This is a genomic window from Streptomyces huiliensis, assembly GCF_020037025.1.
GTDB lineage: Bacteria > Actinomycetota > Actinomycetes > Streptomycetales > Streptomycetaceae > Streptomyces > Streptomyces huiliensis.
This window is the reverse complement of record NZ_JAIQLH010000002.1, coordinates 1-56,531: the sequence shown is the minus strand read 5'-3', so window position 1 is coordinate 56,531 and position 56,531 is coordinate 1. Positions and strand designations below refer to the sequence as shown.

Annotated in this window: 49 protein-coding genes and 1 pseudogene (1 of these 50 running past the window's edge); 27 read left to right on the top strand and 23 right to left on the bottom strand. The window is 72.5% G+C overall.

Going from position 1 to position 56,531, the window contains the following annotated elements; genetic code table 11:
• Both JNW98_RS00390 and JNW98_RS00385 read right to left on the bottom strand, forming a co-directional pair.
• Nucleotides 1–247, bottom strand: partial view of an aldo/keto reductase gene (locus JNW98_RS00390; RefSeq protein WP_223765998.1) — the beginning only. Its footprint begins 839 nt before the window's first position; only the first 247 of its 1,086 coding nucleotides appear in the window; it begins with the start codon at nt 245–247; its stop codon lies beyond the left edge, outside the window.
• 118 nt (nt 248–365) lie between these two features.
• On the bottom strand, nt 366–1,277 hold the full coding sequence (locus JNW98_RS00385) for an SDR family oxidoreductase (RefSeq protein ID WP_223765997.1): 912 nt from the start codon (nt 1,275–1,277) through the stop codon (nt 366–368).
• A 910-nt stretch (nt 1,278–2,187) separates the two neighbouring features.
• On the opposite strand from JNW98_RS00385, the gene JNW98_RS36455 reads away from it, so the two are divergent.
• From JNW98_RS36455 to JNW98_RS00345, 9 genes are all read left to right on the top strand, one after another.
• Nucleotides 2,188–4,755 carry a helix-turn-helix transcriptional regulator gene (locus JNW98_RS36455; protein WP_223765996.1) on the top strand — a complete coding sequence of 856 codons (2,568 nt, stop codon included), beginning with the start codon at nt 2,188–2,190 and terminating at the stop codon, nt 4,753–4,755.
• A 130-nt stretch (nt 4,756–4,885) separates the two neighbouring features.
• Nucleotides 4,886–6,985, top strand: a complete 2,100-nt coding sequence (locus JNW98_RS00375) for an anthranilate synthase family protein (RefSeq protein ID WP_223765995.1) — start codon at nt 4,886–4,888, stop codon at nt 6,983–6,985.
• The gene (locus JNW98_RS00370) at nt 6,982–8,184 is read left to right on the top strand and encodes a 3-deoxy-7-phosphoheptulonate synthase (protein WP_223765994.1); all 1,203 of its coding nucleotides are present in this window, start codon (nt 6,982–6,984) and stop codon (nt 8,182–8,184) included. The genes JNW98_RS00375 and JNW98_RS00370 overlap by 4 nt, the downstream gene beginning before the upstream one ends.
• A gap of 32 nt (nt 8,185–8,216) precedes the next feature.
• The gene (locus JNW98_RS00365) at nt 8,217–9,059 is read left to right on the top strand and encodes a 2,3-dihydro-2,3-dihydroxybenzoate dehydrogenase (protein ID WP_223765993.1); all 843 of its coding nucleotides are present in this window, start codon (nt 8,217–8,219) and stop codon (nt 9,057–9,059) included.
• Nucleotides 9,060–9,086: 27 nt separating this feature from the next.
• A complete protein-coding gene (locus JNW98_RS00360) occupies nt 9,087–9,779 on the top strand; it encodes an isochorismatase family protein (RefSeq protein ID WP_223765992.1) in 693 nt (230 codons plus the stop codon).
• Nucleotides 9,769–10,389, top strand: a complete 621-nt coding sequence (locus JNW98_RS00355; protein WP_223765991.1) for a UbiX family flavin prenyltransferase — start codon at nt 9,769–9,771, stop codon at nt 10,387–10,389. Before JNW98_RS00360 ends, JNW98_RS00355 begins: the two co-directional genes overlap by 11 nt.
• Nucleotides 10,390–10,502: 113 nt before the next feature.
• Entirely contained in the window at nt 10,503–11,933 is a 1,431-nt protein-coding gene (locus JNW98_RS00350) for a non-oxidative hydroxyarylic acid decarboxylases subunit C (RefSeq protein ID WP_223765990.1), read from the top strand.
• The gene (locus JNW98_RS36450) at nt 11,888–12,337 is read left to right on the top strand and encodes a non-oxidative hydroxyarylic acid decarboxylases subunit D (RefSeq protein WP_308015422.1); all 450 of its coding nucleotides are present in this window, start codon (nt 11,888–11,890) and stop codon (nt 12,335–12,337) included. Before JNW98_RS00350 ends, JNW98_RS36450 begins: the two co-directional genes overlap by 46 nt.
• Nucleotides 12,327–13,859, top strand: coding sequence for a hypothetical protein (locus tag JNW98_RS00345; RefSeq protein WP_223765989.1), 1,533 nt, complete (start codon nt 12,327–12,329; stop codon nt 13,857–13,859). Before JNW98_RS36450 ends, JNW98_RS00345 begins: the two co-directional genes overlap by 11 nt.
• Before the next feature lie 49 nt (nt 13,860–13,908).
• On the opposite strand, the gene JNW98_RS00340 is transcribed toward JNW98_RS00345, so the two are convergent.
• From JNW98_RS00340 to JNW98_RS00315, 7 genes and pseudogenes are all read right to left on the bottom strand, one after another.
• Nucleotides 13,909–15,438: an FAD-binding oxidoreductase gene (locus JNW98_RS00340; protein WP_223765988.1), complete on the bottom strand. Its 1,530-nt coding sequence runs from the start codon at nt 15,436–15,438 to the stop codon at nt 13,909–13,911.
• 393 nt (nt 15,439–15,831) lie between these two features.
• Nucleotides 15,832–15,933: pseudogene (locus tag JNW98_RS36795) on the bottom strand (peptidyl-tRNA hydrolase); the annotation flags it as partial.
• 88 nt (nt 15,934–16,021) lie between these two features.
• Nucleotides 16,022–16,372 (bottom strand): helix-turn-helix domain-containing protein, encoded by a 351-nt coding sequence (locus JNW98_RS00335; RefSeq protein WP_223765987.1) that lies wholly within the window; start codon nt 16,370–16,372, stop codon nt 16,022–16,024.
• 667 nt (nt 16,373–17,039) lie between these two features.
• Nucleotides 17,040–17,357 (bottom strand): SCO5918 family protein, encoded by a 318-nt coding sequence (locus JNW98_RS00330; protein WP_223765986.1) that lies wholly within the window; start codon nt 17,355–17,357, stop codon nt 17,040–17,042.
• A 48-nt stretch (nt 17,358–17,405) separates the two neighbouring features.
• Complete coding sequence (locus JNW98_RS00325; RefSeq protein ID WP_223765985.1) at nt 17,406–17,753, bottom strand: CBS domain-containing protein; 348 nt, start codon at nt 17,751–17,753, stop codon at nt 17,406–17,408.
• Nucleotides 17,754–17,804: 51 nt separating this feature from the next.
• Nucleotides 17,805–19,262: a DEAD/DEAH box helicase gene (locus JNW98_RS00320; protein WP_223765984.1), complete on the bottom strand. Its 1,458-nt coding sequence runs from the start codon at nt 19,260–19,262 to the stop codon at nt 17,805–17,807.
• 226 nt (nt 19,263–19,488) lie between these two features.
• A complete protein-coding gene (locus tag JNW98_RS00315) occupies nt 19,489–19,692 on the bottom strand; it encodes a cold-shock protein (RefSeq protein WP_223765983.1) in 204 nt (67 codons plus the stop codon).
• Between the two features lie 1,173 nt (nt 19,693–20,865).
• On the opposite strand from JNW98_RS00315, the gene JNW98_RS00310 reads away from it, so the two are divergent.
• The 5 genes from JNW98_RS00310 (at nt 20,866) to JNW98_RS00290 (ending at nt 25,678) form a co-directional block, all read left to right on the top strand.
• Nucleotides 20,866–22,320 carry an MFS transporter gene (locus tag JNW98_RS00310; protein ID WP_223765982.1) on the top strand — a complete coding sequence of 485 codons (1,455 nt, stop codon included), beginning with the start codon at nt 20,866–20,868 and terminating at the stop codon, nt 22,318–22,320.
• Nucleotides 22,321–22,472: 152 nt separating this feature from the next.
• Nucleotides 22,473–23,069, top strand: a complete 597-nt coding sequence (locus JNW98_RS00305) for a response regulator transcription factor (protein ID WP_308015425.1) — start codon at nt 22,473–22,475, stop codon at nt 23,067–23,069.
• Between the two features lie 247 nt (nt 23,070–23,316).
• Nucleotides 23,317–23,538 carry a 50S ribosomal protein L28 gene (gene rpmB / locus JNW98_RS00300; protein WP_223765981.1) on the top strand — a complete coding sequence of 74 codons (222 nt, stop codon included), beginning with the start codon at nt 23,317–23,319 and terminating at the stop codon, nt 23,536–23,538.
• Nucleotides 23,539–23,645: 107 nt separating this feature from the next.
• Entirely contained in the window at nt 23,646–23,876 is a 231-nt protein-coding gene (locus JNW98_RS00295) for a hypothetical protein (protein WP_223765980.1), read from the top strand.
• A 353-nt stretch (nt 23,877–24,229) separates the two neighbouring features.
• Nucleotides 24,230–25,678, top strand: coding sequence for an MFS transporter (locus JNW98_RS00290; RefSeq protein WP_223765979.1), 1,449 nt, complete (start codon nt 24,230–24,232; stop codon nt 25,676–25,678).
• 215 nt (nt 25,679–25,893) lie between these two features.
• Here JNW98_RS00290 and JNW98_RS00285 read toward each other — a convergent pair whose 3' ends face one another.
• The gene (locus JNW98_RS00285) at nt 25,894–26,607 is read right to left on the bottom strand and encodes an aminoacyl-tRNA hydrolase (protein WP_223765978.1); all 714 of its coding nucleotides are present in this window, start codon (nt 26,605–26,607) and stop codon (nt 25,894–25,896) included.
• An 87-nt stretch (nt 26,608–26,694) separates the two neighbouring features.
• Between JNW98_RS00285 and JNW98_RS00280 the strand changes: the two genes are divergently transcribed.
• Complete coding sequence (locus JNW98_RS00280; RefSeq protein WP_223765977.1) at nt 26,695–27,525, top strand: ABC transporter ATP-binding protein; 831 nt, start codon at nt 26,695–26,697, stop codon at nt 27,523–27,525.
• Nucleotides 27,522–28,187, top strand: a complete 666-nt coding sequence (locus JNW98_RS00275; protein ID WP_223765976.1) for an ABC transporter — start codon at nt 27,522–27,524, stop codon at nt 28,185–28,187. The genes JNW98_RS00280 and JNW98_RS00275 overlap by 4 nt, the downstream gene beginning before the upstream one ends.
• 12 nt (nt 28,188–28,199) lie before the next feature.
• On the opposite strand, the gene JNW98_RS00270 is transcribed toward JNW98_RS00275, so the two are convergent.
• Nucleotides 28,200–29,054 (bottom strand): polysaccharide deacetylase family protein, encoded by an 855-nt coding sequence (locus JNW98_RS00270; protein WP_223766042.1) that lies wholly within the window; start codon nt 29,052–29,054, stop codon nt 28,200–28,202.
• 239 nt (nt 29,055–29,293) lie between these two features.
• The gene (gene zapE / locus JNW98_RS00265) at nt 29,294–30,385 is read right to left on the bottom strand and encodes a cell division protein ZapE (RefSeq protein WP_223765975.1); all 1,092 of its coding nucleotides are present in this window, start codon (nt 30,383–30,385) and stop codon (nt 29,294–29,296) included.
• 95 nt (nt 30,386–30,480) lie between these two features.
• Here zapE and JNW98_RS00260 point away from each other — a divergent pair, with 95 nt between their 5' ends.
• The 4 genes from JNW98_RS00260 (at nt 30,481) to msrB (ending at nt 34,094) form a co-directional block, all read left to right on the top strand.
• Nucleotides 30,481–31,260: a pyrimidine reductase family protein gene (locus JNW98_RS00260; protein ID WP_223765974.1), complete on the top strand. Its 780-nt coding sequence runs from the start codon at nt 30,481–30,483 to the stop codon at nt 31,258–31,260.
• A 183-nt stretch (nt 31,261–31,443) separates the two neighbouring features.
• Nucleotides 31,444–31,935: an indole-3-glycerol phosphate synthase gene (locus JNW98_RS00255; RefSeq protein ID WP_223765973.1), complete on the top strand. Its 492-nt coding sequence runs from the start codon at nt 31,444–31,446 to the stop codon at nt 31,933–31,935.
• A gap of 286 nt (nt 31,936–32,221) precedes the next feature.
• Nucleotides 32,222–33,619: a UDP-N-acetylmuramate--L-alanine ligase gene (murC, locus tag JNW98_RS00250; protein ID WP_223765972.1), complete on the top strand. Its 1,398-nt coding sequence runs from the start codon at nt 32,222–32,224 to the stop codon at nt 33,617–33,619.
• A gap of 58 nt (nt 33,620–33,677) precedes the next feature.
• Nucleotides 33,678–34,094, top strand: coding sequence for a peptide-methionine (R)-S-oxide reductase MsrB (msrB, locus tag JNW98_RS00245; protein WP_223765971.1), 417 nt, complete (start codon nt 33,678–33,680; stop codon nt 34,092–34,094).
• A 317-nt stretch (nt 34,095–34,411) separates the two neighbouring features.
• Here the strand turns inward: msrB and treZ are convergent, their stop codons facing one another.
• Complete coding sequence (gene treZ, locus JNW98_RS00240; RefSeq protein ID WP_308015420.1) at nt 34,412–36,154, bottom strand: malto-oligosyltrehalose trehalohydrolase; 1,743 nt, start codon at nt 36,152–36,154, stop codon at nt 34,412–34,414.
• Between the two features lie 191 nt (nt 36,155–36,345).
• Nucleotides 36,346–37,758 carry a dihydrolipoyl dehydrogenase gene (gene lpdA / locus JNW98_RS00235; protein ID WP_223765969.1) on the bottom strand — a complete coding sequence of 471 codons (1,413 nt, stop codon included), beginning with the start codon at nt 37,756–37,758 and terminating at the stop codon, nt 36,346–36,348.
• A 94-nt stretch (nt 37,759–37,852) separates the two neighbouring features.
• On the opposite strand from lpdA, the gene JNW98_RS00230 reads away from it, so the two are divergent.
• Complete coding sequence (locus tag JNW98_RS00230; protein WP_308015419.1) at nt 37,853–38,773, top strand: LysR family transcriptional regulator; 921 nt, start codon at nt 37,853–37,855, stop codon at nt 38,771–38,773.
• 52 nt (nt 38,774–38,825) lie between these two features.
• On the opposite strand, the gene treY is transcribed toward JNW98_RS00230, so the two are convergent.
• Both treY and glgX read right to left on the bottom strand, forming a co-directional pair.
• A complete protein-coding gene (gene treY / locus JNW98_RS00225; RefSeq protein WP_223765968.1) occupies nt 38,826–41,198 on the bottom strand; it encodes a malto-oligosyltrehalose synthase in 2,373 nt (790 codons plus the stop codon).
• 40 nt (nt 41,199–41,238) lie between these two features.
• Nucleotides 41,239–43,365, bottom strand: a complete 2,127-nt coding sequence (gene glgX, locus JNW98_RS00220) for a glycogen debranching protein GlgX (protein ID WP_223765967.1) — start codon at nt 43,363–43,365, stop codon at nt 41,239–41,241.
• A 297-nt stretch (nt 43,366–43,662) separates the two neighbouring features.
• Here glgX and JNW98_RS00215 point away from each other — a divergent pair, with 297 nt between their 5' ends.
• From JNW98_RS00215 to JNW98_RS00205, 3 genes are all read left to right on the top strand, one after another.
• Complete coding sequence (locus JNW98_RS00215) at nt 43,663–44,883, top strand: RNA-guided endonuclease InsQ/TnpB family protein (protein WP_223765966.1); 1,221 nt, start codon at nt 43,663–43,665, stop codon at nt 44,881–44,883.
• A 217-nt stretch (nt 44,884–45,100) separates the two neighbouring features.
• The gene (locus JNW98_RS00210) at nt 45,101–46,339 is read left to right on the top strand and encodes a DUF5919 domain-containing protein (RefSeq protein WP_223765965.1); all 1,239 of its coding nucleotides are present in this window, start codon (nt 45,101–45,103) and stop codon (nt 46,337–46,339) included.
• 195 nt (nt 46,340–46,534) lie between these two features.
• Entirely contained in the window at nt 46,535–47,224 is a 690-nt protein-coding gene (locus JNW98_RS00205) for a 3'-5' exonuclease (protein ID WP_223765964.1), read from the top strand.
• A 19-nt stretch (nt 47,225–47,243) separates the two neighbouring features.
• Here JNW98_RS00205 and JNW98_RS00200 read toward each other — a convergent pair whose 3' ends face one another.
• A complete protein-coding gene (locus JNW98_RS00200) occupies nt 47,244–47,990 on the bottom strand; it encodes a GbsR/MarR family transcriptional regulator (protein WP_223765963.1) in 747 nt (248 codons plus the stop codon).
• Nucleotides 47,991–48,212: 222 nt separating this feature from the next.
• Here JNW98_RS00200 and JNW98_RS00195 point away from each other — a divergent pair, with 222 nt between their 5' ends.
• On the top strand, nt 48,213–48,881 hold the full coding sequence (locus tag JNW98_RS00195; RefSeq protein WP_223765962.1) for a DUF4097 family beta strand repeat-containing protein: 669 nt from the start codon (nt 48,213–48,215) through the stop codon (nt 48,879–48,881).
• Nucleotides 48,882–48,915: 34 nt separating this feature from the next.
• On the opposite strand, the gene JNW98_RS00190 is transcribed toward JNW98_RS00195, so the two are convergent.
• A complete protein-coding gene (locus tag JNW98_RS00190) occupies nt 48,916–49,794 on the bottom strand; it encodes a phosphotransferase enzyme family protein (protein ID WP_223765961.1) in 879 nt (292 codons plus the stop codon).
• A gap of 443 nt (nt 49,795–50,237) precedes the next feature.
• On the opposite strand from JNW98_RS00190, the gene JNW98_RS00185 reads away from it, so the two are divergent.
• Nucleotides 50,238–50,888 (top strand): LysE family translocator, encoded by a 651-nt coding sequence (locus JNW98_RS00185; protein WP_223765960.1) that lies wholly within the window; start codon nt 50,238–50,240, stop codon nt 50,886–50,888.
• A 148-nt stretch (nt 50,889–51,036) separates the two neighbouring features.
• On the opposite strand, the gene JNW98_RS00180 is transcribed toward JNW98_RS00185, so the two are convergent.
• Nucleotides 51,037–51,876, bottom strand: a complete 840-nt coding sequence (locus JNW98_RS00180; RefSeq protein WP_223765959.1) for an NAD(P)H-binding protein — start codon at nt 51,874–51,876, stop codon at nt 51,037–51,039.
• Nucleotides 51,877–51,973: 97 nt separating this feature from the next.
• On the opposite strand from JNW98_RS00180, the gene JNW98_RS00175 reads away from it, so the two are divergent.
• Nucleotides 51,974–52,465 carry a MarR family winged helix-turn-helix transcriptional regulator gene (locus JNW98_RS00175; RefSeq protein WP_223765958.1) on the top strand — a complete coding sequence of 164 codons (492 nt, stop codon included), beginning with the start codon at nt 51,974–51,976 and terminating at the stop codon, nt 52,463–52,465.
• Nucleotides 52,466–52,538: 73 nt separating this feature from the next.
• Here JNW98_RS00175 and JNW98_RS00170 read toward each other — a convergent pair whose 3' ends face one another.
• The 4 genes from JNW98_RS00170 to JNW98_RS00155 form a co-directional block, all read right to left on the bottom strand.
• A complete protein-coding gene (locus tag JNW98_RS00170; RefSeq protein ID WP_223765957.1) occupies nt 52,539–53,321 on the bottom strand; it encodes a sirohydrochlorin chelatase in 783 nt (260 codons plus the stop codon).
• On the bottom strand, nt 53,318–54,190 hold the full coding sequence (locus JNW98_RS00165) for an ABC transporter permease (protein WP_223765956.1): 873 nt from the start codon (nt 54,188–54,190) through the stop codon (nt 53,318–53,320). Before JNW98_RS00165 ends, JNW98_RS00170 begins: the two co-directional genes overlap by 4 nt.
• Nucleotides 54,177–55,055, bottom strand: coding sequence for an ABC transporter ATP-binding protein (locus tag JNW98_RS00160; protein WP_223765955.1), 879 nt, complete (start codon nt 55,053–55,055; stop codon nt 54,177–54,179). Before JNW98_RS00160 ends, JNW98_RS00165 begins: the two co-directional genes overlap by 14 nt.
• Nucleotides 55,056–55,211: 156 nt before the next feature.
• Nucleotides 55,212–56,330, bottom strand: coding sequence for an aliphatic sulfonate ABC transporter substrate-binding protein (locus JNW98_RS00155; protein ID WP_223765954.1), 1,119 nt, complete (start codon nt 56,328–56,330; stop codon nt 55,212–55,214).
• Nucleotides 56,331–56,531 lie beyond the last annotated feature (201 nt).

Here is a 56,531-nt window from a genome sequence, read left to right as displayed (position 1 = left end):
AGTGGAACTTGGTGGCCAGCACCACCTCGTCCCGCCTGTGAGCCAGAGCCTTGCCGACGATCTCCTCCGAGCCACCCCAGGAGTAGACGTCGGCCGTGTCCACGAAATTGATACCTGCATCCAGCGCCGTCTCGATGATCCGCACGGACTCTTCAACGTCGGGGTTGCCCCAGATGCCGAACATCATCGTGCCCAGACACAGCGGGCTGACCTGCATCCCGGTGCGCCCAAGCGTCCTCAATTCCACTGCATTTCCTCTCTTTGGCGCGGGTGAAGTGAGCCACGGCCACGACGCGGCGTGCCACCGGCGCGCCGGTGCGACACTGCCGCGAGGCGCGGATCGACAGTGGCGGAATGTCGGGAGGTCAGTCCGCCGGCCGGGCCCACCGACTCCACGGCTGCGCGGCTATCCATCGGCGCAGCGGGGTCAGCCGAATGCCCAGATGCTTCTCGACGGCGACCGGATCCGCGGTGAACGCGTCCTCCCCGGCCGAGGCCCACGCCCAGTGGTAGCCACCCGCGATGCCCGCACCCAGCTCGGGGCCCATGATGGCGCCGACGGCCGCCTCGAAGTCGCCGGGCGCCATGGCGTGGAAGGTCACCTCGCGGCCCAGTTCCCGGGCGAAGAGCTCCGCGAGCCGTGGACCTGTGACGGCTTCCGGGCCGCCGACGGGCAGCGCGGAACCGACCAGTTCGTCGGCCCCATCCAGGGCCGCCACCGTGGCTGCCGCCATGTCGTCCAGCGACATCCAGCTCACCGGCAGCGAGTTGGGTAGGGGGAAGGCCAGCACACCGTCGTTGACCAGCGCCGGGGCATGCCCGGGGCCGAAGAGGTTGTCCAGGTAGAGCGGCGGGCGCAGCACCGTGATCGGTAGCCCGCTCGACCGCAGCGTCTCCTCGGCGATGCGCCGGGTCTCGAATGCCGGGTAACCGGTCGGCTTCGATGGAACCGGCAGATTGGTGTTCAACACCAGCCTGCGCACTCCCGCGCGCTCCGCGGCGTGGACCAGGTTGGCCGCGTACGCGGAGGCCATTTCCATGTCGTAGACCAGCGGGAGCCCGGCAGCCACCCGGGTGACGCCCTCGAAGGCGCGGCACAACCCCTCGCGATCGGCCAGGTCCACCGTGCGCACGATCGCACCGTCGTGGGGCGTCGCGGTGTGCCGTGCGAGGCCCACCACCTCACGGCCCCGTTCGGACAGAAGTTTGAGCACGGCACCGCCCTGAGCGCCGGTGGCACCCGTCACCAGGTAGCGCTCCTGCTGTGTGTCGGACATGGTCTTCCTTCCTGTCGGAGTGCGGTGGAAGTGCCGTTCCGGGAATGCGAGCCGGCGCAGTGCGGCCACAGGCCACCGGGTGTGAGCCGGGCGGGCCGGCGAAGCGGCCCTCCCTGGCGTCCGTCACCTCATGGGGCGGGGCATTCACGCAGTCTCGGCACGCGGTGCTTCAGTGGTGTGGCCCCCGCGGTGGGGGAGAGCGCGCGGCGACAGTCGCCGTCTTGGTGAGCAGGGTGCGTCGGTGCACCGGCTGCCTCCTCCAGGGAGCCGGTGCCGAGTGCGCCGGCGGTGGACGGAGTCTGTTGGTCGACTGGATCGGTCTGGGTCAGCCTGGTATGGCAGGGCCCCTTCCCACCTCACGCGAACACGGGATATGTGTGCTCGCCGGCCTGCGCTTGGCGCGCACGCCGTCGAACGGGAGTACTGTCTTCTGTCTCGAAGTTCCTGTAAGCATTGCTCTGTGCGACGCTCGCGCATTATGGAGAAACGCATGAGCGCTTGAGTGAGAGCGGAAGTCCACGGGGGGTGGATCAGCGGACGCCGCTGCCGTGCTGTCGTCGGCCGACAGCGACATGGGAATCAGCCGATTGATCCGTCTACGACTGTGCCGACTCGGAGTGCATCAGGAGCCCCCGGTCCTGCTGCGCGGTCCACAACGGGTGACCCTCGAAGCTCCCGACGAGGAGGTACGCGGCGGACTCGGTGCTCGCAGCCCGCCCGTGCGCGGCCTCCGGGAGCCGTATGTCCCCGCGTACTGAGGTCGGCACCGTCGCCATTCCGAGGGAGATGGGACGTGTCCTTAACCGGACTGACAGCGCCGCATGAGGCGGCCCTCACGGTAGGCCGAGAGAAGGAGCGAGCCGCACTGCGCGGCGTTCTGGGAAAGTTGCAAGCCGGTACCGGCGGCTGTGTGGTGATCGAGGGCCCAAAAGGTGCCGGCAAGAGCCACCTGCTGGACGTCGCCCGGTGCGAGGCGGCCCGGCTCGGGCTGCGGGTCGAATCGGGCGAGGACGTCCTCACGCGACAGGACCCTCACGCCGGCATCGTCGAACTCGGATTGGGTGAAGAGCCGTTCGTCGTCATACTGGACGGGGTTGAACGGTTGTCCGAGGCTGCGTCCCTGCTGCTGGCCTCTTTGATTCGCCGTACCGGCGACCGGCCCGTGCTGTGGCTGCTCGCTTGCAGGACGCGGGGCGGAATGGACCCCGCCGGCATGGTTCTCGAGGAGATCGCGGCCCGGTACGCCACCCGACTGCCCCTGAAGCCGCTCGGCAGAGCGGCCTTGGAGGAGATGGGCGCCTCGGTGTTCGGTGCTGCGATGGAGCCCCGGCTGGCCGAGCTCGTCCACCGCACCGCGGGTGCCCCCTGGCTGGTGCGGTTGCTGCTGGAGGCTTTGGCGGAGGAGGGACTGGTACGCGTCCGCTCCCAGCGGGCAGGATTACGCAGCCATGAGCTGCCCCGACGTCTGGTGGACGCCGTGGCCCTGAGGATCAACGAGCTGTCCGAGGACGCCCGGCAACTGGTGACCGTGCTGGCTGTCTTCGACCGTCCCTGCGGGCTGCACGAGGCAAGCGCCCTGCTGGGCAGACCACTGGTCCAGGCCACGGCCGCCGCGCACGAGGCATTGGCCGACGGAGTGCTCGTCGAGCGGGAGCGGGGCCTCGACTTCTGCTGCCCGCTGGTCCGCGACGCGGCCTACGCGTACCTCACTGAGGCCACCCGCACCGCCCTGCACCGGGAGACCGCGCTCTTCCTGCAGCGTGACGGCGCGTCCGCGGCGGAGGTGGCCCGGCACATCGCGCTCGGCAGCAGGCCGGGCGAGGACGCGGTCGGCAGGCTGGTCGCGTTCATCGAGCGGATCGGCCACGCGCCGCAGCAGGTCACGGACTCGGTCCGGTTGCTGTCCGCCGTGGGCCACCATGAGGAGGCCCGCGCCCTGGTGACCAGAGTGCTGCAGGAGAGCGGCAGCGAGGGCGAAGGGGAGAGCGGAGACACGACGCGGTGTTCCGGGCAGGCCCTCAAGGTACAGACGTTGCTGACCGTCGCCTCCACCTGGCTCCATACCGGCGGGAACGACGGACTGTCCGGCCGGGCTGTCGGCCTGCTCGACGAGGCAGCACTCCCACCCGCCCAGCGGGCCCGGTTACTGGCCGTCCGCGGCATTGCCCACCTATGCGAACTGGAGCCGGAGGCGGCGGAGAAGACCGCGCGCCGGGCGTTGTGTGCGGGCGAGGAGAGCGGCGACCTTCTCAGTCGGCTGATCGCCGACATGACACTGAGCCGCTGCGCTCTCGCCGCCGGCGATCTCGACCAAGCGGTCGGACAGGCCTGCGAAGCCATGCACTTGGCCCACCTCGGCGGCCGGGAGACCGCCCAGCATTATCCCCACCTGCTGATGGCTCCCGCGCTGGTCGCTTATGACGAACTCGCCGAAGCAGAGACAATGTTGCGCCTCGGAGAGCAGCAAGCCGCGCGCAACGGCGACATCTGGCTGCAGCCGATGTGGCAGTACCAGCGGGCCCAACTGCTGCTTGCCTCCGGACGCCTCCGCGACGCCGAGCGGGCCGCCGAGGACGCGGCGGCCTGCTCTGAGCCGCGCAGCCCGGTCGGCTCCGCCGTCCTCGCCCTGCTGGCCCACCTCGCCCTACTGCGGGGCCATGTGTCCACCGCCCGCTACCACCTGCGCTGCGCCGCTCTGGGGCCGCTCGACTCACTGGACTCGGCCCCGGAGGACCTGCTGTGGCGGCGTGGGCTGCTTCAGGAGGCGGAGGGTCACCTTCAGGTGGCATTCCGGACGCTGCGCCCGCTCTACGGCTCGCTGACGGCGAGGCCCAGGCTGCTGACCCGTGAGCCGGAGGCCGCTGCGACTCTGGTGCGTCTCGCCCGCTGCGCCGGCGCACGGGAACAGGCCGCCACGGTGGTGGCCGTGATGCGACACCTGGCACGTCGGCACCCGCGCGTGCCGACCCTCCAGGGCGCCGCCATGCATGCCGAGGCCGTTCTGCGGGACGATCCGCGCTTGGCGGAGACGGCGCACCGGGAGGAGCGGCTGGCTGCCCGCCCGTTGGCGCTTGCCTCCGCGCTGGAGGACAGCGGCGTGCTGCTGTGGGCCGGCGGCGAGAGCGAGCAGGCTACGATCCGGCTGCGGCAGGCGCTGTGCTTGTACGAGAAGGCAGGGGCCGGCCTCTTCGCCCGCCGGGTCCGCGGACGCCTGAGCGAGCGGGCCGTACAGCCCACGGACACTCGTCAGAGCCCAGTGCCCGGTTGGGAGTCGTTGACGGAGTCGGAACGCCGTGTGGGTGAGCTCGTGGCCCAGGGCCTCACCAACCGTGAGGTCGCCAAGCGATTATTTCTTTCTCCTCACACCGTCGACAGCCACCTGCGCCAGTGCTTTGCCAAGTTCGCGGTCAACAACCGGGTCGAACTGACGCGAGCGGTATTGGAACACCACAATCCGCGTGATCCCGAGAACACGTGATGTGGCCCTGGAGCACCCAGGGCACAGTGGTTGTGCGGCGGCGCCCCCGCAGTGCGCCGCACTCGGTCCCCTGCCCACGGTTGCACCGGCCGCGGGACACCCAGGGGGCTTCCGTCCGCTGGAGGAAACGATGGTGGAACAACCGACGACATCCGCCGAGTCCGCACTGGCGACGCGGCGCTCCGCCCCGGCATCCGCGGTGGAGCACCTGCTTCACCCCGACCCGGGGCCCTTCGCCCTGCTGTGGCGGCCCGCCGCACATGGCCGGGACGTCGTGGAACTCCTCACCGGTCCCGTACGGGAACTCCGGAAACTTGGCGAGCTCCAAGAACCACAGGAGTCGGGAGAAGCTCCTGAACCGGGTGAACCTGCCCATTGCAGAGCCCGCCGCCACCCGCCCGGTGCCGTACTCGCACTGCTGCCGTTCCGGCAGATCACCGAGCGCGGCTTCGCCTGCCGCGACGGCAAGGAGCCCCTCCTGGCCATGTCCGTCGAGGACCGGGCGGATATACCGGTGGCGGACGTGCTGGCACGGACGGACGAGTTTCCGCTCGGCGGGGCTGAGGCCGCCTTCGACCTGGATGACACCGCCTACGCGGCGCACGTACGCCGGGTGATCGACGAGGAGATCGCTGCGGGTGCCGGCGCCAACTTCGTTCTGGCCCGTACTCTGAGCGCCCGATTGACGGGCAGACCGCATCTGCACGCGCTGGCCATGTTCGGCCGCCTGCTACGCCAACCCGGTGCTTACTGGACGTTCGTGGTCCACACGGGCAAACGGACCTTCGTGGGCGCCACCCCGGAGCGGCATGTGTGCCTGAGCGCCGGCCGGGCGGTGATGAACCCCATCAGCGGTACGTACCGGCACCCCTCCACGGGTGCCGAACCGGGCGGTCTCGTCTCCTTTCTCACCGACCGCAAGGAGACCGAGGAGTTGTCCATGGTCGTCGACGAGGAACTCAAGATGATGGCCGCAGTCTGTCCGGACGGTGCCCGGTTGCGCGGGCCCTACCTGAAGACGATGACGCGCCTATCGCACACCGAGTACCTGCTGGAGGGAGCCAGCGACCGCGATCCGGTGGACATCCTGCGGGCAACCATGTTCGCTCCCACCGTGACCGGCAGCCCGCTGGAGAACGCCTGCCGGGTCATCGCCCGGCACGAGCGCGGAAGCCGTGCCTATTACGGCGGCGTAGCCGCGCTTATCGACACCGACCGCCAGGGCCGCCCCGCCCTTGACTCGGCGATCCTCATCCGCACCGCCCATATCGACCCGGTCGGTACGCTGCGGCTGAGCGTGGGGGCCACCTTGGTACGGCATTCCGATCCGGTCTCAGAGGCTGCCGAGACCCGAGCGAAGGCCGCCGGGTTGCTTGACGCCGCAGGGCTGCGGCTCGCGGGGGAGCCGCAGCCCACCGGCCCCGCGACGGAGTCTTCGGCGGCTGTCGAGGGCCCTGAGGCGCTCGGCGCCCATCCCCGAGTGCGCACGGCGTTGGCACGTCGCAACGCTTCGCTGGCCCGCTTCTGGCTGGCGAACCCGTCCGGGCCGGTATTGCCGCCTGGTGGCCCGCCGTTGCGCGGAACGACCGCTGTGGTGGTGGACGCCGAGGACACCTTTACCGGCATGCTCGCCATCCAGCTACGCGCCTTGGGCGCGCACACTACCGTGCTGCCCTACTATCGGGCCGAGCATCACCTCGCCGGGGCGGGCCCCGACGGGCCGTCCGGTGATCTGATCGTCGTCGGGCCGGGCCCGGGTGATCCGCGGGACCGCACCGATCCGCGTATTCGCACGGTGCGCGCCACCGTCGCACGACTGCTCGCCTCACGCGCGGCGTTCGTCGCAGTGTGCCTGGGGCACCAGATCCTGGCGGGAGAGCTCGGGTTGGCACTGCGGGCCCGCTCCGTCCCGCATCAGGGTATCCAGCGGGAGATCGGCTTGTTCGGGCGCCGCACACACGTCGGCTTCTACAACTCCTACGCGGCTTATGCCTCCTCTTCACGCCTGCGCTGCCCGGGAGTGGTCGGCGAGGTGCTGGTCTATCGAGATACCAGGGACGGCGAGGTCCACGCGTTACGCGGGCCCGGCTTCACCTCGGCCCAGTTCCACCCGGAGTCGATCCTCAGCCGGGATGGTGTCGACCTGCTGGCGGACCTGGCCCGCACTGCCCTGACGAGCCGCCCGGTCACCGTCCCGGCGATCCGGAGCCACGGAAGGAAGGGCGCATGACCGGCACGACGGGACGGCCTACCGCCTACGAGCGCCTCACTGTCGCCCCATGGCCGGTGCCGGCCGGCCGGCATCACCAGGAGCCACCCTGGGCCGGCCATCCCGCGCTCGGTGAGGTGTCGGGGCGGCTTTCGACAGCACCCCCGCTGGTGTCCGTCGATGAGGTGGGGCGGTTGCGCGACGAACTGGCCGCGGTCGCCCGCGGCGACGCCCTCGTCCTGCAAGCCGGCGACTGCGCCGAGAACCTGGAGGAGTGCGGGCCCGAGCAGGCCGCGGCCCGCGTCACCGTGCTCGACGCCCTCGGGGACCATCTCGAACGCAGCTCGGGCAGGCGCGTCGTGCGGATCGGCAGGCTCGCCGGCCAGTTCGCCAAGCCGCGTTCGCAGCCTACCGAGCGCGTCGGAGGCCGGGAACTTCCCGTGTTTCGCGGGCACATGGTCAACTCCGCTGAGCCCACGGCCGAGGCGCGACGCCCCGACCCTTGGCGCATGCTCCGGGCCTACGAGGCCGCCGGCACCGTGCTGGATGCCGTCCGGAAACGCCGGGGCGATCGGGACACGGGCCCGTGGGCGAGCCACGAGGCGCTGGTACTGGACTACGAGCTCCCGCTCGTACGCGGCGGGCCGGAGGCCGTCGGCCCGCTGCTGACCTCGACCCATCTGCCGTGGGTGGGGGAGCGCACCCGGCAGCCCGGCTCCCGGCACGTGACGCTGCTCGCCTCGGTCGCCAACCCCGTCGCCTGCAAGATCGGACCCACCGCCACCCCGGACGAGGTACTACTGCTGAGTCGGCTCCTGGACCCGGGCCGGACACCGGGCCGGCTCACGCTGATCGTGCGCATGGGGCGTGCCGTCGTCGCGGAAGCGCTGCCGCCCCTGGTCGCCGCGGTCCGCAGGGCGGGACACCCGGTGGTGTGGCTGTGTGACCCGATGCATGGCAACACCGTGCGCGCGGTCGGCGGGCGCAAGACGCGGTACCTGCCCGATCTCATCGCGGAGGCCGCGGCGTTCCGGGCCGTGCTGGAGCAGCAGGGGCAGCATGCGGGCGGTGTCCATCTGGAAACGGCGGCAGACGACGTCAGCGAGTGCGTGGGGGGCCCGGTCGGTTCCCCGGATGCCCTCGCTCGACGCTACACCACCCTGTGCGACCCGCGGCTCAACCCGGAACAGGCCCGGCGCTTTCTGAATACCTGGGCGTGAAGCAGTGGCCACGCCCACTGGAGGGCAATTCGATGAGCAGCACCGATATGACCGGCACAGCCGGCACCACCCCTCATCCCGTGCACGAACCCGCCGCCGGCCCGCCGCCCGGTACGGTCGCGCTCGTCACCGGAGCCGCCGGCGGAATCGGCGCCGCGGTCGTGCGGAGGCTCGCCGCGCAAGGGTTGCCTGTCGCGGCCGCGGACGTGGCAGTCGAGCCGCTCTCCGCGGTGGTCAAGGGGGTGGTGGAGGCGGGCGGCACCGCCCGGGCCTACCCGCTCGACGTCTCCGAGAGCACCGCCGTGAACGCCACTGTGGCCCGTGTCGAGAACGAACTGGGACCCATCGGCGTGCTGGCCAGTGTGGCCGGGATCCTGCGCGAGGCCCCGGCCCTCGCGCTGACCGACGAGGACTGGACGGCGACCTTCGCCGTGAACGCTCAGGGTGTCTTCCACGTCCTACGGGCCGTGGGGCGGCAGATGGCGCGGCGGCGAGAGGGCGCCATCGTCACCGTCTCCTCCAACGCCGCCGGCGTGCCCCGTTCCCACATGGCCGCATACGGCGCCTCGAAGGCGGCGGCGACCGCATTCACCAAGACGCTGGGCCTGGAACTCGCCCGGGACGGGGTGCGCTGCAACGTCGTCGCGCCCGGGTCGACGCACACCGCCATGCTGCACGGACTGTGGCACGACGAGCAGGGCGAACGGGCCACCCTGCACGGCGATCCGGCCGCCTACCGGGTGGGCATCCCGCTGGGCCGGATCGCCGAGCCTGAGGACGTCGCCGAGGCCGTGGCCTTCCTGCTGTCCCCGGCGGCGTCGCACATCACCATGCACGACCTGTACGTGGACGGCGGCGCTGCCCTCGGCCGCTGACGATCACCGACCCAAGGAGAGTGCACGGTGCGGATACCCGCAGACGTCACCTACCCGATGCCTCGCGGCGTACGTGGGCCCGCCGGACCCGCCTTGTGGCGGTTCTCCCCCGACCGCGCCGCGTTGCTGGTCCACGACATGCAGCGCTACTTCCTCGGCTGCTTCGCCGCCGACGCCTCACCTCGCCGTGAGCTGACACGGCACACGGCGCTCCTCCTCGCGGCGGCTCGCGAGGCGGGGGTCCCCGTGCTCTACACCGCTCAGCCGGGCGCCATGACCCGTGAACAGCGGGGCTTGCTGCACCGGATCTGGGGAACCGGCATGTCCGCCGACCCCGGGCACCAGGAGATCGATCCCACGGTCGCGCCGCGGGAGGACGAGCCAGTGCTGACCAAGTGGCGCTACAGTTCCTTCGTCCGCACCGACCTGCTGGAAAGACTCACGCGCATGCGGCGTGACCAGTTGGTGGTCTGCGGGGTCTATGCGCACATCGGTTGTCTCGTCACCGCCGTGGACGCCTTCTCGCACGACATCCAGCCGTTCCTGGTGGCCGACGCGATGGCCGACTTCACCGCCGAGTACCACGCACTGGCCCTCGACTACGCCCGGGAGCGGTGCGCCGAGGTCACCACGACTGCCGCCCTGCTGTCCGGGTTCCGGGCCCACCGCCCCGGTGGCCCGGCGGTCGAGCTCCCGGCCGGAGCCCGGCATGCGGACTGAGCCGGGAGGGGGAGCGCCCGCGCGTAAGCGCATAGTAGTGGGGCTCACCGGAGCCACCGGCGCCATCTACGGAATCCGGCTGCTGCAGGCGCTCGCGGCGGTGCCGGAGGCGGAGACACACCTGGTGCTCAGCAGGTGGGCACGCACCACCATCGGCCTCGAGACCGAGTGGTCGGCTGGCGAGGTCGCCGCGCTGGCGGATGTCTGTCACGCCTCGGACGACCTGGGCGCGACGGTGGCCAGCGGCTCGTTCCCCACCGACGGCATGGTGATCGCGCCATGCAGCATGAAGACCCTCGCGGCCGTCCGCACCGGCTACTCCGAGGGCCTGGTGGCTCGTGTCGCCGACGTCACCCTCAAGGAACGACGCCGTCTGGTGCTGGTGCCCCGCGAGACGCCGCTCAGTGAGGTGCACTTGGAGAACATGCTCTCCCTGTGCCGCATGGGCGCCGTCATCATGCCGCCGGCGCCCGCCTTCTACAACCGGCCCCGCACTCTTGACGAGATCGTCGACCACTTGGTCTCGCGGGTGCTGGACCAGTTCGGTCTCGAGACATCCGCGCACCGCTGGGAGGGCATGCGCGCCGCCCGCCTGAGGGCCACCTCCTGAAGCCGGCCACCCTGAGGGCACCGGCCTCGGCGCCGGGCCTCGTACCGCCCCACACATCCTCTTCCCACCGTCGCGCCCTGGCGGGCGGTGTCACTTCGGGAAGGCGGCGAACCGTGCCGTACGACGACCTTCGGGCGTTCCTCGACGCCCTCGACGAACAGGGCCAATTGGTCCACATCACGGAGCCGGTGGATCCGGAAGCCGACCTGGCCGTCGCCGCGAACGCCGCAGCGCGCATGGGCCCCGACGCACCCGCTCTGTGCTTCGAGCGGGTGACCGGATACCCCACCGGCCGTGTCGCGGTCAATGTGCACGGTTCTTGGGCCAACCACGCGCTGGCCCTCGAACTGCCCCCCACCACACCGGTCCGTCGGCAGGTGGAGGAGTTCAGCCGCCGTTGGGAGTCCTTTCCCGTGCCACCGGAGTACCGCGAGGCACCGCCGTTCCTCGCCCACACCCTGCACGGCGACGACGTCGACCTCTACTCGGTGCTGCCTCTGTTCCGGCTCAATGCCCACGACGGCGGCTTCTACGTGGACAAGGCCGCCGTGATCACCCGCGATCCGGCGGACCCCGGCCACTTCGGCAAGCAGAACGTGGGGATCTACCGCCTCCAGTGCAAGGGAAGGCGCCGGTTCGGCATCCAGCCGGGATCCATCCATGACATCGCACGGCATTTACGCAGCGCCGAGGAGCGCGGCGAGGACCTGCCGGTCGCCGTCGCGCTCGGCAACGATCCGGTCATCTCCCTAGTCGCCGCCACACCGATGGCCTACGACGAGTCCGAGTACGAGCTGGCCGGTGCGCTGCGCGGAGCTCCGGCGCCGATCGCCCGGGCACCGCTGACCGATCTGGACGTGCCGTGGGGCTGCGAGGTGCTGATGGAAGGGGTGATCAAGTCCCGGGTCCGCGAGATCGAGGGACCCTTCGGGGAGTTCACCGGCCACTACTCGGGCGGGCGTCGGATGCCGGTCATCAGGATCGACCGGATCTCCTACCGGACCGACCCGCTCTTCGAACACCTCTACCTCGGTCTTCCGTGGACCGAGATCGACCATCTCATGGGCCCCGCCACCTGTGTACCACTGCTTCAGCAGCTCCGCGCGGAGTTCCCCGAAGTCGTCGCCGTCAACGCGATGTACACCCATGGCCTGGTCGCCATCGTTTCCACCCGTTCCCGAGTCGGCGGATTCGCCCGCGCGGTGGGACTCCGGGTCGCTACCACCCCACACGGGCTGGGGTATTGCAAGGTCGTCATCGTCGTGGACGAGACAGTGGACCCCTTCGACCTACCGCAGGTGATGTGGGCGCTGTCAACCAAGTTCAACCCGGCTGACGACCTGATCCAGTTGCCGGTCATGCCTATTCTGCCGCTGGACCCGTCCTCCGATCCCGCAGGCATCAGCGGAAAGGTCGTGCTCGACGCCACCACCCCCACCGCCCCCGACCGGCGCGGCCGGCACACCGCCCCCGTGCAGGACCTGCCTGGCACCGGAGTATGGCTGGAGAAGCTGCGCGGCATGACGGACCGGGCACGCCGATGAGGGGGCAACCCGGGAACAGGCCACCCTCATCGTGGCGGACCGCGGCCGGAACCTCGGAGGAGCCGGACGGAAGGGACACACGAAGATCGCGCAACAGACCCCGGGAACCAGGGAATAAATCAAACGCACAGGGAGGAACCGCCATGATCTGCCCCCGCTGCCGGTCGAAGAGTGTGGAGACCGTGAAAGTCGCGCCGGGCGGCGCATGGCAGGTGCACCAGTGCACCTGCTGCTGGTACGGCTGGCGCAACACGGAACCGGCGGCAAGGACTGTACCGGAACGGTTCCCCGAGGAATTCCGGCTGACCCGCCAGGCGATCACCGACGCCCCCGAACTTCCCGCAGTGCCTCCGCTTGCTCGTCCCGTCCACGCCGACGCCCAAGGAGCGGGCGATGAACGATGAGCACTGGCCCGGCCGGCGGCGGGCGCTCGGCTCTTTGGCCGCCTCCGCCGGCGCCGCCGCGCTGTTGGCATCCGGGGCGGGCGTGTCCGTCGCCCGGGCCGCGGCAGCCGGGCGGTCCGCGCCGCGCGACGAGCTGCCCGCCGAGCCGCACTTCACCGTCACCGGTACCTACCGCCCTGTCGACCTGCTGCCATCGAGGTTTATCGACTACGACACCGGGCCGCTCGCTCACACCCCCGGGCGGTTGACGTCGGCCACCGGGCCGGCCGCGCCGTTCGCCTCCGTCCTCGTCGACGTGGCCGCCCTGCCGACTGGCGCCGAGGTCGCAGCGGGGCTGGAGACGGCGGACGGTGACCGGGCGGTACGGGCCCGCTGCACCGCACAGGGCACCGTCTCCCTGGAGGTCGTCACCCCGGACGGCACCACGACGGTCGCCACCGCCGGGCACCGGTTGCGCCCACCCTTCCGGCTCGCCTTCGCGGTGACCGGCCACACCGTCGCCGCCTTCGCCGCCACCGATGGACCCGGACTGCCCTGGCGACCCCTGCTTACCGACGGGGGTGCGGTGGCCGTCCTCCTCGATCTGCGTCGGCCTGCCCTGCTGCGGCGCCTGCGGTACGCGTGCCGCAGCGACTCTGCCGTACTGCGGCGGGTGCGTGGCGGGCTCTTCGGCCAGCTCGGGCTCCGCGACCTGCACCTGGTCCAAGAGGCCGAAGGCCGCCCCTACGTGCGGAACGGGAGGGTCTTCTTCACCGCGGGATGTGCGGGTGCCGGCTTCTCGCAGGAGGCCCACACCGGCGTATGGGCCATGGACCCCGCTCGTCCAGGGCGGTTGGAGCAGGTCGCCAAGCTCTTCTTCGCCCGCGGGGGGCTGCTCTTCGGCGACCACGGCGGGCAGGTCATATACGACGCGGCCCGCAACCGATTCATCGTCGTCACTGTCGGCGGCAACCTGCCCTCCCCCGGAGTGCGGTTGTACCACACCACGACTTCCGCCGACTTGATACGCGGGGTCCACGTGCTCGACGGCCGTCCGCTGGAGTTCCCCTTCACCCGCAGCGCCTGGGACCCGGCCTTGCTGCGCAGCAACGGCCGTTGGCTGTGGGCGTATGTCGATGTGACCGCCTACCAGCCCGAATTGCACTTCCACCCGGTCCTGGCCGCCGCGGCGAGGGGCGGCGACTACGCCGACGGCCTGGCCCGGCTGCCGGTACCCGACGGCCCGCAGCAGACGGAGGGCTGCCGCTGGCAGTGGTTCGGCGGACAGCCGCGGCTGTTGGTGAGTGACCGGGCACACCGGGCGTACCGACGGCTGGACCTGGCGATGCGCTCATGCGGGACCCTCGACGCTCCGTACCCGTACGGCACGCCCTTCCCACAAGTCTTCCGCGACCCGCGGCGCGGGCAGCACGGCTGGCTGTTGGTCACCTTCGACGAGACGGGCTATGAGCAGGATGTGCTCCCCTACGGCACTCATGGTCGGGTCGTGACGATGTATGCGCCGGGCGGTCGTTTCCCGTGACAGCGTGAGCGGGCCCCACAGCCGTCGGAGTGGGGCCCGCTCACGTGGTTCAGCGGCCGATGGCCTGGGGGAAGTCGAAGAACCGCTCCGGGTCGTAACGGTGCTTGATGCGGGCCAGTTGCCCGTAGTTGCGCCCGTAGTAGGCCCGCTGCCAGTCCCGCAGGTCGGGGTCGGTGTAGTTCTGGTAGGACTCGCCTGAGGCCCAGGGCAGCATCGAGGAGTGCAGTCGCTGTGCCCACCGGGTCACGTCCTGCTTGTGTTCCTCGGGCGCGTCTACGGGCACCTGAGCCAGATACTGGAGCAGGAACCGTTGACGGCGGTGCACGAAAGCGGTCGTGTTCGGCTGCGGCCTGTTGTACGCGCCGCCGAAGGCGTGGAACTCCAGCCCGCGAAGCTGGGCGCCCGACCCCGGTGCGGTGAACGCTCGCGTGAGCGTCTCCACCGCCTTGGGAGTCATCACGTCATCGAAGAAGCTGGATTTGGTGAGCGCGTACTCGAAGCGGGGCAACTTCCCGTCCGGCGTCTGGCCCTCGCCATGGCACTGGGATCCGGTGAACTCCGAACAGCCCGCCCAGTGCATGACCGCCGCCCAGTACGACATGGTCCGGCGGACGACCTTCACCGGCTCATGGCCGACCAGGGCGGTGAAGCGGTCGAGTTGCCGGTCCAGTTCGGCCGGGATTCCGGCCCACTGCCCGAAGGCGTAGAGCTGCGGCTCGATCGCCGGGCCCGGAGTTCGTACGAACATGCCCGAGCTTAGGTCATCGGGGGCATCGGGTGCCCAGTGCTGCCAGGCGGGCAGCACCTCGGCCGCCCGGGACCAGGGCCAATGGAGCTCGAAGACGGTGGGATCGTCGGCTCGGAACGGCTCGAAGGTGAAGTCGCTGACGAAGCCGAAACTGCCGCAGCCACCGCCGCGCAAGGCCCAAAACAGGTCGGGGTGCCGGTTCCGGTCGCAGGTGACGATCCGTCCGTCGGCCAGCACCACTCGGACCGAGGTCAGCCGGTCGGAGGTGAGGCCGTGCCGCCGTCCCGCCATGCCGAAGCCGCCGCCCAGGGTGAGCCCGGATATGCCGACCGTGGGACACATGCCGCCGCTGATGGTGACACCGTGTGCGAGCAACGTCTGCTGCAGGTCGACCAGTTTGGTGCCTGCCTGGGTATGGACGAGCCCGTCCGCCAGCGTCGTCCGGTTCATGGGGGAGAGGTCCACGACGATGCCGGGGCCCGTGGAGTAGCCGCCGAAGCTGTGCCCGCCGGATCGTGCGACGGCCCGCACCCCGTACTGCTGCGCGAACCGCACCGTCTCCGAGATGTCTTCGGTACGGGAAGCCTGCACCACGGCAGCGGGCCGGATGGCGTCGTACCGCTTGATGTAGGTGCCGTGCGCCAACTCGTAGCCTTCGTCGTCCGGAAGCAACACCGTGCCCTCCACACTGCGGCGCAGTGCGTTCCAGTCCGGCTCGCTGTGGGGGGAGCCGTGGGGCTTGGCGGCCGCCACCGGCATCAGTGGGGCGGCACCGAGGGCGCCCGCGGCGGTGAGCCCGCCCAGCGCCACGAAGCTCCTGCGGTCCATCATGTGGCCTCCTCCTTGGAGTCCCGTCTTCCAGCACTTGTGGCGGCGGCACCACCCCGGGCGCGCCGGCGCTCTTCGCGATGGGTGCGCTGCTCGCTGTGAACGTAGTCGGACGGGCCGACCGCACGAATCACGAGAACACGTGATGTCCTCAGCCGAGGGGGAGGGGCAGGGGAGTGTTCCTGGACTTCCGGGCGATCAGGGGGCCACGAGGAGGGGCCACGAGGAGGGGCGCCGCTTTCGTCAGGGCGTGGCAGCCCCGGTGTGGCCGGACCACCGGGACCGCGTGCCGGGCCGCACGAGTCGGTCAGGCGGTCGAAAACAACCGTCACCGAACCCCGCGTGCGGCGGAACACCCGGTAGGCATGCTGGAGCCGAACATCGGGTCTGACCGCCCGGGTCCTGCCTTAGCAGCGCCGGGTGGTCGGCGACCACCGTCGCGGAGCCGGGGGCGATCTCGGTGAGGGCGGCGGGAGCACGGACGCCACCGGCCGGGAGCTCGGATACCACAGGCCGGGGGCGCGGCCGACGGCGGGCGGCAGCCGCCAGGGGGCTCCGGCCTGCGAGCGTCCCCGCGCCCCCGCGGTCAGTCCGAACCGGGGCCGGAACCTCCGGATGCCTCCTTCGAGGCGCGGCGGTACTCGGCGTTTATGCGCTGGGCTTCCTCAAGCTGGTCCTCGAGGATGACGATGCGGCAGGCTGCCTCGATCGGGGTACCCCGGTCGACGAGTTCGCGGGCGCGGGCGGCGATCCGCAGTTGGTAGCGGGAGTACCGGCGGTGTCCGCCCTCCGAGCGCAGCGGAGTGATCAGACGAGCCTCACCGATGGCCCGGAGGAATGCGGGGGTCGTGCCGAGCATCTCGGCGGCCCGGCCCATGGTGTACGCGGGATAGTCATCGTCGTCCAGGCGGTCGCTGAGCGGTGTGTCTGCTGTCATGTCACCTCGTAGTGCAACGCGTCGAGGGGCCCTGGTGCCGTACGGCACCAGGGCCCCGAAGGAAATTCAACACCATCTGTCGGCCCTAATGCTCTGCCGACCTTCTGTTTCCGCTACCCGGCCCGTGGAGGGAGAGGTGCGGGGATCGCGGCTGCTTGACCGGGGACCACCATCCAATCGGGGGTCTTGCGGTACCCGGACCGAGAACTTCCCGGGCCGGGCGATCCTGATGGCGTCTGCTCCTCCGTCCTTGCTGTGAACCGAACACTGGGTGAAACGGGTACTGCGCTACTGCTTCGGTGATGCCGGTGGCGGCCCCTCGTCCTGCGGGCCGCCCGGTGCGGTTCCCAGCCCCGTCGCCGTTCTGCTGATGGCTTGGCTTCGGAGCTCCGGATCCGCACCGACCTGCGAACTTCGCGTACTGCTACCCGCCAGTTCGTGTCTGCCGGGTCTCTCTTGACCGTGTCGACGAGAAAAAGAGTAACCACGCCGGGAGGCAATGTCTACTCTGACAAACACAGATTTTGGCGTGCGCGGGTGACAGGCAATCGGTGGCCCGCGGCGACGGTGCCGGGTCCGGTCGTCGGGGCCGCGAAAAGCGGTGAGGGCCCGCCGACGCGTGTCGGCAGGCCCTCACAAGGCTCTGATGGCGGTCGCCCGCCCGTCTTCACACCGCCGGGGAGGCGCCGCCTCCGAGCAGCGCCGACGCGGTCCGCAGCGCGGTGGGGACACTCGGCGGCGCGGCGGACACGGGGCGGTCGTGGCAGGTGAAGCCGAGGCAGGCCATGGCCCGTACCACTTCGCCGCTGGTGAAGTCGCGGCGGTCCTGCCGGGTGACGACCTGGCCCACTTGCTTGACCGGGTAGCGGCGGCGGCCGATGGTCACGGACTCGTCCGTGACGAGCTCGGGCGCGACGCCCTCCATCGAGGCCATCACCCCGCTCCTGGTCAGTTCGAACGGGTATTGGGCGATGACACAGCGCATGATGCCTCACAGGGAAGAGGGGGGCGGGCGGATTCGCGAGGTGAGGGATCAGCGCGCGAGGGCGAGGACGTCCGGGGCGCGGCCGTGCTCACCGACGGCTCCGGTCCGGGCGCCGGGCGGGACGAACGGTCCGGCGAGGACGTCCCGCAGCCGGAGCCGGTCCGTGTAGGTGAGGCTGCCGCGGAGCACGGCGAGCCGGGCCAGGGTGATCAGGCCGGTGCTCTGGTCGTCCCCGTCGCAGAGGACGAGGTGATCGACGCGGGCGCCGGCCATGAGGGCCAGAGCCACCTCGACCGTCATGTCGTCACGGACCCGCGGTCCGGACGCGTCCCCGTCGTCGGCCGCGGCCTTGGGGGAGGGGTCCACTCCGTGCCGCTGCGTTCGCGACGGTGTCATACGCGTCTCCTGGTGGGAAGCGGAAAGGGGCGGGCTCGTGATCACAGCGTGCTACGCGGCCGAGCCGAAGCCGGTCCGCCGCCGTGACCCGCGGGACCCCGCTTCACCGACGGGCCGGCCCTGGCCGGCGTGGCCCCGGCGCCCCCGGCGGGCCCGGGACGAGGAGGACGGCCCGCGGCGGTGTTCCACGTCCGGCGCGGTGATGACGACCGGGACACCGGAAGGGGCCTGGGCGCCGGTGATGCGGCTCAGCTCCGCCTCGCCCGAACGCACCTGGGCGACCCGCGGGGTGATGCCCGCCGAGACCATCAGCCGGCTCATCTCGCGGCGCTGGCCGGGCGTCACCAGGGTGACGACGCTGCCGGACTCGCCGGCGCGGGCCGTGCGGCCGCCGCGGTGCAGGTAGTCCTTGTGGTCGCCGGGCGGATCCACATTGACGACCAGATCGAGGTCGTCGACGTGGATCCCGCGCGCCGCGACGTTGGTCGCCACCAGTACCGTCACATGCCCGCTCTTGAACTGGGCCAGGGTCCGCGTGCGCTGCGGCTGGGACTTGCCGCCGTGCAGGGCCGCGGCGCGGACACCGCTGCTCAGCAAGTGCTGGGTCAGCCGGTCCACCGCGTGCTTGGTGTCGAGGAACATGATCACCCGGCCGTCCCGCGCCGCGATCTCGGTGGTCGTCCGGTGCTTGTCCGCGTCGTGCACGTGGAGGATGTGGTGCTCCATCGTGGTGACCGCGCCCGCCGACGGGTCGACGGAGTGCACCACCGGGTCCGTCAGGTAGCGGCGGACCAGCAGGTCGACGTTGCGGTCCAGAGTGGCCGAGAAGAGCATCCGCTGCCCGTCGGGACGCACCTGGTCGAGCAGGGCGGTGACCTGCGGCATGAAGCCCATGTCGGTCATCTGGTCGGCTTCGTCGAGGACCGTGACGCCGACGTCGTCCAGCCGGCAGTCGCCCCGGTCGATGAGGTCCTTGAGCCGCCCGGGCGTCGCGACGACCACCTCGACCCCGGTGCGCAGCGCACCGGCCTGCCGTCCGACGGACATCCCGCCCACGACGGTGGTCAGCCGCAGGCCCACGGAGCGGGCGTACGGGGCGAGCGCGTCGGCGACCTGCTGGGCGAGTTCCCGGGTGGGGACGAGGACGAGGGCGAGCGGCCGCCGCGGCTCGGCACGCCGGCCCGCCGTACGGGCCAGTACGGCGAGGCCGAAGGCGAGAGTCTTGCCCGAGCCGGTGCGGCCCCGGCCGAGCACGTCACGGCCGGCCAGGGAGTTCGGCAGGGTCGCCGCCTGGATCGGGAACGGTACGGTCACGCCTTCGTGGCCGAGCGTGGCCAGCAGCCCTGTGGGCATGGCGAGGTCGGCGAACGCCCCGACGGCGGGCAGCGCGGGTGTGACCGTCTTCGGCGGCGCGAACTCGCCTCGCACGGCCGGTCGATTTCCGGGGGCCTTGGAACGGCGCGGACCGCCGGGTCGGTCGAATGTATGGGTGGGGCGGGAACGCTTCATGCGGAACCTTCCTTGACGGGCACGTGGCAAGGAATTCCCGCAGCAGTCGATCCGCGCAGAGAATCTCGAGAGACGAGCCGGATGTGAAATGCCGGGTCGGACCGGTGGAACGTGTCACCGGTCGGATATGCGGCGGATCGTTCCGCCGCGCGCCCTGAAAAACGGCGAGCCGGGGCCCGCACCCCAATGGTGCGGGCCCCGGCTGCGGAGTACGTCGGCGCCGGTGTCAGGCGAGAACGATGTTCTCGGCCGTCGGGCCCTTCTGGCCCTGCGCGATGTCGAACGTCACCTTCTGGCCCTCCAGCAGCTCGCGGAAGCCCTGGGCGCTGATGTTCGAGTAGTGGGCGAAGACGTCGGCGCCGCCGCCGTCCTGCTCGATGAAGCCGAAGCCCTTTTCGGCGTTGAACCACTTCACGGTGCCACTGGCCATGTCATTCTCCTCGGGAGACGGTGTCGGGAATTCACACTGCGTGAATTCCGTGTCGCCGTGATGATTACCCCGTAGGAAATGAACCTTCTGGCAACCACACCTGCAACTGCTTCGAAGGTAGCACGGTGCGACCGGCCTTGCACGGTCGATAATTATGCTCCGGTCGGGGGTCGACGAATATTCGACATGCCTCGCGCCAATTTTCTCTTGTCGCGGGAACAGATATCGGCCCCCGTGGGCGGGGCCTTTTCTGCCCCGAGGCGTCCGCGCCCCCTGTGATTGCTGCCGACGGGAGGTGTGCACCGCTGCCCCTGTCGCCGGGGGACGGCGCGGTGGGCGGACACGTCGAGACCGCTCGTCGTGACGCGGGTCACATCGTTCCCGGGTCGGGTACCGCTCCGGGCAGGGCCGGATGGTCGGCGACCACCGTCGCCGAGCCGGGGGCGATCTCGACGTCGCCGGCGTAGACGACGGCGTGCTTATCCGGCGCCGGGAACTCGAAGCGGGCGAAGAAGTCGTCCAGAGCCTCGGGATTGACGGCTTGGGTACCGAGGGATCGCCAGGTAGCGGGAGATTGTGCGCCTGTTCTGATCGGGTGGGATGCGAGCGAGGGAGCTCTGGCGGGGCCCCGACCCGCACAGTGGCCCGGCATGTTGTCAAGCGATGAGGAGTGCTCGTGCTGTCTGCACGACGTGGGCGTGCAGACAGCACGGCTGCGTCCGGGCGGCGTCCCCGTAGCCGTAGCGTGGTTCGGGACTGTACGAGGCCCCCGAAATCCGCTGCGGAGGTGAGGAATTCCCTGGTGGGGGTCCCGTGGCGAGGGCCTCCCATGGAGTGCAGGGGGGCCATGATCCGGCCCCGGGCGGGAGCCTCCGGGGCGGAATCCGATTGCTGACCTCGCGATCAGGAACGTAGCCTGGGGCCGCTCGTGGAGCTGTCCGCTCCGTTCGTATATGTCACGAGGTGATGACCTATCTCCCAGGCCTGAGAACCGCTTGCCGTGAGGCTTGACCCCCTGTTCTGTGCAGCAGCGCGCGGTCGCCTCTCAGCAGAGGTCTGCCCTTCGGCCTGGGCGTTGCCGTACCCGATTTTCCTGTCGCCGCGCAGTAAGCGGGACGGGCATGCCTGGCCTGCCCCTTTCCCCTTTCTGTCCGCCAGAACAGGAACTGTGTCGTGTCCGCTGACACCCAATCCCTCCTCTCCCGCTCCGCCCCCGCCGGCGGCCGGCCAGGCGGTGGTCGCACCGTCATGCTGGTTGTCGTCCTGGTCGCGGAGCTGATGAACGCTCTCGACGGCTCCGTCGTCTATACGGCCCTCCCCGCCATTCAGCACGACACCGGTGCCTCGGGCACCGCGGTGCAGTGGGTTCACGCCGCCTACGCACTGACCTTCGCCATTGGGCTGATCACTGGCGGCCGGCTCGGCGATCTCCACGGCCGCAAGCGGCTCTTCCTCCTGGGGACCGGCGTCTTCACCGCGGCGTCGCTGCTCTGCGGCCTGGCCGGCACACCCGCCGTGCTGATCGCCGCCCGCTTCGTCCAGGGCGGTGCCGCGGCGGTCATGATTCCCCAGGCCCTGGCCACGCTGCACGTGACCTTCGACGAAGGCTCCCGTGCCAAGGCGTTCAGCCTCTACGGCACCGTCATGTCGCTGGGCAGCGTCGCCGGACCGGTCCTGGGCGGCGTACTCACCAGCGCCGACGTCTTCGGCCTCGGATGGCGCCCGATCTTCCTGATCAATGTGCCCATCGGCCTGGCGGCCGTGCTCCTCGGCCTGCGGCACCTGCCCGAATCCCGTGACCTCGCCACCCGGCGCCCGGACCTCGCGGGCATGCTCCTGGCCGGCTTGGGCCTGCTGCTGATCGCCTACCCGCTCACTGCCGGCGGGGCACACCAGTGGCCCGTCTGGACCTTCCTCATGATGGCCGGGGGATTCCTGACCCTGATGGTCTTCGTGGTCCAGCAGCGGGCCAGAACCGCACGGGGCCGCGACCCGCTCGTCGTCCTGGCGTTGTTCAAGCGCAGGGCGTTCGCCGCAGGGCTGTCCGCGCAGCTCGTCTTCGGTCTGCTGTCCGGAGTGTTCTTCCTGGCGTGGACCCTGTTCATGCAGGACGGGCTCGGGCTCTCCCCCCGGCAGGCGGCGGCGGGTTTCGCGGCGGCGTCGCTGGGTGAGATGGCCGGGGCGTGGCTGGCGATGAGTCTGGCCGGCCGGCACGGCAGGCGCGCCCCTCAGGCCGGCGCACTGTTGGCCGCTGCCGCCCTGGGCGGTTACGCGTGGCTGATCACAGAACAGAACACCGGCCTGTCCCTGGTGTCGACGGTTGCGCCGATGCTGCTGGTCGGCCTCGGTCTCGGCATGATCGGAGCGGCACTGGCCGACATGACGCTACGTCAGGTGGGCCTCGACCACGCCGGCTCCGCGTCCGGGCTGTTCAACACCTCGACCCAGCTCGGCATCGCTTTGGGCACGGCATTGACCTCCGTGGTGTTCTTCGCCCACTCCCCGGCCGGCAGTCATGGCACCACCGTCACCGCCGCGTTCACCGGAACCCTCTGGTACGTGATCGCAGCCCTGCTGGCGATGTGGGCCCTCATGCTCTTGCTGCCCAAGCGCCACGCCACGGATTAGAACCGGCCCTCCGGGGCCCGGACGCAACGACCGGGCCCCGGGTGCCTCAGGACGGCCGCCCGGACGTCGGGGTCCGCGACAACCGGTCCGGACCGCTGCTCTCACCTGCCGGCACATTTGTCAACGAGGAACAACCGATCCCCATGATTCGAGTGTTGATCGCCGATGGCCTGCGCCTCACGCGCGAAGCGCTGTCCGTCGTGGTCGCGTCCGAACCCGGCATGCAGGTGGTCGCGCAGGTGCCACGAGGCGACGAGATCGCGCCGCAGGCCCTGCGCACCCGCCCGACCGTGGCGCTGCTCGACGCCCAACTCCCCGGCCTGGACGGGATCCCGGCCGCGGAACGACTCAAAGCCGCTCTGCCCCCATGCCGCGTCGTCATCCTGACGGCCCTGGAACGCCCCGGCACCTTGCGAACCGCCCTGGAGCTGGGAGTCGAAGGATTCCTGAGCAAAGCCGTATCGGTCAAAGAACTGACCGACTCCGTCCGCAAGGTCGCCCGGGGTGAATGTGTCCTGGACCCACGGCTCGTCACCGACGCCCTGCACACACCCGACAACCCGCTCAGCGAACGCGACAGGGAACTTCTCCGCCTGGCGGCACATGGCCACACACCCCCGGAGATTGCCGAGATCCTGCATCTCTCACCCGGGACGGTCCGCAACAACCTGGCCGCCGTCAACCGCAAGGTCGGGGCGCGCAACCGTATCGAGGCGATACGCACCGCCACCGCCCGCGGCTGGATCTGACCGGACCGGCCTTCTCCACCGCGTCCCCGAGTGCAATCCGCACGAGAAACCGTGCGTTTCACCTTCGCGAGACCCCTGCGACATCCCGCTAAGGACCTGTATAACCGCTGGTCAGCGCGGTGGTGGTGGGAAATTCCGGCTTCGGGAAACCGGTCCGGGCGGCATCGTGGCCTTGAAAGAATCCGAACCCGGCCCGGCTCTTCGAACGAGCCGTCGCCCTCCACGATCCGAACGAAAAGGAGACATCATGTCCAGCCGGTGTGATGTATGCAGCAAGCAGCCCAGTTTCGGGAAACGCGTGGCCCGCTCCGGGTCCCGCGCCCAGAGCCGGCACGTCCGGGGACGGTCGAGCCGCCGCTTCAACCCGAACATTCAGTCGGTCAAGGCCGTCAAGGACGGAACGCCCCTCCGCATGAAGGTGTGCACCTCTTGCATCAAGGCGGGCAAGGTGGACCGTCGCCTCTCGTAAGCGTGCGGGAGAAACCGGGGCCCAGGCTCTTCAGTCGTTTCCGCGCTGCGGTGCCTGGCGCCCGGCGCCGGCCGACAAGGAACGAGTTCCCTTGTGACGATTGCGGAATGCCGACCGCGCCCCTTGACGGCCCCGACGAGTGGTACACGGTACTCGACCATGTATGGCAATGCGCTGACGCCGCCGAGGACGACATCCTGTGCGTCGGTTGCCTCGAAGTCCGCCTGGACCGCCGCCTTGTGTCCACCGATTTCATCCCGGCAGCTCTCAATGACCCGCACTACGGCCACCACAGTCAGCGCCTGCTCAGTCGCCTGCGGCCCGCGAGCGAGGGCTGAGGTCCACCGGCCGCCTCCGGCTCGAGCGGAAATATTCCCTTGCATGGGCGCCCGAGGCCCTTTTAGCCTGTTATGGATGTAGTTCCGTCGGTGCCCGTTCCGGGGCCCGACGCCGTGTTTCGAGGTGATGACGTATCTCCCAGGCCAAGTAAGCAGCCGCTCGTTCAGAGGCGCTTTTCCGGTTGTCCGCCATGGCGGACGGCTGATGCCTGCCTCGACGGCGGTGCTTCCCGATGGCCTGGGTTCGTTTCGTCGCCCCCTGCTTCCCCCCTGTCGCGCTGAACGGCGAGCGGGGGCATGCCCGGGCCTGCCCCCGTCCCCCCTTCCTTCTGTACGCGAACAGGAATTCCCTCGTGTCGACCGACACCCGTACCACCGGCAGCCCCCGTCCCACCGGGGCCGGCCGTGCCGCCACGATCACCCTGGTCGTGGTGCTGATCGCCGAGCTGATGAACGCGCTCGACGGTTCCATCGTCCACACCGCATTGCCCGCCATCCAGGCGGACACCGGTGCCTCCAGCGCCGCGGTGCAGTGGATCCCCGCCGCCTACACCCTCACCTTCGCCCTCGCCCTGATCACGGGCGGGCGCCTGGGTGACCTCTTCGGCCGCAAGCGGGTCTTCATCGCCGGTACCGCCCTGTTCACCGTGGCGTCCCTGCTGTGCGGGATCGCGACCGGTCCGGACGTCCTGGTCGCCGCCCGGGCCTTGCAGGGTGCCGGAGCGGCGGTCATGGTGCCGCAGGTCATGGCCACCATCGCGGTCACCTTCGAGGGCGAGTCCCAGGCCAAGGCGTTCGGCATGTACGGCATGATCATGTCGCTCGGCGGCGTGCTCGGCCCCGTCCTGGGCGCGGTCCTGACCGCTGCCGACATCGCCGGCCTGGGCTGGCGGGCGATCTTCCTGATCAACCTGCCGATCGGTGTGGCCACCGTGCTCTTCGCCCTCCGGTTCATCCCGGAGTCCCGCGAGCAGCGGGCGCGGCGCCTGGACCCGCTGGGCATGCTGCTCTCCGCCGCGGGGATGCTGCTGATCGCCTACCCGCTCACCGTGGGCGGGGAGCGGCACTGGCCCACCTGGAGCTTCCTCATGCTCGCCGCGGGCGTGGTCGTGCTGGCCGGGTTCGTGGCCCAGCAGCGCGCCAAGACCGCCAAGGACGGCTCGGCGCTCGTGGCGCTGTCGCTCTTCAAGAGCAAGGCGTTCGCCGGCGGGCTCGCCGCCCAGCTGGTCTTCGGGCTGGTCTCCGGTGCCTTCCTGCTGACGTGGGTGCTGTTCATGCAGTCCGGCCTCGGTCTCACGCCGGGACAGTTCGCTCCGGCGTCCGTCGCCATCTCCGTCGGCGGCATGGCCGGCGCCATGCCGGCCTCCAAGTGGGCGGGACGCCACATGCGGCGTGTGCCGCAGGCCGGGGCCGTGTTGATCGCTCTCACGCTGGCGGGCTACCAGCTGCTGGTCTCCGCCCAGCAGACCGAGACGCCGTTCGTGGCCGCTGTCGCCCCGATGATCCTCGTCGGCGCCGGGTTCGGCATGGTCGGCGCGGGTCTCGCCGGTCTCACCCTCAGCCAGGTCGGCCACGAGGACGCCGGGTCCGCGGCGGGACTGTTCAACACCGCCATGCAGCTCGGCACCGCACTCGGTATCGCGACGGCGTCGGTGGTGTTCTTCAACCACGCCCCGGCGGGCAGCCACGGCGCCGCCGTGACGCATGCCTTCGCGGGCAGCGTCTGGTACGTCATCGCCGCCCTCGTGGTGATGTGGGCGCTGATGTTCCGGCTCCCCAAGCCGGTCAAGGCCACCGCCTGACCCCCACCGCCGGGGCCCGCCCTCACCGGGGCGGCCCCGGCCCCTTCTCCAGTGCGAAGCTGTGGGCCCCACGTTCGCGCCGCGTGAGGGCTCCACGTCGGTCAGACCTACGTGCCAAGAACGGGCGCCGACGCCTCGGTCGTCGCCGCGCGCCCGCGCTCCCGCGTTCGAACGCACGGGCAGGCCCTCTACTGACGTCGGAGGCGCGGGAGTGGTCAGCGGCGTCCGCGCAGCGCCGGATGGTCGGCGACCACCGTCGCCGAGCCGGGGGCGATCTCCGTGAAACCGGCGTCGCGGACGAGGGGCAGGCCGCTCGACGTCAGTTCCGCCCAGCAGGCGGGGTCGGCGGTGCGGACGGAGAGCGCGAAGCCGTCCTCGCGCCACGCCTTGCGGGCCGTGTCGTCCAGGTCCCACCACGCCAGCTGGGCGCCGTGCCCGGCCTGGGCCATCGTCTTGCCCGCGGACATCTCAAGACCCGGATTGAGCCACAGCACCGGCCGCTCCGGGGCGGCGGGGCCGGGTGCGGTGGGGTCGTCCAGTTCCGTGCCGGACACCTGGAGCTTCACCAGCTCCGGGGGCCAGCCGTCGAGCGGGACCGGCGGGAAGACCCGTACCTCGGCCGTCTCACCCGTCACCGTGATCCCGGGCAGTGCCGAGGCCCGGCGCCACTCCGCGCCCCGGGCGCGGCGGACGACCTTGCGGATGCGGGCGTCCTGCCAGTCCCGTACGGCTTGGGCCCACTCGCCGTCTCCCGTGGAGCGCTCGTCCGACAGCAGGACGAGCACCGCGCGGGCGGCCGTCTCCAGGGCGTCGGTACGGGCCGGCGGGGCGGCCTTCTCGATCCGCGCCACCAGGGGCAGGACGAACTGCGGCGCGGTGTCGCGAGGGTCGGTGGAGCCGGCCGGGATTCCGGTTTCTGAGCTGGTCACGGAGCCAGTCTGCCAGCCGTCCGCCGGGCGCCCGGGGCCGCTATGGTGATCCGGGAATCGGGGGCATAGGGGAGGGGTGGGGATCCTGTGGAACTCCGGGACGTCGGCCGCCGGTACGGCGTGCGCGGCCGGTGGGTGCTCAGGGACGTCGGACTGCGGGTGCCGGGCGGCACGCTGCTGAGGATCGAGGGCGGCAACGGCAGCGGCAAGTCCACGCTGCTGCGGCTGCTGGCCGGCGTCGACGCGCCGAGCGCCGGACGGATCACCGGCCGGCCCCGCACCGCGTACGTCCCCGAGCGCTTCCCCGCGGCCCTGCCGCTCACCGCCCTCGGCTACCTCACCCGCCTCGGCCGCATCCACGGCCTCGGCCGGCGCGCGGCCGACCGGGCGGCCCGCGACTGGCTCGAACGCTTCGGCGCCGGGCGGTACGCGCGCACGCCGCTGCGCGAGCTCTCCAAGGGCACGACCCAGAAGGTCGCCGTGGCGCAGGGCCTGGTCGGCGCCCCCGGCCTGCTCGTTCTCGACGAGGCGTGGACCGGCCTGGACGGCGAGTCCCGCCGCGTCCTCGACCGGGCCGTCCTCGACCGGGTCGCCGACGGGGGCGCCGTCGTGTTCGTCGACCACGATCCGCGGCGGCTGGCGGGAGTGTGCCAGGCGGTCCACCGGGTGGAGGGGGGACGGCTCGTCCCGGCGCCCGCGGCGCCCGGCCCGCGCGTCCGCGTGGAGGCGGAAGGCGCCGGCCCGCTGCCGGACGCGCTGCCCGGCGACCCTGACCGCGAACCGCTCCCCGGCGCCGTCCGGCTCACCGTGGCCGCCGCCGACTCCGACGCGCTGCTGCGCGCCCTGCTCACCGCCGCACCGCCCTGGCACATCCGCTCGGTCACCGCCGCGCCCGCCCCGGAGGAACCGCACCGATGACCGCCCTGCTGCGCTACCAGGCCGCGCTGCTGCTCCGCTCCCACCGCTGGCTCCCGCCGCTGATGCTGTACGCCGTCCTCCTGACGATCGGGGTCCGGCCCGGGGAACCCGTCCTCGACTCCTTCGGCCTCGCCGCCGGCCTCCTGCTGCCGGTCGCCGCCTGGCTGGTGCGCGTCTGCGTCACCAACGAGCCGGACGCCGCCTGGGACTGCGCCGCCGCGGCGGCGGGGCCGTGGCGCGTCCACCTCGCCGGGATACTCACCGCCCTGGCGGCCTCGCTCGCCCTGGCGGCGGCGGGGACCGCGGTCGTGGCGCTGATATCCGACCCGCACGGCGCGGGTGGACGGGTGGCCGTGCCGCTGGGCCCCGCCGCCGGCGCGGGGTTCGTCGCCGCCGCGAGCTGCGCCCTGCTCGGCACGGCCGTCGGCGCCCTCTGCAACCGGCCGCTGCTGCGCAGCACGGCCCGGTCCGTGCCGGCCACCGTGCTGGCCGTGTTCCTGGTGCTGCTCCCCGGCGGCTCGCCCGCCAACGCCGCCGTCACCGAGCTGGTCAGCGCCTCCCGCAGCGGGGAGGTCAGCTGGCCGCTGCTGCCGCTCGCCGTGGCGGCGGTGTTCGCGGCGGGGGCGGCGGCGGTGGCGTGTGCGCTGAGCTCGCGGCGATAGGCGAGAGCGGGCTCAGCCCTTGGCGATCAGGTCCGAGACGCGGACGAGCTCGTAGCCGCGCTCCCGGAGCCGGGGGACGATCGTCCGGACCGCCGCCTCCGTGGCCGGCGCCGCGCTGCGGGTGCAGTGCATCACGACGACCGAACCGGGACGCGCCTTCGCCAGCACCTCGTCCGCCACCGGGCCGGGCCGTTTCGCGAACGCGTCGCCGCTTATCACGTCCCACTGCACGGCCGTCACCTTCGCCGGGCCCAACTCCCTGAGCACCTCGGGGTTGTGGCACCCGCCCGGGAAGCGGAAGTACGGCACCGTCCGCTCGACTCCGGCGCGCCGGAACGCGGCGAACGCCCGCTCCACGTCCGCCCGCGCTCCGCCCGGCTTCACCGCCGGGAGGCCGTAGCAGGGGGAGGCGAACGCGTGGTGGCTGTAGGAGTGGTTGGCGACCTCGAAGAGGGGGTCGGAGCCGATCGACCGGGCCTGGTCCGGGTACTGCTCGGCCCACCTGCCGGTCATGAAGATCGTGGCGGGGGCTTTGAGGCGGCGGAGGGTGGCGATGAGGGGCGGGTTGTCGAAGTGCTCGCCTTTCGCGGCGCGGGGGCCCTGGTCGGACGTCATGTCGGCGTCGAAGGTGAGGGCTATGCGTTTGCCGCTGTCGCGGCGGCCGTGGGAGAAGAGGGGGGCTGCGCCGGCTGGGCCCGGGGGGAGGGTGGGGGCGACTGTCGGTGAGGGTTTCGCCGGGGGTGTCGCGACGGGTGTCGGCTTGTTGGTGGGGCCGACGGCCTCCGTCGCGCTTTCACCGCTGCCGCAGGCTGTCGTGCAGCAGAGGAGGGCGAGGGTGGGGGCGAGGGCGCGGAGGGGGCGGGATATGCGGAGCACGTTGGGACGTTACCCCGGTGGGGTGTGCCCCGGTCCCGCCCCTTCGCCGTTTCCTGGGGCTGCGCCCCAGACCCCGCTTGTCGCGGCTCCGCCGCTCGTCCTCAAACGCCGGACGGGCTGAAACAGCCCGTCCGGCGTTTGAGGACAACCGCGCGGAGCGCGGTTTCAGGGGGTCTGGGGGCCAGCCCCCAGGAATCGGCGAAGGGGCGGGACCGGGGCACACCCACCCCTCAGCCGTCCGCCAAGGGCTTCGCGTCCCGCGCCAGCGCCGTAAGCCGCGAAATAGCCCGGAAGTACTTCTTCCGGTACCCACCCGCGAGCATCTCCTCGCTGAACAGCTGATCGAACGGCCGCCCGGAAGCCAGCACCGGCACCTCCCGGTCGTAAAGCCGGTCCGCGAGGACGACGAGCCGCAGGGCGGTCGACTGGTCCGGGACCGGCTCGACGCCGGTGAGGCAGACCGCGCGGACGCCGTCGCAGAGGGCGCCGTAGCGGCTGGGGTGGACCTGGGAGAGGTGCGCGAGGAGGGCGGGGAAATCGTCGAGCGAGGCGCCCTCCACCGCGTGGGCCACCCGCTTGACGGTCTCGTCGTCGTAGGGCGACGGCGCCTCGGGGAGGCCGCGGTGGCGGTAGTCCTCGCCGTCGATGCGCAGGGCGCGGAAGTGGGCCGAGAGGCCCTGGATCTCGCGGAGGAAGTCGGCGGCGGCGAACCGGCCCTCGCCGAGCTTGCCGGGCAGCGTGTTGGAGGTCGCGGCGAGCGCGACACCCTGCTCGACCAGCTTGCCGAGCAGCGTGGAGACGAGGACGGTGTCGCCCGGGTCGTCGAGCTCGAACTCGTCGATGCAGAGCAGCTCGTGCCCGCCGAGCGTGCGCACGGTCTGCTGGAAGCCGAGGGCGCCGACGAGGTTCGTCAGCTCGACGAAGGTGCCGAACGCCTTCCGCTCCGGGGCGGCCGGCGCCGCGTGCCAGAGCGAGGCCAGCAGGTGCGTCTTGCCGACGCCGTAGCCGCCGTCGAGGTAGACGCCGCGCGGACCGGCCGGCGCCGGCTTGGCCTCCCGCCGGAACCAGCGCTTCCGGCCGCTGCCCGCGGCCGGCGAGCCGAGCCCGGCCGCGAAGCCGGAGAGCACTCGGACGGCCTCGGTCTGGCTGGGCTGGTTCGGGTCCGGTATGTAGGTGTCGAACCGCACCGCGTCGAAGCGCGGCGGCGGCACCATCTCGGCGACCAGGCGCTCGGCCGGGACGTGCGGGGTGCGCGAGGTGAGCGCGACGGGCTGCTCGCCCGTCGGGCGGGCGTCTGGGGATGCTGCGGTGGAGGACGACACAACTCTCCAGCGTAGCCGCTGACGGGCGCGGGACGGCCGGGAGCGGAGCGAGGCATGTCACACCCGGGACCGCGGGCCGTGTCACACTCCCACCTATGCGACGCCTGTTCCCTGTGCCCACCGTGCCCGCCGACCTCGAGGACCGCGAGTGGGGGCTCGACGAACTGGCCGGCCTCTACGCCTACCCCGAGTTCGTCGCCGAGGGGCGCCCCTGGCTGCGCGCCAACATGGTCTCGTCGCTCGACGGCGCCGCCCACCACGAGGGCCGCTCGCAGCCGCTGTCGTCGGCCGCGGACATGCGGATCTTCGGTACGCTGCGCGCGCTCGCCGACGCCGTCGTGGTCGGTGCCGAGACCGTCCGGCAGGAGGGCTACCGCCCGGCGCGCGCCCGCGAGGCGTTCGCCGCCCGGCGGGCCGGGCTCGGCCAGTCGCCGGCGCCGGTGATCGCGGTGGTGAGCGCCGGGCTCGACCTGGACTTCTCGCTGCCGCTGTTCGCCGAGCCGCTGGTGCCGACCCTGGTGCTGACGGGCGAGGCGGCCCCCGCCGAGCGGCGCGACGCGGCCGCCGCGGCGGGCGTGGAGGTCGTCGTGGCCGGCGAGGGGAGGACGGTGGACGTGGCGCGGATACCGGAGCTGCTGGCCGCGCGCGGGCTGCCGCGGCTGCTGACCGAGGGCGGGCCGCGGCTGCTCGGGCAGTTCGCGGCGGCGGGGGTGCTGGACGAGCTGTGCCTGTCGCTCGCGCCCATGGTCGCCGCCGGGATCGCGCCCCGGATCGCCGGCGGGCCCCCGCTGGAGGTGCCGCGGTCGTTCGCGCTGGCGTCGGTGCTGGAGCAGGACGGTTTCCTGTTCACGCGCTACCGGACGGGTGCGGCCTGACGGTCGGTTCCACGACCGGCATCTGACAATCGGCGGAATCCTCTGTTCCGCTTATCGTCCGGCGGGCAGAATTGTGTCGGACGCTCCCCCGGGGGCACGGGTTCGAAACAGCGGGCTCCGAGGGAGCACGCGCAGGATGGTTTCTGTGTGGGCCCGGGCCCACGGAGGAGAAGGGCGCCGACCGTGTTCACGAGCGTATTGATGATCGAACAGCCGCTGTCCGCGACGGACGTCGACTTCGTCACCGGCCTGCATGACGACGACATGTCCTTCGTGGTCCTGATGCAGCCCAGAGGCGCCGAGGACCGGCTGCTGCGCGCCATCGACGACGTCGCCCTCGGCGAGCTGGAACAGGCCGTCCACGAGGCGGACGAGCCCGAGGGCGAGGCGGCGCTGCGGCCCGCCGCCCTCGCCCTGGAGCACTCCCTGCGCCTCCTGCGCGGGGCCGGCAGCGAGGCGGTCGGCCAGATCATCGACGACCACCCGCTGGACCTGCTCCGTTCCGTCGTCGAGCAGACCCACGCCGACGAGGTGATCGTGCTGACCGCACCCCACCTCGTCGAGGAGTTCTTCCACCGCGACTGGGCCTCCCGCGCCCGCCACAAGGTCGGCGTGCCCGTCCTCAAGCTGTACGCGCACGCGGACGAGGACGGGGAGGACGCGAACGAGGAGTAGCCCGGACGTCAAAGGGGACCGCCCGCCCGAGGCCATCCGGACAGGTGAGTTTGCCGCCGGACGGGCTGACAAACCAGCCCGTCCGGCGTTTGGGGACAACCACGCGAAGCGCGGTTTCGGGGGTCTGGGGGCGCAGCCCCCGGGAATCGGCGAAGGGCGGGGCTGGGGCATCCCCACCCGGCCGGAGGCCACCCCGCCGGCACCGGGTGCGAGAATCGGCGCAGTCACAGTCCCCGGACCCCCGGGGACGACCGCAGCAGCCGAGAACAACCAGGGAGCACCGCACATGGCACCGGCCGTCCCCAAGACGATGGACCGCCCGCACTTCATCGGCATCGGCGGCGCCGGCATGTCGGGCATCGCGAAGATCCTCGCCCAGCGCGGCGCCCAGGTGGCGGGCAGTGACGCGAAGGAGTCCGCGACCGCGGCGGCGCTGCGCGCCCTCGGCGTCACGGTCCACATCGGGCACGCCGCCGAGCACCTCGCCGAGGACGCCACCTGCGTCGTCGTCTCCAGCGCCATCCGGCAGGACAACCCCGAGCTGTCCGCCGCCGCCGAGCGCGGCATCCCGGTCGTCCACCGCTCGGACGCGCTCGCCCGCCTGATGGACGGCCTGCGCCCGATCGCCGTCGCGGGCACGCACGGCAAGACGACCACCACGTCGATGCTGGCGGTGGCGCTGGACGCGCTCGCGCTCGACCCGTCGTACGCCATCGGCGGCGACCTGCACGGGCCCGGCACCAACGCCCGGCACGGCGCGGGCGAGATCTTCGTGGCGGAGGCGGACGAGAGCGACCGCAGCTTCCACAAGTACGCGCCCGAGGTCGCGATCATCCTCAACGCGGAGCTGGACCACCACGCGAACTACGCCTCGATGGAGGAGATCCACGAGTCGTTCGAGATCTTCGTGGGCCGGATCCGCCCGGGCGGCACGCTCGTCGTCGCGGCCGACCAGGAGGGCGCCCAGGAGCTGACCCGCCGCCTCGCCGGGCGCACCGACGGCATCCGGGTCGTCACCTACGGCGAGTCGGAGGGCGCCGACGTCCGTGTCCTCGACGTCACCCCGCGCGGCCTGACCAGCGAGGTCACCGTGCTGCTCGACGGCCGTGAGCTCACCTTCGGCGTCTCCGTCCCCGGCCGGCACTACGCCCACAACGCCGTCGCCGCCCTCGCCGCCGGTGTCGCGTTGGGCATCCCGGCCGCCGACCTGGCCGCCGCCCTCGGCAAGTACACCGGCGTGGGCCGCCGCCTCCAGCTCAAGGGCGAGGCCGCCGGCGCGCAGGTCATCGACTCGTACGCGCACCACCCCACCGAGATGACCGCCGACCTGGAGGCCATGCGTGGCGCCGCGGCCGGCTCCCGCGTCCTGGTGGTCTTCCAGCCCCACCTGTTCAGCCGCACCCAGGAGCTCGGCACCGAGATGGGACAGGCGCTGGCCCTCGCCGACGCCTCCGTCGTCCTCGACATCTACCCGGCGCGCGAGGACCCGATCCCCGGCGTCACCAGCGACATGATCATCGACGCGGCCCGGGCGGCCGGCGCCGACGTGCGCGCCGAGCACGACATGGCCGCCGTCCCCGACGTCCTGGCGGGAATGGTCCGCCCCGGCGACCTCGTTCTCACCATGGGCGCGGGGGACGTCACGGACCTCGGTCCGCGGATCCTGGCCCGCCTGGAGAGCTGACCCCCGAGAGCCCCGAGAGCCCCGAGAGCTCCGAGAGTCCCGAGAGGACGTACGGCCCATGCCCTACGAGGTCGAGAAGACGGACGAGCAGTGGCGCGCGGAACTGACGCCGGCGGAGTACCAGGTACTCCGCCGCGCCGGTACGGAACCGGCGTTCCGCGGCGAGTACACGGACACGACGACGGCCGGCGTCTACTCCTGCCGCGCCTGCGGAGCCGAACTCTTCCGCTCCACCGAGAAGTTCGCGAGCCACTGCGGCTGGCCGAGCTTCTACGACCCCAAGGACTCCGACGCCGTCGAGCTCCTCGAGGACCGCTCGCACGGCATGGTCCGCGTCGAGGTCCGCTGCGCCCGCTGCGGATCCCACCTCGGCCACGTCTTCGAGGGCGAGGGCTACCCGACCCCGACGGACCAGCGCTACTGCATCAACAGCATCGCGCTGCGCCTGGAGCCGGCGGGCGAGCAGGGCGAGTGAACCCGCCGTCCGCCTGAACCCGCCATCCGCCTGAACCGGCCGTCCGCCGCCGGGGAGGCCGTGCCCGGCCGCCTGGCGACGGGGGGCGCCGACGGCCGGACGGCCGGTGAACGAACGGAGGGGGCCGCGGCCGGGACCGTCCGGCCGGGCGGGTGAGGGATGGCCGGCCGGCCCCTGCCACGACCGAGGACGATCCCCCGGTCGGTCACCCCCAACCCTGCCCTGCCCGGCGCCCGGCGCAGGAGGGCCGAACGGCTCCCTTCGGGGCCGTTCGGCCCTGGGGCGGCGATCAGCTGTTGGCTATCAGCGGGCGCCGGTCATCCGCCCGTCCGCAGGATCGCCGCCGACTCCGGGGGGAGGTGGAGCAGGCCGCGTTCGTCCGGGGGCGGGAGGGGGCGCCAGGCGGCCAGGACGCGGGTGGTCGGGGGGACGGGGAGTTCGGCGGGGGTGCGGGCGAGGTTGGCGGCTATGAGGAGGGGGCCGCGGTGGAAGGTGACGCATCGGTCGGGGGTCGCGGTGGGGGCCGTGTCCGTCCAGTCCGGGGTGGTGAGGGCCGGTTCCGTGTGGCGGAGGGCGATCAACTGGCGGTACCAGGCGAGGAGTTCGGCGTGCGGGGTGCGGTGTGACTCGTCCCAGTCGAGGCAGGAGCGGAGCCGGGTGGCCGGGGACTGGGGGTCGGGGACGTCCTCCGCGGGCCAGCCGTGGGCGGCGAACTCGCGGCGCCTGCCGCGGCGTACGGCCTCGGCCAGCTCCGGGTCGGTGTGGTCGGTGAAGTACTGCCACGGCGTCCGGGCTCCCCACTCCTCGCCCATGAAGAGCATCGGCGTGAACGGCGCGCACAGCACCAGTGCGGCGGCGCAGGCGAGGAGGCCGGGGGAGAGGCGGGCGGCCAGGCGGTCGCCCAGGGCGCGGTTGCCGATCTGGTCGTGGGTCTGGGCGTAGCCGAGCAGGCGGTGGGCGGGGGTGGTGGCCGGGTCCAGGGGGTGGCCGTGCGGGCGGCCGCGGAACGACGAGTGGGTGCCGTCGTGGAAGAAGCCGCCGCGCAGCGTCTTGGTGAGGGCCTGCCCGGGGTCCGCCGCGAAGTCGGCGTAGTAGCCCTGGGACTCGCCGGTCAGCGCGGTGTGCAGGGCGTGGTGGAAGTCGTCGTTCCACTGGGCGTGCAGGCCGAGGCCGCCGGCCGGGCGCGGGGTGATGGTGGCCGGGTCGTTGCGGTCCGATTCGGCGATGAGGAAGAGGGGGCGGCCGAGGCGTTCGGCGAGGTCGTCCACGGCCTCGGACAGGTCGGCGAGGAAGTGGCGCGGGCCGTCGTCCGCGAGTGCGTGGACGGCGTCCAGGCGGAGGCCGTCCAGGCGGTAGTCCCGCAGCCAGGCGAGGGCGCTGTCGATGAAGTACGTCCGGACTTCGGCCGATCCCGGGCCGTCGAGGTTCACCGCCGCGCCCCACGGGGTCTGATGGCGGTCGGTGAAGTACGGGCCGAAGGCGGGGAGGTGGTTGCCGGACGGGCCCAGGTGGTTGTGGACCACGTCCAGGACGACGCCGAGGCCGTGCCCGTGCGCCGCGTCGACGAAGCGGCGCAGTCCGTCCGGGCCGCCGTACGGTTCGTGGACGGCCCACGGCGCCACCCCGTCGTAGCCCCAGCCATGCCGGCCGGGGAACGGACAGACGGGCATCAGCTCGATGTGGGTGATGCCCAGTGCGGCGAGGTGGGGGAGGCGGTGGGTCGCGGCTTCGAAGGTGCCTTCTTGGGTGAACGTGCCGGTGTGGAGCTCGTAGAGGATCGCGCCGGGGAGGGCACGGCCCGGCCATGGGTGCTGCCACTTCCAGTGCGCCGGGTCGATGGGGGCCGCCCGGCCGTCGGGACCGTCGGGGAGGCGGCGGGCTCGGGGGTCGGGGAGGGGCGGGGTGTCGTCGAGGGCGAAGCCGTAGCGGGTGTCCGGGGTTCCGGGGGCTTCGCGGTGCCACCAGCCGGGGCGGGTGGGGGTGGGTTGCATGGGGTGCGTGCCGTCGTCCGTGTGCAGCGTGACGCGTTTGGCGTGCGGGGCCCATACCTCGTACAGCACCGGCGGCTCCTCGGGTCGGAGTGGGGTTGCCCCTGCCCCGCCCCTTCCCGTTTCTCGCGGGGGCAAGCCCCCGCGCCCCCGAAGCGCCCTGCGGGCGCTGTCCTCGAACTCCCCCAGAGGGGGCACCCCCAACGGGCTGATCCAACCCGTTGGGGGTGCCCCCTCTGGGGGAGTTCGAGGACGCGCGCCGCTCAGACCTGGTGCAGGCCCCGCCCCGCGAGCGAGAGCATCACCTCGCCCACCGCCTCCGACAGCGTCGGATGCGGGTGGATGTGCTGGGCGACGTCGGAAGCCTCCGCGTCCCAGCCGACCATCAGCTGGCCCTCGGCGATCATTTCGGAGACGTGGGGGCCGACGAGGTGGACGCCGAGGATGCGGCCGGTTTGGTCCGCGACGGCCTTCACCATGCCGCCCTGGCCGTGGACCATGCCCTTGGCGGTGCCGGTGAGGGGCATGGAGTTGACCTTGACGTCGTGGCCGGCGGCGACGGCCTGTTCCTCGGAGAGGCCGACGGAGGCGGTCTGCGGGCTGGAGTAGGTGACGCGGGGGACGGCCGCGTAGTCCACCGGGCGCGGGTCGTGGCCCGCGAGGGTCTCGGCGACGACCAGGCCCTCGGCGAACGAGGCGTGGGCCAGGCCGAGGGAGGGCGGCGGCAGGAGGTCGCCGACCACGTGGATGCCGGGGACGGACGTCTCCAGGCGCGCCCAGTCGGCGGGGGCGAGGAAGCCGCGGGCGTCGGTGGAGAGTCCCGCCGCCGCCAGGCCCAGGCCGTCGGTCACCGGCACCCGGCCGACGGCCACCAGCAGGCGGTGCACGGTCAGTTCGCGGACCTCGCCGCGCGCCGTGCGGATCGTCGCCCGGACGCCGCCTTCGAAGGGGTGGGCCTCCTCCAGGCGCGCGCCCGTCTGCACGTCGATGCCGCGCTTCTTCAGGCCCCGGGTGAGGTGCCGGCTCACGTCCGCGTCCTCCAGTGGAAGCAGCCGGTCGGCCGCCTCCACCAGCGTCACGCGGGCGCCCATGGACCGGTGCAGCGAGGCGTACTCGACGCCGATCGCGCCGCCGCCCAGCACCAGGACGGACGCCGGCAGCCCGGGTGCGAAGAGGGCGTCGTCGCTGGTCACCACGTGCCGGCCGTCCGGCTCCAGGCCGGGCAGGGTGCGCGGGCGCGACCCCGTGGCCAGGACGATGCCGCGCCGGGCGCGCCACTCCGTACCCGCCTCGTCACCGCTGTCCACCCGGACCGTCCGGTCGGACGTGAGGGAGGCCGAGCCGCGGACGACGCGGACGCCCGCCTGGGACAGGTGGCTCTCGACGCCCTTGTGGTTGCGGCCGACGATGTCGTCCCGGGTGGCGGTCAGCGCGTCCCAGTCGACGGACTCCAGCGTGGCGCGCACGCCCCAGCGTTCGCGCCCCTCCGTGATCCCGTCCACCAGCTCCGCCGCGTGCAGCATCGCCTTGCTCGGAATGCAGCCCCGGTGCAGGCAGGTGCCGCCGACCAGGTCGCGTTCGGCGAGCACCACGTCCAGACCGAGGTGCGCGGCGCGCAGCGCGGTGCTGTAGCCGCCGGTGCCGCCGCCGATGACGATGACGTCTGTCTCATGCATGCCCCAACCCTCCGCCCAGCAGCGAATATGAGTCCAACGCAATGTTTCGATCGGAGCGATGAGAGACGTTCATGGGCATGGGGGAGTGGGAGTCGTGAGCCTGCGGCAGATGGAGTACCTGGTGGCGGTGGTCGAGGAGCGGTCCTTCACGCGCGCCGCCGAGACCCTCAACGTCACCCAGTCCGCTTTGTCCCACCAGATCAAGGCGCTCGAACGGGAGGTGGGCGGGCGGTTGCTGGAGCGGCTGCCGCGCGGGGTCGGGCTGACCCCCATGGGTCGCGCCTACCTGCCGCACGCCGAACTCGCCGTGCGGAGCGCCGGGCTGGCCCGCCGGGCGGCCAAGGCCGCCGCCGGGGCCGAGGGCGGCGAACTGCACGTCGCGACGTTGCACGCGCTCGCGATCGGCGCCCTGCCGCCGGTCCTCGCCCGCTGGCGGCACGAGTTCCCCGGCATCCGGCTGCACCTGCACGAGTACCTGACCACGGACGAACTGCGCGATCACATGGGCCGGGGCGTGGCCGACCTCGCCGTCGGCCCCCGGCCCGCGGGGTGGGAGGGGCCGGTGGTCTCGCTGGGGGCGGAGGAGATCGTGATCGTCGTCCCCCGGGACGACCCCCTGGCGGAGCGTACGGATCCGGTCCGCCTCACGGAGCTGGCCGGCCGCGCCTGGGTGCGCTGCGTCCTGGAACCGGTGATCGGCGGTGAACGGTGGCTCGACCGCGAGTGTGCGCGCCACGGGTTCCGTCCGCTGACCGCCATGGAGGTGCAGCACGCGTCGACGGCGGTCCGGCTGGCGGTGGCGGGCGTCGGCGTCCTCGCCTGCTCGGTGCACGTGGCCCGGGCGACGGCGGGGGCGGTGGCCGTACCGGTGGACCCGGCGTGGCGGCAGGAGCAGACGGCCTACGCGCGCGTCGAACTCACGGGCGCGGCGCTGCGGTTCGCGGAGATGTGCCGGGACGGGGTGTTCGGGGGCCGGGTGTTCGAGGGCCGGGGGGACGGGCGGGAGGCGGCCTGAGCGGGTGGGGCCGACGTCCCGGCGCCGCCCCCCGACGCGCCGCGAGGCTTGGTCACTCCCGCGTCAGCAGCGCCACCGGATACCGGTGCAACAACCACCCCAGCAGCCCCTGTTCCTCGCACACCCGGCCCGTCAGCAGCTCGCGCCACCTGCCACCGCCCGGCAGCGCCAGCGCCGCGTCCCCCCAGCCGCCCGCCGCCTCCAGGTCCCGCGCCAGCCGCGTCGCCACCGCGACCACCGTGTCGGAACGGGCGAACGCCACGCAGTGGTCCGCGGCGGGGCCGTCGGCAGTCAGTGGCACGTACGTGGCGTCCGGGCCGAACCACGCGGGGTGGGCGCGGCGGAGGCGCAGGGCGGTACGGGTGAGGTGGAGCTTCTCGGCGGCCAAGGAGGCGGGGTCGCCGGGCCCCCCGGCCGCGAAGTCCGGCAGGCGGCGGTTGTCGGGGTCGACGAGGGTGCGGGAGACGCGTTCGGTGCCCATGTAGACGTCGGGGACGCCGGGCATGGTCAGGTGCAGCAGGGCCGCGCCCAGCGTGTTGGCCCGCACCGACGCGGCGGCGTCCGCCGCGAGGGCCGTCAGCTCCTCGTGGGCCGGGCCGCACGGGCCGGCGACGACGAAGCGCTCCACCTCCTGTTCGTACGCCGCGTCGGGCTCGGTCCACGTCGTGCGCAGCGCCGCCTCGCGCACGCTCTTGAGGACGGTGGGGACGAGCCGCAGGGCGTCCGGCTCGCCCAGGCCGAAGGCGTTCTGCCAGGCCGTCCAGGCCATGTGCGGGTCGGGCGGAGGCGTCCGTTCCGTCACCCGCGCGAGCAACCGCGCCCACTCGGCGGGGTACTCCGTGAGCGCCGCCACCCGCGCCCGGGCGTCGGCGCCGCGCTTGGTGTCGTGGGTGGACAGGACCGTGCCCGTGGCGGGCCAGTCGCGCTGCAGCCGGGCGCAGAAGGCGTGGAACTCGCCGGGCGCGACGGCGGGCCGGCCGGGGGAGCCGCCGACCTCCGTGGCCGAGAGCAGCGGCGCGTAGCGGTAGAAGGCGGTGTCCTCGACGGACTTGGCGTGCAGGGCGGCGGCGGTCTGGGCGAACCGGGCGCAGAAGTCCCGGTGGTCCGGGCCGTCACCGAGCCGGCCGAGGGCCGCGTCCTTCACCACGTCCACCGCGTCCGCCTCCTCCGGCACGGCGAAGGCCGCGCGGGCCTCCCGCGCCGCTTCCTCCAGCAGCACGGCGTCGGCGGGCGCCGCGGGTTCGCCGGGCCGGGCGTAGGGGCGGTAGACGGGCAGCCGGACGAGGATCTCGCATAGGGCCGTGCGCAGCGCCCAGGGGGCGTGGTCGCGCAGCGGCAGGGCGCCGTCGCAGATCCGGCCGGCGACGCGGACGAGGCGTTCGACCTCCGTCACCAGCTCGTGGGAGACCATGCGCCAGGCGGCCCGGCGGGCCGTGGCCGCCCAGTCGCCGCCGCGGTCGGGCGGCGGTGCGGCGTACGCCCGGTAGGCGGCGGTGAGCCGCTCGGCGCCGGCCGGGTCGGTGAACAGGCCGTCGAGGTGGGCGAGGGCGTCGTAGCCGGTGGTGCCGGCCACCGGCCAGCCGGCGGGCAGCTCCTCGCCGCGGGCGAGGATCTTCTCGACGACCGTCCAGCGGCCCCCGGTGGCCTCGTGCAGCCGCCGCAGGTAGCCGGCCGGGTCGGCGAGCCCGTCGGGGTGGTCGATCCGCAGCCCGTCGGCCACCCCTTCGCGGAGCAGCTGGAGCACCTTGGCGTGGGTGGCGGCGAAGACCTCCGGGTCCTCGACGCGGACCGCGATCAGCTCGGAGACGGTGAAGAAGCGGCGGTGGTTCAGCTCGGTGCGGGCCAGCCGCCACCAGGCCGGCCGGTACCACTGGGCGTCCAGCAGCTCGGGCAGCGGCAGCTTCTCGGTGCCGGGGCGCAGGGGGAGGACGTGGTCGTAGTAGCGCAGGGTGCCGTCGTGGACGGTGAAGCGGTCGAGCTCGTCGCCGAGCCGGCCGGCCAGCAGGGGGAGCAGGACCCGGCCGCCGTGCTCGGCCCAGTCGATGTCGAACCAGCGGGCGTAGCGGGAGGCCGGGCCGTCCCGCAGCACCTCCCACAGCGGCCCGTTGAGGTGCTCGGGCGCGGGGACGGCCATGTGGTTGGGCACGATGTCGAGGATCAGGCCGAGCCCGTGGGCGCGGGCGGTGCGGGACAGCGCGCGCAGCCCGTCCTCGCCGCCGAGCTCGGCCCGGACGGCGGTGTGGTCCGTCACGTCGTACCCGTGGGCCGAGCCGGGGACGGCCTCCAGGACGGGGGAGAGGTGCAGGTGGGAGATGCCGAGGGCGGCGAGCGCGGGTACGGCCCGCTCGGCCGCGGCGAACGGGAGGGCGGGCTGGAGCTGGAGGCGGTAGGTCGCCGTCGGAGGCGCCGGGCTGTCGCGCTTCATGGGAACATCCGTACCCAGGCGGAGGCCGCTTCTCGCCCCCTCAGAGCGGGCGTTGGAGAACGGCCAGGCTCCGGTCGGTCAGCGTGAGCCGGTCGCCGGCCGCGAGCTTCCGGCCGTCGTCCGTCACCCCGTCCGGGAGCGCCGTGTCCACCACGACCTGCCAGAGCCGGCCGTGGTCCGGCGGGATGACGAAGTCCAGCGGGCCGTGGTGGGCGTTGAACAGCAGCAGGAACGAGTCGTCGGCCACCCGCTCCCCGCGCGGCCCCGGCTCGGAGATGGCGCCACCGTTGAGGAAGACCGCCAGGGACTTGGCGTACGCGGCCTGCCAGTCGGCGTCCCGCATCTCCTCCCCTTCCGGGGTGAACCAGGCGATGTCGGACAGCTCGTTGAAGGTGCCCTGCTCGGGGCGGCCGTGGAAGAAGCGGCGGCGGCGGAAGACCGGGTGGTCGCGGCGGAGCCAGACCATGGCGCGGGTGAAGGCCAGCATGCGGCGCGCCCGCTCGGCCGCCGTGCCGTCGGGGCCCGGCCAGTGCACCCAGGACAGCTCGCTGTCCTGACAGTAGGCGTTGTTGTTGCCGCGCTGGGTGCGGGCGAACTCGTCGCCGTGGCTGATCATCGGGACGCCCTGGGAGAGCAGCAGGGTGGCGATGAGGTTGCGCATCTGCCGCTCGCGCAGGGCGAGGACGGCCGGGTCCTCGGTCTCGCCCTCGGCGCCGCAGTTCCAGGACCGGTTGTGGCTCTCGCCGTCCCGGTTGTCCTCGCCGTTGGCCTCGTTGTGCTTCTCGTTGTAGCTCACCAGGTCGTGCAGGGTGAAGCCGTCGTGGCAGGTCACGAAGTTGACGGAGGCGAGCGGGCGGCGGCCGTCGTCCTGGTAGAGGTCGGAGGAGCCGGTCAGCCGGGAGGCGAAGTCGGCCAGGGTGGCCGGTTCGCCGCGCCAGAGGTCCCGGCAGGTGTCCCGGAACTTGCCGTTCCACTCCGTCCACAGCGGCGGGAAGTTCCCGACCTGGTAGCCGCCCTCCCCGACGTCCCACGGTTCAGCGATCAGCTTCACCTGGCTCACCACCGGGTCCTGCTGCACCAGGTCGAAGAACGACGACAGCCGGTCCACCTCGTGGAACTGCCGGGCGAGCGTCGCCGCCAAGTCGAACCGGAATCCGTCCACCCGCATCTCGGTGACCCAGTAGCGCAGCGAGTCCATGATCAGCTGGAGGACGTGGGGGCTGCGCATCAGCAGGGAGTTCCCGGTGCCCGTGGTGTCCGTGTAGAACCGCGGGTCGTCCGCCAGCCGGTAGTACGAGGCGTTGTCCAGGCCGCGGAACGAGAGCGTCGGCCCCAGGTGGTTGCCCTCGGCCGTGTGGTTGTAGACGACGTCCAGGATCACCTCGATGCCGGCCTCGTGCAGCGCCCGCACCGCCGACTTGAACTCCAGCACCTGCTGGCCGCGGTCGCCCCAGGAGGCGTAGGCGTTGTGCGGGGCGAAGAAGCCGATGGTGTTGTAACCCCAGTAGTTGGACAGGCCCAGGTCCGCCAGCCGGTGGTCGTTGACGAACTGGTGCACCGGCATCAGCTCGATCGCCGTCACCCCCAGGTCCTTGAGGTGGTTCACGATCGCCGGGTGCGCCAGCGCCGCGTAGCTGCCCCGGATGTCCTCCGGCAGCTCCGGGTGAAGCATCGTCAGACCCTTGACGTGCGCCTCGTAGATGACCGTGCGGTGGTACTCGGTGCGCGGCGGCCGGTCGTCGCCCCAGTCGAAGTACGGATTGACGACGACGGACGTCATCATGTGCGGAGCGGAGTCCAGGTCATTACGGGCGTCCCGGTCCTCGAAGTGGTAGCCGTAGACCGCCTCACACCAGTCGACGGCACCGCTCACCGCTCGTGCGTACGGATCCAGGAGCAGCTTGGCGGAGTTGCACCGCTGCCCCCGCTCGGGGGCGTACGGGCCGTGGGCCCGGAAGCCGTACCGCTGGCCCGGCATCACCCCCGGCAGATAGGCGTGCCGCACGAACGCGTCGCTCTCCCGCAGCTCGACCGCCGTCTCCGAACCGTCGTCGTGCAGCAGGCACAACTCGATCCGCTCCGCCGCCTCGGAGAAGACCGCGAAATTGGTGCCCGCACCGTCATAGGTGGCACCGAGGGGATACGCCTGTCCCGGCCAGACCTGCATAGGCTCGACTCTCTCGCGTCTCCGGCTATCCCGGGCACCGTCGCCCCGGACCGTCGAGATACAGATCTTCCCCAAAAGCGCCGCCCCCACCGCCCGGCGGGCCACGTCCACCCGGGTGACGGGCGCGACTCCTCCCCGGCCTTCCGGGCGCCGGCCGCCGTTTCCCGGCCTCCTTCCCCGGTTCTCTCGGCCGAGCACCGGATTTTCATCTGGTATCCAGAGGATGCCCCGGTCTCCGGGCCGGGGAAGAATACGGTTCGCTCAGTCTCCCGCCAACCACGAGAGCACAATGGGGCCATGGTGGTCCATCAGGTGTCGGAGAGCGCCGGGTATGCCCGGTGGACGTTCCGGCTGCGTGTGTCGTCCACCGCCCGTACGGCCCTGATGGGCGAGTGGGACCGGTGCCGATGGATCTGGAACGAGTGTGTCGCCAAGTCCAGGGCCACCCACCTGCACAACAAGGCCACCGGTGAGCAGCGGGCCTGCGGCCCGGCGCAGCTCGACAAGATGCTGACCGAGGCCCGTGCCCGCACGGCATGGCTCCGCGAGGGTTCCAGCGTCCCGCAGCAGCAGCTGGTACGGGACTTCGCCAAGTCCCGCGCCAAGGCGCTGAAGGACATCAGGGACCGGCGGACCGTCGGCCGCCGGGCCGGGATGCCGAAGTGGAAGAAGAAGCGCGAAGCGCTCCCGAGCCTGAACTACTCCAAGCGCGGATTCCGACTCAAGGATGGCCGTCTGCATCTGGCGGGCGGCATCCGGCTGACGGTGGTGTGGTCGCGGGAACTCCCGGCCGCGCCGTCGTCGGTGCGCGTCTACCAGGACAACCTCGGCCACTGGTTCTGCTCCTTCGTGGTCCCCGCCGAGGTGCTGCCGCTGCCCGGGACCGGCCGAGTGATCGGTGTGGACTGGGGTGTGAGGGAGACCGCGACCACCACGTCCGAGTCGCACGACCTTCCGCATGCCGAGTACGGCAGGAAGGCCGCCGCGAAGCTGAACCGCTATCAGCGGATGATGTCCCGGAGGGCACCGGCCAGGGGCAAGCCCGCCTCCAAGGGCTACAAGGCGGCCGGACGCCGGTTCGCCAGACTGCACAAGAAGGTCGCCCGGCAGCGTCAGGACACCGCCCGCAAGTGGGCCAAGGCCGTTGTCCGCGACCACGACGCTCTCGCGGTCGAGGACTTCCGCCCGAGATTCCTCGCCAGGACCACCATGGCGAAGAAGGCCGCCGACGCCGCCATCGGCGCCACCAAAAGGGCCCTGATCGAGATGGGCCGCAAGCACGGCAGGGCCGTGCACCTGGTCAACCCCGCGCACACCACGATGGACTGCGCGCACTGCATGACGAGAGCCAAGCATGCACTGCCGCTGGGACTGCGCACCTACACCTGCGTCGCCTGCGGAACCGTGAGTCCACGGGACAAGAACTCCGCGCGTGTGATGCTGATCCGGGCTGGTCTCGACCCGGCCGGTGCCGAGGGCGCAAGACTCGGCGGGGCGCCGCCCCGCCGAGCGGCCTGAGCCGGAAATCCCCACGCCCGGAAGGCGGAGGAACCCCTCCTTTCCGGGAAGGGGAGGATTCAATATGAATCAGCTCACTCCCGTCCCAGGGCCCCCGGACAACCGCCACACCCGGCAGGCCAGTTCACCGGGTGGCCACCGGGCGCGTGTGCGCCGGCTCCCGCGGGCGCAGTAGTCTGCCTTGATCATTGAACGGGGGGCGGAAGGCGGTGGACTGGTGAGCTCGGGCGGGCTGGAGCTGCCTCCTGCGGACGGTGGCGCGGGGGAGGAAGCGCCCGGCGGTACACCCCTCGGCGCGGTCTCGCTGGTCCGCCCCGGAGAGATCGGGACGGAGCTGGACTGGGACGCCGCCGCGTGGGGCGAGGTGCGCACCCGCGCACGCCGCGCCGGCCGCGCCTACATCTGGCTGAATCTCGTCGAACAGCGGCTGCGCGCCGTCGTCGCCGCCGTGCTGCGCCCGGTGTACGAACCGGTGCACGGCGAGGACGAGTGGGTCGTCGCCGCGGCCGGGCCCGCCGGGCAGGAGTGGGTGCAGCGGGCCGTCGCCGTCCGCGAGGTCAGCCGCCGCAAGGGCTACCTCCTGGACCCGGCCGACGACAACGTCCTCAGCTTCCTCACCCTGCCCCAGCTGCGGGAACTCCTCGTCCAGCACTGGCCGTGCTTCGAGCCCTACCTCGACGACCGGCGCGAACTCGAACTGGCCCTCGACGAGCTGGAAGTCACCCGGAACGTCGTCTCCCGCAACCGCGCCCTCTCCCGGACCGTCCTCGACCAGGCGGAACGGGCCTCCGCCCGGCTCCTGGACATCCTCGGCAGCGGGCCCGGCGGGCACTCCGTCGACCGGCTGCCCGTCGACGCGGTCGAGGACCTGGTCGGCGACCGGTACGCGGACGTCGTCGGCGTCCACCCCGACCGGGTGCGCCTCCAGCGGCAGCTGCCCGTCGAGGACCTCTTCGGCAGCGCCCGCCGCCTCGACGCGGTGGGCATCGGGCTGAACCTGCTGGTGCAGAACTACTCGGGGCGCCGGCTGGTGCGGCTCGCCGAGCACGGCTGCCGGGCGCGGCTCCTCTTCCTCAACCCGGCGAGCAGCGCGGTCCGCCGCCGCGAGCGCGAGCTCGGCCTGAAGAAGGGCGAGATGAGCCGGTCCGTGGAGATGAACATCATGCACATGCGGCGGGTGCGCGACCGGCTGTCCGACCCCGCCGCGTTCGAGATCCGCGTCTTCGACGAGACCCCGCGCTTCACCGCCTACCTCGTCAACGGCGACGGCCCGGACGGGCTCGCCGTCGTCCAGCCCTACCTGCGCAAGGCGCGCGGGATGGAGGCGCCGGTGCTGGTGCTGCGCGGCGGGCGGCGGACCGAGGCGCGGGCGCAGGCGCCGGACGAGCACGGGCTGTTCGACACCTATCGCGAGGAGTTCGAAGGGGTCTGGCAGGACTCTCGGCAGGTCTCCTGATGATCTGTGGCCCCTGATGCTCGGGGTCTCCTGATGCTGACCGTCTCCTTGCTGGCCGTCTCCTGATGCTCAGCGCCCCCTGACGTAGGGCTTCGCTTGTCCGTCGGCTGGCATGACGGCACGTCACCCCGTTGTCAGTGCCCCGTGCGAGGCTGGTGGTCCAACGGGGAAAGCACCACCGAGGGGGGATGTGCCATGGGTTGGCACGGGGAGTTGCTGGTCGGGTTCGACCTGGAGACGACGGGGACGGACCCGGCGGAGGCGCGGATCGTCACGGCGGCCGTCGTCGAGACCAAGGCGGGTGAACCGGTGGGCCGGCGCGGCTGGCTCGCCGATCCCGGCGTGCCCATTCCGGACGAGGCCGCCGCCATCCACGGCATCACCGGGGAACGGGCGGCGGCGGAGGGCCGCCCCGCGCGCGAGGTGGTCGCGGAGATAGGGCGCACGCTGGCCGCCCACTGGGCGGCGGGCACTCCGGTCGTCGCCTACAACGCCGCCTTCGACCTCAGCCTGCTCGCCGCCGAGCTGCGCCGCCACGACCTGCCGCCGCTGCTGCCGGACGGCCTCGGCCCGGTCATCGACCCCCTCACCATCGACCGTGCCGTCGACCGTTACCGCAAGGGCCGCCGCACGCTCGGCGCGGTCTGCGCCGAGTACGGGGTCGATCTCGACGCCGCCCACGAGGCGGGCGCCGACGCCTTGGCGGCGGTCCGCGTCGCCCGCGCGATAGCCGAGCGCCACCCGCGCATAGGGGAGGCCGACCTGGCGGAGCTGCACCGCCGGCAGGTGCGGTGGTACGGCGAGTGGGCCGCGGGTTACCAGGCATGGCTGCGGCGGCAGGGGCACGAGGGGGCCGTGGTGGACGGGAGGTGGCCGCTGCGGTAGGCGCGGCGGGCGGTGTGAGCTACCGGGCGGCCGGGGGCGCCTCCTCCGCGACCGGTTCCGCCTTCGTGTGGAGCACTTCCCGGGCCTGCTCCGCGGCGCGGACGGTGCTTTCGTAGACGAAGTCGAGGAAGCGGGCGATGTTCTCCATGCGGGTGCCGGCCGGGGTGGCGGGGCCCAGGACGCCGACGCCCTGCCGCGCGGTCTCGATGAGTCCGGCGAGGGAGCGGGCGCTGGCCATCATCGACTGGTACCAGACGTCGTCGTCGACGACGTAGCGCTCGCGGCGGCCCTCGCCGCGCTCCCGGCGGATCAGGCCCTGGCTTTCGAGGAACGCGGCCGCCTTGGAGACGGACGCCGGGCTGACCTGGAGCCGCCGGACGAGTTCGGACGCGGTGAGGCTGCCCGAGTCGGCGAGGGTGAGGCAGGCCAGCACCCGGGCCGTCATCCTGGGCATGCCCGACGCCATGAGGACGGTGGTGAACGTCTCCTCGTACGCGCGCACGGCCTCGGCGTCGCGTCCGTGGGCCGGCGGGGGTGCCTCCGCCGGCCGGGGTGCGGCCTGCGCGCGCCGCCGGGCGCGGCGTTCGGTGGCGCGGTGCGCCAGGTCGGCGCGGTAGGCGGTGGGGCCGCCGTTGCGCATCACCTCGCGGGTGACCGTCGAGGTCGGACGGTCGAGGCGCCGGGCGATCTCGGCGTAGGCGAGGTCGTCGGCCAGCCCCTGGGCGATCTGCCGACGCTCCTGCTGGGTGAGTCTGCCTCCCGGCATCGTGGTCTCCTTCGTGCTCTCGGAGCCGCCAGAATAGCGTTCACCGACAACTCATTGCAACGAAACGAGGGCTGGCGTTGCATTAGCTTTCAGTGGCATTGCAATGATTAATCTGCTCTGACCTGCGTAAACGTATGTCTGGTGCAACGAGTTTATTGTCGCGTCCGCGAAAGCAACGTAGCGTTTCCGTCGCAGGAAACAGCGAGTCAAGGAGAGAGCACCATGCAGAAGTTCGTCACCCCCGCCCCGATCGCCGCCGTCCTCGACATCCCCGCGGGGCACATCCGGTTCATCGCCGCCGAGCGGGCCGACACGGTCGTCGAGGTCCTGCCCGCGGACGCCTCCAAGGGCCGTGACGTCAAGGCCGCGGAGCGGATCGGCGTCGAGTACGGCGACGGCGTCCTGCGGGTCACGGCCGCGCTGGCGAAGAACGCGGTCCTCGGCAGCTCCGGCGCGGTCGAGGTGACCGTCCGGCTCCCCGCCGGCTCGCGGGTCGAGGCGAAGGCGGCCGACGGCGAGTTCCGGGGCGTCGGACGGCTCGGCGACGTCGCCTTCGAGGGCGCGCGGGGCACCGTCAAGCTGGACGAGGCCGCGAGCGCCCGCCTCACCCTCCAGGCCGGCGACGTCTCGGTCGGCCGCCTGGGCGGCGACGCGGAGATCAGCACCCGGCACGGCGACCTCCACGTCGCCGAGGCCGTGCGCGGCACGGTCGTGCTGCGCACCGAGTCCGGCGAAGTGTCCGTCGGCGCGGCCCGCGGCGTCTCCGCCGCGCTGGACGCCGGCACCGCCTACGGCCGGATCCACAACGCGCTCAAGAACGCCGGGGGGACCGCCGACCTGACCATCCACGCGACCACGTCCTACGGTGACATCACCGCCCGCAGCATCTGACACCCTCCCGCCTGGCCGGCCGGGCGGGAGAGCGTCAGAAAGGCCGCCAGCGCACTGCCGTGTCGCCGTCCCGCAGGGAGGCGACCCGGCGGCGGAACTCGGCCAGGGCGGCCGGGTTGCCCGGCGCGTGCTGGGCCACCCAGGCGCAACTGGCCGTCTCGCGCGCCCCACGCAGCACCGCGCAGCCGTCCCACTCGCGGACGTCCCAGCCGTAGGTACGGACGAAGGCGTCATAGCCCTCCGGGGCGAGGCCGTAGCGGTCGCGGCCGAGCGCCATCACGACCAGGTCGTGCTCGCGCAGGTCCGCGGCGAAGGTCTCCAGATCGACCAGGACGGGCCCGTCCGGCCCGACGTGGACGTTGCGGGTCAGCGCGTCCCCGTGCACCGGCCCCGGCGGGAGGTGCGGGACGAGCGCGGCGGCCGCCGCCGCGAACCCGTCGCGCCGCTCGCGGAGATACGCGGCGTCCGCCGGGTCGATCGCGTCACCGGCCAGCCGCAGCCAGCGCTCGACGCCGTCGAGCAGGTCGCGCGGCGGCAGCCCGAAGTCCGGGGCGGGCAGGGCGTGGACGAGCCGGAGCAGCCCGGCCAGATCCTCGGGGGTCGCGGGGCGGACGGCGTCGGGCATCCGGTGCCAGAGCGTCACGGGGTGCCCGTCCGCCATCGCCACCTCGGCCTCGACCGGCCGCACGGCCGGGACGCCGCTCTCCGCCAGCCAGGTCGCGACGCGCAGTTCGCGGCGTGCGCGGTCGGCGAGCGAGGAGTGCCGCCCGACCTTCGCGACCAGGCCGCCGGACGCGAACACCGCGTTCTCTCCGAGCGCGAGCAGCGTCGCGTCGCGCGCCGCCGGCTCCGTCAGCCCGGCCCGCGCCAGGAGGGCGCGCGCCCGCTGTTCCGTGAATGCCGCCTCCGACACGTCGGCCACCGTCCGTACCCTCGCTCTCGTTCCGCCCCCTCGGTCCGGTGCGGGGGTTCCCGGGCATTCTGCCGTCTGCCGGCGCGGGGGCCCGCACCGGCAACCTTCCGTGGCGGCCACCAGCCGTCGAACGTCCGTCCCCGAGGACGGATCGCCGAGCCTCGCAGGGCCCGGAGAGGTGCGAGGAGAGAGCGGATCGCCCCGGCGCGGCGGCCGCCGGGCCGTCCGCGCGTCGGCGAACGGGCCCGCGGGGGACCGACCGCCTGGTACGGTCCCCTCGGCCGCCGTGCCTCACCCCCACGGGGCACGGCGGCCACCTCCGTTCACCGGCGGGTCCGGTAAAACCCCAGGTCCCGTCCGTCCGTGCCGCATTAGGCTCCGATCACCGACGCGCGTGAGGCGCGCGTGAGACGTGTATGAGACGTGTGTGACTGGAGCGCTGCATGACGACCGCGATACTCGGCTTCGCCCTCTTCTCCCTCCTGGTGACGGTCTCTCCGGGCCCCGACCTCGTCCTCGTGCTGCGCAACTGCCTGCGCGGCGGGCGCCGGGCCGGTGCCGCCACCGGCCTCGGGGCGGCCGTGGGGTCGCTCGGCTGGGGCGTGGCCGCCGCGTTCGGCCTGGCGGCGGCGCTCCAGCGGTGGGACGCGGCGTTCACCTTCGTCAAACTGGCCGGCGCCGCCTACCTCGTCTTCCTCGGCGCGCAGGCGCTCTGGGCGCAGCGCCGCGCCGTGGCCCTGTCCCAGGAGCCGCCGCCCGCCCCGGAGTCCGAGGGTGACGCGCCCGGGTCGGTCGGCGCCGGCGCGGCCTTCCGGCAGGGCGTGCTGAGCTGCCTGCTGAACCCGAAGGTCGGCGTCTTCTTCGTCGCCGTCGCACCGCAGTTCCTCCCGGACGGCGCGTCCCCGCTCGCCACGACTCTCCTCTTCGGAGTGATCGACGCGGTCATCGCCGCCGCCTGGCTGCTGCTCGTGACCCTCGGCGCCACCCGCTTCATGGCCTGGCTGCGCCGCCCCCGCGTCCACCGCAACCTCGAACGCGCCACGGGCGGCGTCCTGCTGGCCCTGGGCGTCGGGACGGCCGTCGAGTCGGTCTGACGCGTCGCCTGGTCTGACGCGTCGCCTGGTCTGGCGCCTCGCCCGGTCTGGCGCCTCGCTCGGGCAGGCGCCTTGCCCGGCCTGACGCCTCGCCCGGGTCGGATGCCTCGCCCGGCCTGATGCCTCGCCCGGCAGGCGCCTGGCCGGGTCAGGCGGTGAAGGCCGCCGCGTGCTCCTCGGCCCAGGCCGCGAACGTCCGGGCCGGGTGGCCGGTCAGCAGCTCCACGCCGGGCGCGACCTCCTCCGGAACGCCGTCCGCGGCCCGCCACGCGGCGAGCAGCGTGTCCGCGTACACCTCCGGCATGAACGCGGAGACCGACCGCTTCCACTCCTCCGGGCCCACGGCCTCGACGGTCAGGGGCCGGCCCACGGCGCGCCCGATGTGCTCCACGTGCTCCCGGAAGGTGAGCGACTCCGGCCCGGAGAGCCTGTGCCCGGTACCGCGGTGGGCATCGGCGGTGAGCACCGCGTGGGCGGCCTCGGCGATGTCGCGTTCGTGGATGGGGGTGGAGTGCGCCTCGGGGTAGGGGAGGCGGACGACGCCCTCGGTGCGGATGGACTGGGCCCAGCCGAGCGCGTTGGTGGCGAAGCCGCCCGGCCGCAGCGCGGTGGAGGCGATCGGGGCCGCCGCCAGCGCCCGTTCGGCGTCACGGTGCATGTCGACGATCGGGTTCCGGACGTCCTCCGGCGCCAGCGCGGCCGTCGACGACAGCAGGACGATGTGCTCCACCCCCGCCCGTTCCGCCTCCGTGAGGAACGCGTCGGCGTGCGACGCCTGCGCGTAGAGGAAGACGGAGGTGACGCCGTCGAGCGCGGCGGGGAACGTCTCCGGCTCGCCGAGCGCGCAGCGCACGGACTCGGTGCCCGTGGGGAGGCTCAGCTCCTCGGGGGCGTTGGAACCGGCGCGGACCGGGCGGCCGTCGGACCGCAGGAGGTCGATGAGAACGCGGCCGACGCGGCCGCGGGCTCCGGTGACGAGGGTCGTCATGAGGGCGTGCCTTTCGTAGCATGGCGAGGCGACGCACAATGTGCGTGGCGAAAAGATTGTGTCGCGCAAAGATTGCGCGACGCAAGGGTTTTTCCGGGTGGAGGTCGGACAGGTGCCGGAACGGGCGGAACTGCTGCAGGAGATCGTGAGCGAGAGCCGTCGCCACTACGCGGTCTGGACCCTGTTCAACCAGGCCCTGGCCGACAGCCTGGGCCTGCACCCCACGGACCTCCAGTGCGTGAACCTGCTCCACCGGGCGGGCGGGCCGCTGTGTACCGGGGAGATCGCCCGCCTCACCGGCCTGACCCCCGGCTCCGCCACCCGCCTCGTCGACCGCCTGGTCAAGGCCGGCATCGCCGAGCGGCGGATCGACCCCGACGACCGCCGGCGAGCCCTCGTCGCCCTGGCCCCCGGCTCCCTCGCCGGCATCGGCGCGGCCTGGGACGAACCCGGCCGGGCGTTCCGCCAGGTCCTGGCCGGTTACACGGACGAACAGCTCGCCGTCATCGGCGACTACCTCGGCAAGGCGTCGGAGGTGGGCCGCGCGCAGACCGAACGCCTCCGCGCGGAGGCGGCGGCTCGTCGCTGACCCGCCTCCGCGCTCTGCCGGCGGCGGGCCTGCGCCGTCGGCCTGGTGGGGGTCTTCTTGGCGCTCGTCCCGGCTAGGCCGCCGCCCGTTCCACCTCCCACCCGGGGGTCGCCGCGGCGCCGGCAGCGCCCTCAGCGCCTTCTTCGTAACGCCGCACCAGCAACGTCACCACCTCCCGTGCCGCCCCCAGCGGTTCCGCCACCGCGTCGGCGCCCGCGGTGGCAGCGCCCGCGGCGATGCGGTCCGGGAGGCGGCCGGGGGCCAGGACGTAGCGGGCCACGGCGACGCGTTCGCAGCCTTCGGCGCGGAGGGCGCGGACCGCGTCCTCCGTGCGGGGGCCGGCGGCTGAGGCGTAGGCGGGTCGGACGGCGCGCCAGCCGGTGGCCTGCCAGGTGCGGGCCAGGGAGGCGATGGCGGCGGTGGCCGACGGGTCGGAGGAGCCGGCCGCGGCCAGGACGACGCCCGTCGTGGCGCGGGCGCGGGTGGGGACGCCGGCCTCGCGGAGCCGCTGCTCCAGGGCCGAGAGGAGGAGGCGGCACGGGCCCAGTACCGGCGCCTGACGTACCGTCAGTCCCGGCGGGGTGGCGGTACGGAGGACGTCCGGGATGTCCGTCGACGCGTGGAAGGCGTGCGTCAGCAGCAGCGGTACGGCCACCGCCGTCCGTACCCCATCCGCAGCCAGGCGGGTGAGGGTCGTCGGGACGTCGGGGGTGCGGAGGCCCAGGAAGCCGGCCGCGACCCGTACGCCCGGGAGGCGGGCCGCGACCCGGGTGCGCAGGGCGGCGACGGTCGCCGCGTGGCGCGGGTCGCGGCTGCCGTGGGCGACGAGGAGCAGCGCGGGCGGTGTGCCGGTCATTTCGCCGCCAGTCCCCGGGTGCGGAGCACCCGGCGTTCCAGGGGGCTGAAGACCGCCAGGTCGATGGCGATGCCGACGAAGAGGATCAGCAGGATCCCGAGCAGCACCGCCGGCATGTCGGAGTCGGTGCGGGCGTTCTCCAGGTACTGGCCGAGACCCAGGCCCAGATCCGGTGAGGACGCGATGAGTTCGGCCGCCATCAGCGAGCGCCAGGAGAACGCCCAGCCCTGCTTGAGGCCGGCGATGTAGCCCGGCAGCGCCGCCGGCAGCAGGATGTGGCGTGCGCCCCGGGCCCCCGTCGCGCCCAGGGTGCGGCCCGCCCGCAGGTACAGCGGCGGCACCTGGTCGATGCCGGACACCAGCCCGTTGGCGATGGACGGGACGGCGCCCAGCAGGATCACCGCGTACATCGCCGCGTCCGTGATGCCCAGCCAGATGACCGCCGCCGGCACCCAGGCCACCGAGGGTAGCGACTGGAGGCCGGAGAGGATCGGTCCGAGGGCCGCCCGGACGAAGGGCACGCGCGCCACCAGCAGGCCCAGCGGCGTGCCCAGGGCGAGGGCGGCGAGGAAGCCGAGCAGGCCGCGCGAGACGCTGGTCCAGATGATGTCGAACAGCGTGCCCTGGAGCCAGAGTTCGCGGAGGCTGTGCCAGACCGCCGACGGGTCGGGCAGCTTGTAGTCCGCGGTGACCCCGGCGACGACCAGCAGCTTCCAGACGGCGAGGACGAGGACGACGGCCGTGACCGGCGGCAGCACCTTGTGCAGCAGGACCTGCCGCAGCGGCGTGCGTTCGACCGGGACGGCGTCCAGGGCGTCGAGCCCGGCCTCCAGCCCGGCCAGGTCGGAGGCGGTCTCAGTGCTTGCCATGACGGCGGATCTCCCCACGCAGTTCCTCGGTGATCTCCACGGACAGGTCCGCGACCGCCGCGTCCTCGATGCGGCGCGGCTGCGGTATGCCGACCGTCCACTCCCGCGCCACCCGGCCCGGCCGGGAGGACAGCAGCACCACGCGCTGCCCCAGCCGCACCGCCTCGCGCACGTTGTGCGTGACGAACAGCACCGACAGCGCGGTCTCCGACTCCGCTGACTCCGCCGACTCCGACCAGATCCGGGTGAGTTCGTGGTGCAGCACGTCCCGGGTGATGGCGTCGAGCGCGGCGAACGGCTCGTCCATCAGCAGCAGCCGGCTGTCCTGCGCCAGCGCCCGGGCGAGGGCGACGCGCTGCCGCATCCCGCCGGACAGCTCGTGCACCCGCTTGCGGTACGCGCCGCCGAGCCGGACGAGGTCGAGCAGCCGCTCGGCCTCGGCCCGCCGGTCCGCCCGGGGCACGCCGCGCAGCCGGAGCGCGAGCTCGACGTTGCGGCCCGCCGTCAGCCAGGGGAACAGGGCGTGCTCCTGGAACATCAGCGCCGGCCGGCCGCCGGGCACCTCGATGGTGCCCGCCGTGGGCCGGTCGAGACCGGCGACCAGGTTCAGCAGCGTCGACTTGCCGCAGCCGCTGGCCCCCAGCAGGCAGACGAACTCCCCGGGGCGGACGTCGAGCGTGATGTCCTCCAGGACCGGCCGGCCGTCGCCGGAGCGGGCGAAGTGCTTGTGGACGCGGTCGATCCGGACGGCCGGGGGTGCGTCGGCGCCGGCCGGCGCGGGAGCGGTGCCGGACCTGTCGGTCCTGCCGGTCCTGCCGGTGGTCGTGGTGGTCGTGGCGGTCGTGGGGGTCGTGGTCGGGGCCATCCGGACCTCCTGGTGTGCGGTCGGTGGTGCGGGGACGTGTCGTACGCCTGCTGTCGGCGCCGTGCCGTTCCGGTGCCGGAGCCGTACCGGTGCGGTGCCGGAGCCGTACCGGTGCGGTGCCGGAGCCGTACCGGTGCGGTGCCGGCGCCGTACCGCCTACTGCCGGCCGAGCCCCGCCGCGTCGACGGGCGGCCTGCCCTCGGCCTTGAGGACCTTGTTGAGCGGAGCCAGGTCGTAGATGCCGGCCAGGTCCGGCTTGTCCAGCAGGCCGGCGGCGACCGCGTGGTCGGCCTCGGCCCGCAGGGTGGCCGCCAGCGGGTCGTCGGTGGTCCGGATGGAGGCCCACGCCGGGTCCAGGACGTCGGCCGGCAGCGCCTTGCCGGACAGCTTCTTCAGCGCCGCGTTCGCGGACGCCTTCGCCTTGGCCGGATTCGCGGCGATCCAGGCGTTGGTGCGCACCGAACCGCGCAGCACGGCCTCGACGACGTCCGGGTGCCGTTCGAGGAACGTCCGCGACACGATGACGTTGGTGATGACGAACTTCCCGCCGGGCCACAGGGACGCCTCGTCCAGCAGCACCTTCCCACCCTCGGACACCAGCTTCGACGCCGTCGGCTCGGGCACCCACGCGCCGTCCACCGAGCCGGACTTGAACGCGTCCGGCGTCACCTTGTTGTCCGTCCGCACCACCGACACGTCGCCCTTGCCGCTCCCCGGGTCGACCTTCCAGCCCCGGCTCGCGATCCAGTGGAGGAAGGCGACGTCCTGGGTGTTGCCCTTCTGCGGAGTGGCGATCCGCTTGCCCTTGACGTCGTCGAGCGTGCGGATCTTCTTGGGGTCGACGACGAGCTTGACGCCGCCGGAGGCCGAGCCCGAGACGATCCGCAGGTTCTGTCCCTTGGACTTCACGTAGCCGTTGATCGCCGGCGAGGGGCCGATCCAGCCGATGTCGATCGAGCCGGCGTTGAGCGCCTCGATCTCGGACGGGCCCGCGTTGAACGTGGTCGACTTCAGCTTCGTGCCGCCCAGTTCCTTCCGCAGGATGCCCTCCTGCTCGCCGACCAGCGGGGTGGCGTGCGTGATGTTGGGGAAGTAGCCGATGGTCACGGAGTCGGCCGACAGCTTCGGCGCGCCCTCGGCGGCCTGCCCCGCGGGGCGTGCCTCGTCCTTCGTGGAGCCGTAGCCGCAGGACGCCAGGGTCAGGATCGCCGAGAGGGTCAGGGTCAGGAGGGGAACGGCGGCCGCGCGTGGTCGGCGGCGGGCGGAGGAAGGCATGGGTGAGGGTCCTCTCGGCGGGGCGGTGGGGAGGAGCGGGGAGCGGTGGGGGAGAGGGGGGTGGCAGAAGTCTGAACAGGAGGTTCCGCCAGGGGCGTTGCGGGGACGTTGCACCGGCGTTGCGCGGCGTTGCGGGATACAGCGGGTAGGCGGTGTCGCGTGGGGTGCGCGCGTGGCGCTCGCGGTGTGGCGACGACGGGT

Excerpts from the sequence above, each read along its gene's own strand:
- murC (WP_223765972.1), top strand. The coding sequence starts at position 32,222 with ATGGCACCGGCCGTCCCCAAGACGATGGACCGCCCGCACTTCATCGGC.
- JNW98_RS00260 (WP_223765974.1), top strand. The coding sequence starts at position 30,481 with ATGCGACGCCTGTTCCCTGTGCCCACCGTGCCCGCCGACCTCGAGGAC.
- JNW98_RS00295 (WP_223765980.1), top strand. The coding sequence starts at position 23,646 with ATGCCGACCGCGCCCCTTGACGGCCCCGACGAGTGGTACACGGTACTC.
- JNW98_RS00355 (WP_223765991.1), top strand. The coding sequence starts at position 9,769 with ATGCGGACTGAGCCGGGAGGGGGAGCGCCCGCGCGTAAGCGCATAGTA.
- JNW98_RS00275 (WP_223765976.1), top strand. The coding sequence starts at position 27,522 with ATGACCGCCCTGCTGCGCTACCAGGCCGCGCTGCTGCTCCGCTCCCAC.
- JNW98_RS00170 (WP_223765957.1), bottom strand. The coding sequence starts at position 53,321 with ATGACCGGCACACCGCCCGCGCTGCTCCTCGTCGCCCACGGCAGCCGC.
- JNW98_RS00215 (WP_223765966.1), top strand. The coding sequence starts at position 43,663 with ATGGTGGTCCATCAGGTGTCGGAGAGCGCCGGGTATGCCCGGTGGACG.
- treY (WP_223765968.1), bottom strand. The coding sequence starts at position 41,198 with ATGAAGCGCGACAGCCCGGCGCCTCCGACGGCGACCTACCGCCTCCAG.
- JNW98_RS00330 (WP_223765986.1), bottom strand. The coding sequence starts at position 17,357 with ATGCGCTGTGTCATCGCCCAATACCCGTTCGAACTGACCAGGAGCGGG.
- JNW98_RS00345 (WP_223765989.1), top strand. The coding sequence starts at position 12,327 with ATGAACGATGAGCACTGGCCCGGCCGGCGGCGGGCGCTCGGCTCTTTG.
- rpmB (WP_223765981.1), top strand. The coding sequence starts at position 23,317 with ATGTCCAGCCGGTGTGATGTATGCAGCAAGCAGCCCAGTTTCGGGAAA.
- JNW98_RS00385 (WP_223765997.1), bottom strand. The coding sequence starts at position 1,277 with ATGTCCGACACACAGCAGGAGCGCTACCTGGTGACGGGTGCCACCGGC.
- JNW98_RS36450 (WP_308015422.1), top strand. The coding sequence starts at position 11,888 with ATGGCTGGAGAAGCTGCGCGGCATGACGGACCGGGCACGCCGATGAGG.
- JNW98_RS00160 (WP_223765955.1), bottom strand. The coding sequence starts at position 55,055 with ATGGCCCCGACCACGACCCCCACGACCGCCACGACCACCACGACCACC.
- JNW98_RS00155 (WP_223765954.1), bottom strand. The coding sequence starts at position 56,330 with ATGCCTTCCTCCGCCCGCCGCCGACCACGCGCGGCCGCCGTTCCCCTC.
- JNW98_RS00370 (WP_223765994.1), top strand. The coding sequence starts at position 6,982 with ATGACCGGCACGACGGGACGGCCTACCGCCTACGAGCGCCTCACTGTC.
- JNW98_RS00335 (WP_223765987.1), bottom strand. The coding sequence starts at position 16,372 with ATGACAGCAGACACACCGCTCAGCGACCGCCTGGACGACGATGACTAT.
- JNW98_RS00340 (WP_223765988.1), bottom strand. The coding sequence starts at position 15,438 with ATGATGGACCGCAGGAGCTTCGTGGCGCTGGGCGGGCTCACCGCCGCG.
- lpdA (WP_223765969.1), bottom strand. The coding sequence starts at position 37,758 with ATGCATGAGACAGACGTCATCGTCATCGGCGGCGGCACCGGCGGCTAC.
- glgX (WP_223765967.1), bottom strand. The coding sequence starts at position 43,365 with ATGCAGGTCTGGCCGGGACAGGCGTATCCCCTCGGTGCCACCTATGAC.
- JNW98_RS00185 (WP_223765960.1), top strand. The coding sequence starts at position 50,238 with ATGACGACCGCGATACTCGGCTTCGCCCTCTTCTCCCTCCTGGTGACG.
- JNW98_RS00165 (WP_223765956.1), bottom strand. The coding sequence starts at position 54,190 with ATGGCAAGCACTGAGACCGCCTCCGACCTGGCCGGGCTGGAGGCCGGG.
- JNW98_RS00315 (WP_223765983.1), bottom strand. The coding sequence starts at position 19,692 with ATGGCCAGTGGCACCGTGAAGTGGTTCAACGCCGAAAAGGGCTTCGGC.
- JNW98_RS00375 (WP_223765995.1), top strand. The coding sequence starts at position 4,886 with ATGGTGGAACAACCGACGACATCCGCCGAGTCCGCACTGGCGACGCGG.
- JNW98_RS00325 (WP_223765985.1), bottom strand. The coding sequence starts at position 17,753 with ATGACACCGTCGCGAACGCAGCGGCACGGAGTGGACCCCTCCCCCAAG.
- JNW98_RS00320 (WP_223765984.1), bottom strand. The coding sequence starts at position 19,262 with ATGAAGCGTTCCCGCCCCACCCATACATTCGACCGACCCGGCGGTCCG.
- JNW98_RS00195 (WP_223765962.1), top strand. The coding sequence starts at position 48,213 with ATGCAGAAGTTCGTCACCCCCGCCCCGATCGCCGCCGTCCTCGACATC.
- JNW98_RS00365 (WP_223765993.1), top strand. The coding sequence starts at position 8,217 with ATGAGCAGCACCGATATGACCGGCACAGCCGGCACCACCCCTCATCCC.
- JNW98_RS00205 (WP_223765964.1), top strand. The coding sequence starts at position 46,535 with ATGGGTTGGCACGGGGAGTTGCTGGTCGGGTTCGACCTGGAGACGACG.
- JNW98_RS00180 (WP_223765959.1), bottom strand. The coding sequence starts at position 51,876 with ATGACGACCCTCGTCACCGGAGCCCGCGGCCGCGTCGGCCGCGTTCTC.
- msrB (WP_223765971.1), top strand. The coding sequence starts at position 33,678 with ATGCCCTACGAGGTCGAGAAGACGGACGAGCAGTGGCGCGCGGAACTG.
- JNW98_RS00200 (WP_223765963.1), bottom strand. The coding sequence starts at position 47,990 with ATGCCGGGAGGCAGACTCACCCAGCAGGAGCGTCGGCAGATCGCCCAG.